General features: G+C 32.4%; 54 protein-coding genes (1 of these 54 running past the window's edge). 53 read left to right on the forward strand and 1 reads right to left on the reverse strand.

Annotated features, from left to right (window positions below; translation table 11 throughout):
• The first annotated feature begins 267 nt into the window (after positions 1-267).
• From L1S35_RS09345 to L1S35_RS09495, 31 genes are all read left to right on the forward strand, one after another.
• Entirely contained in the window at positions 268-1,377 is a 1,110-nt protein-coding gene (locus L1S35_RS09345; protein WP_236399847.1) for a DegT/DnrJ/EryC1/StrS family aminotransferase, read from the forward strand.
• 126 nt (positions 1,378-1,503) lie between these two features.
• Positions 1,504-2,013, forward strand: coding sequence for an ArsR family transcriptional regulator (locus L1S35_RS09350; protein WP_236399849.1), 510 nt, complete (start codon positions 1,504-1,506; stop codon positions 2,011-2,013).
• A gap of 117 nt (positions 2,014-2,130) precedes the next feature.
• The gene (locus tag L1S35_RS09355; RefSeq protein ID WP_236399852.1) at positions 2,131-2,865 is read left to right on the forward strand and encodes an acylneuraminate cytidylyltransferase family protein; all 735 of its coding nucleotides are present in this window, start codon (positions 2,131-2,133) and stop codon (positions 2,863-2,865) included.
• Positions 2,852-3,532, forward strand: coding sequence for an inositol monophosphatase family protein (locus L1S35_RS09360; protein WP_236399855.1), 681 nt, complete (start codon positions 2,852-2,854; stop codon positions 3,530-3,532). Before L1S35_RS09355 ends, L1S35_RS09360 begins: the two co-directional genes overlap by 14 nt.
• Positions 3,477-5,060, forward strand: a complete 1,584-nt coding sequence (locus tag L1S35_RS09365) for an N-acetylneuraminate synthase family protein (RefSeq protein ID WP_236399858.1) — start codon at positions 3,477-3,479, stop codon at positions 5,058-5,060. The genes L1S35_RS09360 and L1S35_RS09365 overlap by 56 nt, the downstream gene beginning before the upstream one ends.
• A gap of 64 nt (positions 5,061-5,124) precedes the next feature.
• Entirely contained in the window at positions 5,125-6,909 is a 1,785-nt protein-coding gene (locus L1S35_RS09370; RefSeq protein WP_236399861.1) for an ABC transporter ATP-binding protein, read from the forward strand.
• Positions 6,910-7,034: 125 nt separating this feature from the next.
• On the forward strand, positions 7,035-8,183 hold the full coding sequence (locus L1S35_RS09375) for a hypothetical protein (RefSeq protein ID WP_236399864.1): 1,149 nt from the start codon (positions 7,035-7,037) through the stop codon (positions 8,181-8,183).
• Positions 8,184-8,314: 131 nt separating this feature from the next.
• Positions 8,315-8,986: an acyltransferase gene (locus tag L1S35_RS09380; RefSeq protein WP_236399867.1), complete on the forward strand. Its 672-nt coding sequence runs from the start codon at positions 8,315-8,317 to the stop codon at positions 8,984-8,986.
• A 62-nt stretch (positions 8,987-9,048) separates the two neighbouring features.
• Positions 9,049-9,912 carry a polysaccharide deacetylase family protein gene (locus L1S35_RS09385; protein ID WP_236399871.1) on the forward strand — a complete coding sequence of 288 codons (864 nt, stop codon included), beginning with the start codon at positions 9,049-9,051 and terminating at the stop codon, positions 9,910-9,912.
• A gap of 6 nt (positions 9,913-9,918) precedes the next feature.
• Positions 9,919-11,031: a glycosyltransferase family 4 protein gene (locus L1S35_RS09390; protein ID WP_236399874.1), complete on the forward strand. Its 1,113-nt coding sequence runs from the start codon at positions 9,919-9,921 to the stop codon at positions 11,029-11,031.
• Entirely contained in the window at positions 11,025-11,894 is an 870-nt protein-coding gene (locus L1S35_RS09395; RefSeq protein WP_236399877.1) for a GNAT family N-acetyltransferase, read from the forward strand. Before L1S35_RS09390 ends, L1S35_RS09395 begins: the two co-directional genes overlap by 7 nt.
• 10 nt (positions 11,895-11,904) lie before the next feature.
• Positions 11,905-12,987: a glycosyltransferase gene (locus L1S35_RS09400; RefSeq protein WP_236399879.1), complete on the forward strand. Its 1,083-nt coding sequence runs from the start codon at positions 11,905-11,907 to the stop codon at positions 12,985-12,987.
• Between the two features lie 9 nt (positions 12,988-12,996).
• Positions 12,997-14,442 carry an MBOAT family O-acyltransferase gene (locus L1S35_RS09405; RefSeq protein WP_236399882.1) on the forward strand — a complete coding sequence of 482 codons (1,446 nt, stop codon included), beginning with the start codon at positions 12,997-12,999 and terminating at the stop codon, positions 14,440-14,442.
• Between the two features lie 3 nt (positions 14,443-14,445).
• Positions 14,446-15,399, forward strand: coding sequence for a D-alanyl-lipoteichoic acid biosynthesis protein DltD (locus L1S35_RS09410; RefSeq protein ID WP_236399885.1), 954 nt, complete (start codon positions 14,446-14,448; stop codon positions 15,397-15,399).
• A 116-nt stretch (positions 15,400-15,515) separates the two neighbouring features.
• A complete protein-coding gene (locus L1S35_RS09415) occupies positions 15,516-16,967 on the forward strand; it encodes an MBOAT family O-acyltransferase (protein WP_236399887.1) in 1,452 nt (483 codons plus the stop codon).
• 5 nt (positions 16,968-16,972) lie between these two features.
• Positions 16,973-17,920 (forward strand): SGNH/GDSL hydrolase family protein, encoded by a 948-nt coding sequence (locus L1S35_RS09420; protein ID WP_236399889.1) that lies wholly within the window; start codon positions 16,973-16,975, stop codon positions 17,918-17,920.
• A gap of 4 nt (positions 17,921-17,924) precedes the next feature.
• Positions 17,925-19,040, forward strand: a complete 1,116-nt coding sequence (locus L1S35_RS09425; protein ID WP_236399892.1) for a glycosyltransferase — start codon at positions 17,925-17,927, stop codon at positions 19,038-19,040.
• Entirely contained in the window at positions 19,037-19,972 is a 936-nt protein-coding gene (locus L1S35_RS09430) for a GNAT family N-acetyltransferase (protein WP_236399895.1), read from the forward strand. Before L1S35_RS09425 ends, L1S35_RS09430 begins: the two co-directional genes overlap by 4 nt.
• Positions 19,973-21,154: a hypothetical protein gene (locus L1S35_RS09435; protein ID WP_236399898.1), complete on the forward strand. Its 1,182-nt coding sequence runs from the start codon at positions 19,973-19,975 to the stop codon at positions 21,152-21,154.
• A gap of 16 nt (positions 21,155-21,170) precedes the next feature.
• Positions 21,171-22,136 (forward strand): polysaccharide deacetylase family protein, encoded by a 966-nt coding sequence (locus L1S35_RS09440; protein WP_236399901.1) that lies wholly within the window; start codon positions 21,171-21,173, stop codon positions 22,134-22,136.
• On the forward strand, positions 22,136-23,236 hold the full coding sequence (locus L1S35_RS09445) for a hypothetical protein (protein ID WP_236399904.1): 1,101 nt from the start codon (positions 22,136-22,138) through the stop codon (positions 23,234-23,236). Before L1S35_RS09440 ends, L1S35_RS09445 begins: the two co-directional genes overlap by 1 nt.
• Positions 23,237-24,388, forward strand: a complete 1,152-nt coding sequence (locus L1S35_RS09450; RefSeq protein ID WP_236399909.1) for a glycosyltransferase family 4 protein — start codon at positions 23,237-23,239, stop codon at positions 24,386-24,388.
• A gap of 62 nt (positions 24,389-24,450) precedes the next feature.
• Positions 24,451-25,068: a sugar transferase gene (locus L1S35_RS09455; RefSeq protein WP_236399915.1), complete on the forward strand. Its 618-nt coding sequence runs from the start codon at positions 24,451-24,453 to the stop codon at positions 25,066-25,068.
• Positions 25,065-26,111, forward strand: coding sequence for an ATP-grasp domain-containing protein (locus L1S35_RS09460; protein WP_236399918.1), 1,047 nt, complete (start codon positions 25,065-25,067; stop codon positions 26,109-26,111). The genes L1S35_RS09455 and L1S35_RS09460 overlap by 4 nt, the downstream gene beginning before the upstream one ends.
• Positions 26,112-26,114: 3 nt before the next feature.
• Positions 26,115-26,924 carry an NAD-dependent epimerase/dehydratase family protein gene (locus L1S35_RS09465; protein ID WP_236399920.1) on the forward strand — a complete coding sequence of 270 codons (810 nt, stop codon included), beginning with the start codon at positions 26,115-26,117 and terminating at the stop codon, positions 26,922-26,924.
• Entirely contained in the window at positions 26,921-27,574 is a 654-nt protein-coding gene (locus tag L1S35_RS09470; RefSeq protein ID WP_236399923.1) for a metallophosphoesterase family protein, read from the forward strand. Before L1S35_RS09465 ends, L1S35_RS09470 begins: the two co-directional genes overlap by 4 nt.
• Positions 27,575-28,141 carry a sugar transferase gene (locus L1S35_RS09475; protein ID WP_236399925.1) on the forward strand — a complete coding sequence of 189 codons (567 nt, stop codon included), beginning with the start codon at positions 27,575-27,577 and terminating at the stop codon, positions 28,139-28,141. It abuts the gene before it with no gap.
• Position 28,142: 1 nt separating this feature from the next.
• Positions 28,143-29,279, forward strand: a complete 1,137-nt coding sequence (locus L1S35_RS09480) for a DegT/DnrJ/EryC1/StrS family aminotransferase (RefSeq protein ID WP_236399927.1) — start codon at positions 28,143-28,145, stop codon at positions 29,277-29,279.
• Between the two features lie 61 nt (positions 29,280-29,340).
• Positions 29,341-31,287: a polysaccharide biosynthesis protein gene (locus L1S35_RS09485; RefSeq protein ID WP_236399929.1), complete on the forward strand. Its 1,947-nt coding sequence runs from the start codon at positions 29,341-29,343 to the stop codon at positions 31,285-31,287.
• A 113-nt stretch (positions 31,288-31,400) separates the two neighbouring features.
• Positions 31,401-32,162 (forward strand): polysaccharide biosynthesis/export family protein, encoded by a 762-nt coding sequence (locus L1S35_RS09490; protein WP_236399932.1) that lies wholly within the window; start codon positions 31,401-31,403, stop codon positions 32,160-32,162.
• Between the two features lie 3 nt (positions 32,163-32,165).
• A complete protein-coding gene (locus L1S35_RS09495) occupies positions 32,166-34,565 on the forward strand; it encodes a GumC family protein (RefSeq protein WP_236399935.1) in 2,400 nt (799 codons plus the stop codon).
• A 5-nt stretch (positions 34,566-34,570) separates the two neighbouring features.
• Here L1S35_RS09495 and L1S35_RS09500 read toward each other — a convergent pair whose 3' ends face one another.
• Positions 34,571-35,308, reverse strand: coding sequence for a tyrosine-protein phosphatase (locus L1S35_RS09500; RefSeq protein ID WP_236399937.1), 738 nt, complete (start codon positions 35,306-35,308; stop codon positions 34,571-34,573).
• Positions 35,309-35,458: 150 nt separating this feature from the next.
• Here L1S35_RS09500 and L1S35_RS09505 point away from each other — a divergent pair, with 150 nt between their 5' ends.
• The 22 genes in view from L1S35_RS09505 to L1S35_RS09610 are tightly spaced (at most 30 nt apart) and all read left to right on the forward strand, a layout consistent with a single transcriptional unit that may run on beyond the window.
• The gene (locus tag L1S35_RS09505) at positions 35,459-36,328 is read left to right on the forward strand and encodes an ABC transporter permease (RefSeq protein WP_236399940.1); all 870 of its coding nucleotides are present in this window, start codon (positions 35,459-35,461) and stop codon (positions 36,326-36,328) included.
• A complete protein-coding gene (locus L1S35_RS09510; protein ID WP_236399943.1) occupies positions 36,328-37,611 on the forward strand; it encodes an ABC transporter ATP-binding protein in 1,284 nt (427 codons plus the stop codon). The genes L1S35_RS09505 and L1S35_RS09510 overlap by 1 nt, the downstream gene beginning before the upstream one ends.
• Positions 37,612-37,614: 3 nt before the next feature.
• Entirely contained in the window at positions 37,615-38,577 is a 963-nt protein-coding gene (locus L1S35_RS09515) for a glycosyltransferase family 10 domain-containing protein (RefSeq protein ID WP_236399946.1), read from the forward strand.
• Positions 38,574-39,251, forward strand: coding sequence for an FkbM family methyltransferase (locus L1S35_RS09520; protein WP_236399951.1), 678 nt, complete (start codon positions 38,574-38,576; stop codon positions 39,249-39,251). Before L1S35_RS09515 ends, L1S35_RS09520 begins: the two co-directional genes overlap by 4 nt.
• A gap of 3 nt (positions 39,252-39,254) precedes the next feature.
• Entirely contained in the window at positions 39,255-40,073 is an 819-nt protein-coding gene (locus tag L1S35_RS09525; protein ID WP_236399953.1) for an alpha-1,2-fucosyltransferase, read from the forward strand.
• Between the two features lie 3 nt (positions 40,074-40,076).
• The gene (locus L1S35_RS09530) at positions 40,077-41,081 is read left to right on the forward strand and encodes a glycosyltransferase family 2 protein (protein WP_236399956.1); all 1,005 of its coding nucleotides are present in this window, start codon (positions 40,077-40,079) and stop codon (positions 41,079-41,081) included.
• Between the two features lie 6 nt (positions 41,082-41,087).
• Positions 41,088-42,065 (forward strand): glycosyltransferase, encoded by a 978-nt coding sequence (locus L1S35_RS09535; protein WP_236399959.1) that lies wholly within the window; start codon positions 41,088-41,090, stop codon positions 42,063-42,065.
• A complete protein-coding gene (locus L1S35_RS09540; RefSeq protein WP_236399962.1) occupies positions 42,053-42,961 on the forward strand; it encodes a glycosyltransferase family 2 protein in 909 nt (302 codons plus the stop codon). The genes L1S35_RS09535 and L1S35_RS09540 overlap by 13 nt, the downstream gene beginning before the upstream one ends.
• 30 nt (positions 42,962-42,991) lie before the next feature.
• Complete coding sequence (locus L1S35_RS09545; protein ID WP_236399965.1) at positions 42,992-43,999, forward strand: N-acetylneuraminate synthase family protein; 1,008 nt, start codon at positions 42,992-42,994, stop codon at positions 43,997-43,999.
• Positions 43,996-45,156: a UDP-N-acetylglucosamine 2-epimerase gene (gene neuC, locus L1S35_RS09550; protein ID WP_236399968.1), complete on the forward strand. Its 1,161-nt coding sequence runs from the start codon at positions 43,996-43,998 to the stop codon at positions 45,154-45,156. Before L1S35_RS09545 ends, neuC begins: the two co-directional genes overlap by 4 nt.
• Positions 45,156-45,851 (forward strand): acylneuraminate cytidylyltransferase family protein, encoded by a 696-nt coding sequence (locus L1S35_RS09555; RefSeq protein ID WP_236399971.1) that lies wholly within the window; start codon positions 45,156-45,158, stop codon positions 45,849-45,851. The genes neuC and L1S35_RS09555 overlap by 1 nt, the downstream gene beginning before the upstream one ends.
• A 1-nt stretch (position 45,852) precedes the next feature.
• The gene (gene asnB, locus L1S35_RS09560) at positions 45,853-47,547 is read left to right on the forward strand and encodes an asparagine synthase (glutamine-hydrolyzing) (RefSeq protein WP_236399974.1); all 1,695 of its coding nucleotides are present in this window, start codon (positions 45,853-45,855) and stop codon (positions 47,545-47,547) included.
• Position 47,548: 1 nt separating this feature from the next.
• Positions 47,549-48,418, forward strand: coding sequence for an FkbM family methyltransferase (locus tag L1S35_RS09565; RefSeq protein ID WP_236399977.1), 870 nt, complete (start codon positions 47,549-47,551; stop codon positions 48,416-48,418).
• Positions 48,408-49,385 (forward strand): glycosyltransferase family 10 domain-containing protein, encoded by a 978-nt coding sequence (locus L1S35_RS09570; RefSeq protein WP_236399979.1) that lies wholly within the window; start codon positions 48,408-48,410, stop codon positions 49,383-49,385. Before L1S35_RS09565 ends, L1S35_RS09570 begins: the two co-directional genes overlap by 11 nt.
• Before the next feature lie 10 nt (positions 49,386-49,395).
• Positions 49,396-50,796 (forward strand): glycosyltransferase family protein, encoded by a 1,401-nt coding sequence (locus tag L1S35_RS09575; RefSeq protein WP_236399982.1) that lies wholly within the window; start codon positions 49,396-49,398, stop codon positions 50,794-50,796.
• Positions 50,796-51,359 carry a serine O-acetyltransferase gene (locus tag L1S35_RS09580; RefSeq protein ID WP_236399985.1) on the forward strand — a complete coding sequence of 188 codons (564 nt, stop codon included), beginning with the start codon at positions 50,796-50,798 and terminating at the stop codon, positions 51,357-51,359. Before L1S35_RS09575 ends, L1S35_RS09580 begins: the two co-directional genes overlap by 1 nt.
• 1 nt (position 51,360) lies before the next feature.
• A complete protein-coding gene (locus L1S35_RS09585) occupies positions 51,361-52,512 on the forward strand; it encodes a glycosyltransferase family 4 protein (RefSeq protein ID WP_236399987.1) in 1,152 nt (383 codons plus the stop codon).
• Entirely contained in the window at positions 52,512-54,053 is a 1,542-nt protein-coding gene (locus L1S35_RS09590) for a glycosyltransferase family 2 protein (RefSeq protein WP_236399989.1), read from the forward strand. Before L1S35_RS09585 ends, L1S35_RS09590 begins: the two co-directional genes overlap by 1 nt.
• Positions 54,050-55,042 (forward strand): glycosyltransferase family 2 protein, encoded by a 993-nt coding sequence (locus tag L1S35_RS09595; protein WP_236399992.1) that lies wholly within the window; start codon positions 54,050-54,052, stop codon positions 55,040-55,042. Before L1S35_RS09590 ends, L1S35_RS09595 begins: the two co-directional genes overlap by 4 nt.
• 5 nt (positions 55,043-55,047) lie before the next feature.
• A complete protein-coding gene (locus tag L1S35_RS09600; RefSeq protein WP_236399995.1) occupies positions 55,048-55,866 on the forward strand; it encodes a class I SAM-dependent methyltransferase in 819 nt (272 codons plus the stop codon).
• Between the two features lie 6 nt (positions 55,867-55,872).
• Positions 55,873-56,991: a glycosyltransferase gene (locus L1S35_RS09605; protein WP_236399998.1), complete on the forward strand. Its 1,119-nt coding sequence runs from the start codon at positions 55,873-55,875 to the stop codon at positions 56,989-56,991.
• A protein-coding gene (locus tag L1S35_RS09610) for a glycosyltransferase (protein WP_236400001.1) crosses the window boundary here: on the forward strand, positions 56,988-57,671 show its 5' portion. The gene runs 390 nt beyond the window's last position; 684 of the gene's 1,074 nt are visible here — the first part of the coding sequence; its start codon is at positions 56,988-56,990; its stop codon lies off the right edge, out of view. The genes L1S35_RS09605 and L1S35_RS09610 overlap by 4 nt, the downstream gene beginning before the upstream one ends.

Raw genomic sequence — 57,671 nt, forward strand, 5'->3', positions numbered from 1 at the left:
ATTTGTCTGATATGGAAACAACAACTATCGGAGATCAATACCCAAGTGGTGTTTACAACGTAGTTGTATCACAGGATGATGAGTTACAAACTATGCGTGTTGTGAAGCGTTAACGGTTTTCCGTTTTAACGGGAATTATATATAATAAAAGCCCTCAAGTTATTGAGGGCTTTTTTTTGTTTTAAATCAGTTTGTTTGTGGTAATTTTAATTTAAAATTTGTTACTTTATAGCATCGAATTGACATTATAAGTAATTAACATATTAGATGAATAAAATTCCTTTTTTAGATTTACAACCAACACATAGTGTCATTAAAGATGAAATGATTCAAGCATTCAATTCGATTTATGATAGCAACTGGTTTATTCTAGGTCAAAGGGTTGTTGATTTCGAAAAAGAGTATGCTAGTTTCAATCAAACGAAATATGCTATTGGTGTGAGTAATGGGTTGGATGCGCTGTTTTTAGCCATGAAAGCATTAGGAATAGGTTCAGGAGATGAAGTCATAGTTCCTTCAAATACTTATATTGCCACAGTATTAGCCGTATCCTATGTTGGCGCAACTCCTATTTTTGTTGAACCAGATTCATTAACTTATAATATTAACCCCAAATTAATTGAAAAAGCAATTACAACTAGAACGAAAGCTATCATACCAGTGCATTTGTATGGACAAGCATGCGAGATGGATGCTATTAATGACATAGCAAAAAAATTTAAGCTTAAAGTTATTGAAGATAATGCGCAATCACATGGAGCAACTTTTAAAGGAAAATTAACAGGTAATTGGGGTCATGTTAATGCTACAAGTTTTTATCCGGGTAAAAATCTAGGTGCTTTAGGCGATGCTGGAGCAATTACCACTAATGATGAAAAAATAGCAAAAAGAATTCAGATATTACGAAATTATGGAAGTAAAGAAAAATACTATAATGAAGTAATTGGACATAATATGAGATTAGATGAGTTACAAGCTGCTTTCTTATCGGTCAAACTCAAATATTTGAATGATTGGACAGTTCAAAGACAAACTATAGCACAATGGTATAATGAAGTATTACAGTCAGTACCCGATGTAGTTTTGCCACACACTCATTCAGATGCTACTCATACTTATCATGTTTATGTAATCAGAACAAAAAAACGTGATGAACTCCAGAAAGCCCTCACCAAGCATGAAATAGGAACACTAATACATTATCCAATACCACCTCATTTGCAAACAGCTTATAGAAATTTGGGATATAAAAAGGGGGATTTTCCTATTGCCGAAGAATTCGCTAAAACCTCTTTAAGCTTGCCGATATGGCCAGGTATGTCAAAAGAAAATTGCGTCCAGATAGGTAATGTGATTAAGTCTTTTTTTAAACATTAGTTCATTGTATATGCCCTTTATTTTGATTTATTAAAACTTATCAATAAACTTGTCGTGTCTATATTTTCCTTTATAATTTGGTATTTAAAAATATATGAGTACTTTTGTTACTCATAATAAAGTGCTATGTTAAATACTTTAGTAACCTCTAAAACAAGAGTGCGTTTACTGGTAAAGTTTTTTATTAATGCTGCCAATAATGGTCATTTACGCGGTTTGGCTGATGAGTTTAATGAATCAACTAATTCCATCAGGAAAGAATTAAATAATCTTTCTGAAGCGGGTTATTTGAATAGGGTCACAGTTCAAAACAAAATTAATTATGAAGCTAATACAAAGCATCCATTATTTGGAACGCTGCAAAATTTAGTTTTTCATTATTTGGGTTTACCCACCATTATTGAAATGATACTAGAAAGAATGGGTATTGTTGAGCAAATTTATATTGTTGGTGATTACGCTAGAGGTATAGACAGTGGTACTATAGAGGTTGTGATAGTTGGACAACAATTGAATAAAGAGTATTTAGATCAGCTTGAAGGTAAGATAGAAAAAGTGATAGAAAGAAAAGTTCAGTTTTATTTCAAGCAAAAAGATGAAGATTTATCGGGTTTAATAATTTATGAAAATAGTTAAGCAATTTTAAAAATTCACTACTCAAAAAATTAATGTTATTTTTTAAAAATAGAACTAATAAATATAAATTGAACCAAAATAGAATTATAAACTAATTTCGAATATAATAGTATTTATATGAAATCGAATAAAACTGTTGCTCTCATAATAGGCAGAGGTAATAATACATTAAAAGATAAAAATATCTTACCGGTTCTGGGTCGTCCCTTGCTTCAATGGGGTGGTTTAGCTGCTAAAAAATCAAAACATATAGATGAATTTTATTTGAGTAGTGATGATGATAAAATATTAGAAGCAGGTGCTGCTATAGGTTATAAGAAAATAAAGCGTCCGGATTATTTAGCATTGCCAACATCTCAGAGTTCAGATGCTGTAAAGCATGCCCTTTCTATAATTGAAAAGGAGCTAGGTAATATTGATGTGATTGTAGTTATTCATGCTAATGTTGGTACAATATCTACTGAAATGATTGATGAGTGTTTAGCATTGTTAAATGAAAAGAAAGCTTCATCAGTAATTCCATCACATTATAAATATGAATATCATCCAAGAAGAGCAAAAAAAATAACAGAGAACGGAACTTTAGAAAATTTTTTAGGCCAAAAAGGAGAATATGTTTCGGCAAATAGACAGGATTTAGAGCCATGTGTCTTTTTTGATCACTCTTTCTGGGTACTAGATGTTGCTAAAGGAGTAAAATCAGAATCAGGACAATATCCATGGCCTGTTATGGGAAATCAAATTTATCCTTATATTACAGAAGGATGTTTTGACGTTCACGATATAGATGATTTAAAGAAAACAGAAGAATGGATAATAAACAATAACAAAAATTATCATGAATATTTGTGAATCAATAGCTTCTGTTATCAAGAGCAATCTTAAAGAAATCTTATCTTTAAGAAATCAAAAAGAATTAAAATCGGATAATAGTTATGTTTCAAAAGGCGATTTGCTTTGTGAATCACTAATAAAGGAGTATATTAAGAAAAATTGCCCTGAGTATGCCTTAATATCAGAAGAAAGCCCGGAGGACAATATGAAATCATATACTTCTGATAAAATAATAATATTGGATCCAATTGATGGGACGGAGAATTTCGTGTCAGGACTAAAAGAGTGGGGAGTTGCAGTATGTATTTATGAATATGGAAAACATAAACAGTCTATGTTAGCTTTACCTGAATTAGATTTATACCTATTAAGTGGAGACGATATTCCTAAATATAAATCAAGAATTGCAGGAATTTCGTCCAGTTTGACCAAGCAGGATATTTTAAATCTTAAGGATGGATTTGAGTATAGAATAATAGGTTGTGCAGTTTACAATATGTATAGTGTAGTGACTGGTTCTTTTTATAGTTTTCAAAATCCTAAGGGTGCCAAAGTTTGGGATATCATTCCGGGCTTGAATTTAGCTTTGGAACACAATTTAAAAGTAATAGTAAATAATAAACCTTATCATGGAGAATTGCTTAGACCAGATCAAAAATATATTTTCAGCATCGAGCAAAACTAAGATTGCAGTAATTGGTAAAGGAAGTTCAGTTACAGAAGTAAAACTCGATTCACTTTCGAAAGATTATTTTATCATTAATTTAAATGATGCTGATGTTTTTACCAAAGCCGATATGGCTATTTTTTACAGAACGGATTTATTTGATTCTATCAAAAAGCATGGCTTTATCAGTGACTATTATATTGCTCCTGATTTTTTCAAAATCCCCGATAATAAACATATAGAAGTAGATTATCACTCCTTCAATCAAAATGATTTTGAGCATATATATTCCTATTTTACAGATGAAAATTTCTATATTTTAGATTTTACATTACTAACGGCAATCAAATTGGTTATTTTATTTCAGGAAACAAAAAAGACCAAAGTCATTGCTGATTTTATAGGATTTGATTTTTATTTAAACAGCGTATCGGAAGAAGATTTCCAAGGTTTGGAATACCGGAATGCTTATTTGAAGACTCAGGAATCTTTTTTTGAACAAATATTAAAAATGATTCAGCTGAAATTTCCGGAAGTTTATATTCAGCATGTTGGAAATAAAAAATACAGTGCCATAAGTTTAGAACAATTTAACGAGCAACTGGAAGAACATTCTCAGGGAGCCATATCTATAACAGATTTGCCTACCAATACAGAATTGTATACTAAATTATTGCAAAGAACAATAGATTCTAACAGCACTATTATAGTTGCTGAATTTACCAACAACCATATTGGTGATAAAAAGCGTTTGTTGAAAATGATAGAATTGGCATCGGAAAGTGGTGCCGATATGGTTAAGGTTCAAAAAAGAGATGTTGATAGTTTTTATACAGCAGAAGAACTGAATTCTCCATACCAGTCTCCATTCGGAAATACACTCGGTGATTACAGACGAGGAGTAGAATTAACAGACGATTTAATGGAATTGATTGACATAGAGTGCAGAAAGAAAAATATTCCCTGGTTTGCCTCTATTTTAGATTGGAATTCCTATCAATACATCAATCAGTTTGATTGCCCATTGATTAAGTTACCCTCGACGATATCTAATCACAGAAATTATTTGAAAAAAGTGGCAGGTGATTTTAAAGGAGATTTAGTAATCTCTACCGGTTTTACAGATAAAGAATATGAACATTTTGTGCTGAATGATTTAAATAACGCCGACAAAAATTTGTTCTTATTGCAATGTACCTCTTCTTATCCTACGCCACCGGAAGGATGTCAGGTTAGTGTTGTAAGACATTATGACCGATTAAGAAATGACCACCCTAATATTATTCCGGGATATTCAAGTCACGATATAGGTAGTTTAGGCTCTATGCTTTCAGTTGCTGCCGGTGCTAAAATGATTGAAAAGCATGTGAAATTAGGAGATTTAGATTGGGTACATTTTGATAGTGTAGCTATAGATTTAAATGAAAATAAGTTCAAGCAATTTGTGCATGATATCAGAAAAGCAGAACTAATGGCCGGAAGCATAGAAAAAAGCATTCACCATTTTGAGCACCATAAATATAGAGTTAATGATAAGATTAATTAAAAGCTTAAATCAAATAATTTAATTGCATCCAATAGGTTGATTTAATAAAACATATAAAAGAATAATGCTAAAAAAAATTTCAGATAAATTCCAGTATTTCTTGTTTTTCTACAATGTACTTCGTTACAGAATGCTGGTATCTATCTTTTTAGGAATCATTGTTGGTATTCTGGACGGATTGGGTCTGGCAATGTTTATACCTTTAATCCAAACTGCTGCCAATGTAGGGGATAATCAAACAGTTACAAATAAGGGAGAAGGCTTATTAGTCATTTTTGACTATTTAGATATCCCGATTACCTTAGCTACAGTCTTATTGGGGATGTTATTTTTCTTCACTTTTAAAGCAGTCTTTGCATTTGCGGAATATAATCTTCGGGTTAATAATCAGCAATATTTCATGAAAAAGATTAGAAATGATAATGCAGAATTACTATCAAATTTAAGTTATTTAGTATTTGTGAAGGAAGATATAGGCAGAATACAAAATATTTTCACTACAGAGGTTGAAAGAATTAATCAGGCAAGTAGGTTTTATTTTTTGGCCATGCAGGCTTCAGTATTAGTTTTTGTTTATTTATCATTGGCTTATGTTACCAATCCTAAGTTTGCTATATTTTTATCTATAGGAGGAGTTATAATAAATTTTTTCTTCAAAAAGATATACAGTAAGACTAAAGATTATTCTAAATTGGTATCCAGTCAAAATTCTGTTTTTCAAGGTTCTGTAATTCAATTAGTGCACTATTTTAAATACTTAAAGGCAAGTGGACTTATAACTAAATTTACCAATCGATTAAAAGAAGACGTTGAAAAAATTGAAAAGACAAATAAAAAAATGGGTTTGCTTATGTCAATTACGCAATCTTTACGTGAGCCATTGGTTATTTTTGTTTTAGTTGTTGTGATTTATATACAGTTAACTGTTTTTAAAGAATCATTAGGTATAATAATATTGAGCTTAATGTTTTTTTACAGGGCTTTATCTTCATTAATGGCTATGCAGAATAATACAAATATCTTCATCAGTGTTTCAGGATCGCTAATAAATAATAAAGAATTTGCTGCACACTTAAGTCAAAAAGTGGATGATTATGTTGGTTCTAAAGACTTTAAATTTGAAAACCGGCTCGAATTGAAAAACATTTCTTTAACAATAGACCAGAAAAAAATATTGGATGGAATTACTCTTTCAATTCAAAAAAATGAAACAATAGCTTTAGTGGGTGAGAGCGGTTCCGGAAAAACTACGTTGATTAACATCATATCGGGTATTATAAAACCTACTGAAGGCACTATCCATATAGATGATTCCAATTTCAATAACATAGAAATGATTAAATGGCAGAAAAGCTTAGGGTATATTACTCAGGAACCGGTTATTTTCACAGATACAATTTTTAATAACATAACTTTTTTCTCCGAGCCCAATGAAGAAAACAAAAAACGTTTTAATGATGTTCTAAAAATGGCCTCTCTTACAACATTTATTGATTCATTACCGGAGAAAGAAAATACACTTATGGGGAATAATGGCATAAATTTGAGTGGAGGACAAAAACAAAGAATTTCCATTGCCAGAGAATTATATAAAGAAGCAGCCTTGATATTAATGGACGAAGCGACTTCGGCACTTGACTCAGAAACAGAAAAACAAATACAAGAAAGCACAGAAATGCTTCAAGGTAATTCAACACTGATTATAATAGCGCACAGACTTTCCACAATTAAACATGCTGACAGAATAGTTGTATTGGATGGAGGTAAGATTTTAGCTATTGGTAGTTTCAATGAATTATTAGAGACGTCAGAAAAGTTCAATAAAATGGTCCAGTTACAAGAGTTTTAATGTTATTTTGTTAGTAAAGTCATTAGAATTTATTATTGTATATACTGTTTTTCATAGAAATTAATTGTTTTTGCACCAACTGTCAATTTTTAAAAAAATGAGAGCTTAATATTAAAAATTCCTATATGAACGAAGATGATAAGTTAATTGAAAAAATAATAAATAATTACGGGAAAGGCTATAAAGAACTGGATAGACGAAAATTATTAATTTCGATTAAATGCATTATTAAATATTTTTTTTCATTTGTTTTTGGTAGTAAGGAAGTAAAAATTCAGCAAAGAAATTTTAAACTTCATTTACCCAAAGAGTTAGACAGTGAATTTAAAAATTTATTTTCCATATCTTCTAATCCTTCAATAAAGAAAGAGCATACCGTTTCCTTTTTTAAAATATATTACTACCTGTGTCTTTCCTGTATTTTCAGAAAAAATAGTTTAGGAGTCTTTTTTTTCAAATTAGCTTATAAAAAACTAAACTATAAATTATCCGGAGACGCAATTCAGGTAGTAAATGCAGGCCCCTCTTTTTTTACACATTTGTTTTCCTATTACTGTTATAAAAATGATGGTTCAAATTTTTATTTTATTCAACACGCAGTATATCAGTTGGATTACGAGCCTTATGTTTTTGAACAAAAATTTGATAAGGGATTGACCTTATTGCTTTGGTCAGAAATGTTGTTGCAAAATCTTGCTAAAATTTGTAAATGCAAAATGTTAGTGGTTCCAACTTATAAGTTTACAAAGATTTCAGAATTTAATGAAATGGATACCGCAAAAACGAGTAAAAAAGTTATTGTTTTCATAGGAGAATCAATCAACAAATTAAATAAAGACTACGATAAACTTTATTTGCAGGAAATGTTGAAAGTAAGGGATTGTTTTAAGATGCAATTTGACAATTGTGAATTTTATTTTAAACCACATCCAAGAATGTTGAATAAAAAACAGTTTTGTGATGCATTAAGCAACGAATATAATATTAAAATCATAAATAGTTTAAATAATAGTAAAGTTGATTTTGCGGTAGCCCATATTTCTACTTTCCTGCTGGAAACACTTTCAAAAGGGATTAGATGTTTTCAAATGAACATCAAAGTTGATAATATGAAAACAACCGACTATACGCTCTTGTCATCAGTTATTTCAACTGATTTGTTAATGAGTAATAAATTTAATGTTAGTACTGATTTTCCGAAAAATTATATAGATAAAGACTATTTGTACATTAAAGAACAGTATTTAAGGGATTATAAAAATGTATTACTTTAGTCAAGTTAAAAATGAAATGAAGCAAAAGCAAACCGTTCAATATTTAAAGGGAAAGATGTTGTCGAGGTATTATAAGCTGTTAAATGTGTTTAAAATAAAAAGATAAATCCGATTTATAATTCAAATGTTTTATGTTTAAATTTTTTAAAAAACTCAATGGACTCAAAAATCGTGTGATTCGTAAAATCAAATCTTATTCAGCGACCATGAATGTTGATGAAGGAAAAGGTAAGTTTATCTTTTCCGATCCTGAATTAAAAGTCAAAATCATCAAAAGAGAAGGTGCCCGATTAATATTAAAAGGGAATGTGAACCTTACTTCTCATCCTTGCACCAATGATAAAATCATTTTGATTAAATTGGGTAAAAACAGTATTTTAAGTATTGAAGGAGATCTTGAACTTGGTAATGGAGTACGTATTAGTTTGAGTAAAGGTGCTGAATTAAGTCTTGGAGGAAAGTCAATAGAATCGACTTCAAAGATTACAGGGGATACTTTTATAATGGTAAATAAAAAGTTAGAAATTGGTAAAGATTTTCTTTGTGCATGGGGCGTTTTTATCACAGATTCTGATTGGCATCAAATAAACAATCAACCACACCAAAGTGATGTATATATTGGGGATCACGTTTGGATTGCCAATAATTCTTCGGTTTTAAAAGGAACTACCATTGAGGGAAATTGTGTTGTGGCCAGCAATTCAAAATTAATAAATACTACTTATCCATCCAATTCATTGATTGCCGGGTCACCTGCTAAAGTGGTTAAGTCGGATATAACCTGGCGCAAAGACATTGTATAATTATATCATTCATACAGCTAGTAATATTACTGTGACTTAAGCAAACTAAGTCAAATTCATTTATGAAAAATTTATTCTATAAAATGCTTTCATTGTTAAACCCTATTTGGATTATTTTTAATAATTCAGGGATGAGAGTTTTAGCATATCATGATGTTCCGGCTCCCGATTTGTTTGAAACACAGTTACAGCATTTAAAAAAGAAATACAACATCATTACTTATAATCAATTGTATGACTTTTTTTTTAAAGGCATAAGTTTGCCCAAAAAGGCTTTGCTGATTACCTTTGACGATGGCGATATTTCTTTTTATGAGAATGGTTTCCCCTTATTAAAAAAATACAATGTCCCTGCCATGTTGTTTGTTATTACTGAATTGATAGATTCTGAAAAACCCTTTTGGTGGAACGAGATAGAATACTATTTAGGTAAAGAAAAAGGAAATGCAAAAGTCTGGGAATTAAAAGATGTTAGTGAGCAGGAACGTCTCTTTTTTTTGAATGAAATGAGAGCTAGTAAAGCAAAAGAAGTTTTTACCCAAAGACAATTAAAATTAGCAGCATTAAAAGAAATGCAGCAAAACGGAATAATAATTTCCAATCATTCCCATTCGCATCCGATGTTTAATCAATGTGACACAAATGAATTGACAAATGAAATGCTGCTTTCAGTCAAATTTTTAAAAGAAAATCAATTCGACACTTCTGCTTTTGCCTACCCGAATGGAAATTATTCAGATTTAGCTGAAGAAGTTTTAAACGAAAACGAGGTTAAAATAGCTTTTTTGTTTGACCATAAAGTTAATGATGAAAAAATAAACCCACTCAGAATTTCAAGACTTAGGGTTAATACCAATTCAGCATTGGATGAGTTTAAGTCTAAAGTATCAGGATTGCACTCTTTTATTTATCATCTAAAAAAATAACCTAATATGAAACTCTTAATCATTATTGATAGTTTAGGTTCAGGTGGAGCGGAGACTTCAACAGAGGTAATCTGTGATTTTTTAACCGAAAAAAAGGAAGCTTTTGAAATCGTATGTCTTGATAAAAAGAAAGTAGGCGTGCAGGACAGAGTGTTGGAAAAAGGCTATCCGGTTCATTTTATTAAAAAAGGAAACTTCCTTAAAGAAGTAATTCAGATTAGTAGGATAATAAAGCAGGGGAATTATGATGTGGTACATAGCATATTATTTCGATCTAACCTCAGAACCCGTTTGGCTAAGCTTTTAGTAAAATTCAAACACATTGAAAGCTTGGTTAATACCACTTATTCAGAAGAACGCTTTAATGATCCAAAAGTTGGCAAACTATCTCTTAAACTTTATTTTTGGTTAGATAAATTGACCTCCCGCTTGTTTGTAGACCACTTTCACAGTATAACCGAAACAGTGAAAAATCATTATATTCAAAAATTGGGGATCAATAAAAATAAGATCACCGTTGTTTTCAGAGGAAGAAAACCATTATTTGAGTCAAAAGATTTTAAAGAATACACACAAGAACGTCCTTTGAAATTACTAAATGTCGGACGGCATGAATTTCAAAAAGGACAAATTTATCTTTTGGAAGCTGTCAAAGTGGTAAAAGAAAGAGGGCACAAAGTGCAACTTACTGTTTTAGGAAGAGACGGAGGAGAAACCCAACGGATGAAAGATTTTATAAAAAATTCCCATCTTGAAAATGAAGTGTTATTATTAGGATATACGTCAAACGTTCCAAAATATTTATCAGAAGCGGATATTTTTGTTTTTCCATCATTATACGAGGGATTGGGAGGCGCATTAATTGAAGCACAATCTGCTGCTTTACCAATTATATGTAATGACATTCCGGTTTTCAGAGAAGTAGTAAATACTGATAAAAACGCAAAATTGATCAATACCCATGATACCGGCAAAGTAGTTGAAGCTATCGAGTTTTTTATTTTTAAACCGGAAAATATAGAAAAGTTCGGAAAGAATAGTCTTCAGAACTACAATGAAAAATATCGTCTTGATGATAACAATGAAAAAATGTATCAATTATATCAATCTCTATGTTAACTTATAAACCGATAAATTTTCAAGAGCATATAGATGATATTCTTGAATTGATAACCGAGCATTTGGATACCAAATTCAGTCAATCGTTTTTCAGATGGAAACATATGGATAACCCTTTTGGAGTTTCGTTTGCCATGGGTGCCTGGGATTCAAAAAAATTGGTTGGTTTGCGTTTATTTATGAGATGGGAATTTATTGGTCCGAATGATAAAATTGTAAAAGCCATCAGGCCTGTTGATACAGTAACCCACAAAGATTACAGAGGGAAAGGTATTTTTAAAACGCTTACTTTACAAGGTCTGGAGTCAGAACATAATAACTACGATATCATCTTTAATACCCCAAACCAAAACAGTTTGCCGGGTTATCTAAAAATGGGTTGGCAAAAAAATGACCTTCCCGATACTTTTTTGTACGGAGTAATAAATCCGTTTGTTAAAAATAATCATAAGGTTGTTTTTACTTTCAATATAGATAACTTACCAAAATCTGATGCCCGGGTCTGGCAAACATTTAAAAATGAATCCTTTTTAAAATGGCGTTATCAGGATGAATCGTTTCGTTTTGCTACTTTACCAGAAGCCGGACTTGTAGTTTATAAAGTAATAAAAGTCAAAGGATTCAAAATGATAATAATTTATGAAATCATCGGGCAGAACAATGTTGTTTCGGGTATAATAGCTTCCATATCATTAAAGGAAAAGACATTCTTATGCTATGGCTATTTTGGAACAGCTACCGCTGAATTACCTTTTTTAATTCGTTTCAAAAGGAATAATCCGGTAGTAGTTTGGCGCGATGATAAATTTGATATACACGAAAACATGACTTTTTCATTAGGTGATCTAGAAGGCAAACTCTGATACGAAGCTTATGACCATTTTTCAATTCATACAAAAACCACAATTACGGGGAGCAGAAATGTTCGCCTGTCAATTGTCTGATCATCTGGAAAAATTGGGACACAAAGTCATATTGATTGCCTTATTTCCGGGTAATGAAACGCTTCCTTTTAAAGGTGAAATAGTGCTGCTAAACAGACCTATATCTAAACGTTGGACGGATTATGATGGATGGAAAGAAATAGCTGAATTAATCAAACAACATCAACCGGATATTATACAGTGTAATGCCGGAGATACATTAAAATATGCAGTTTTATCTAAATTACTATTTAAATGGAATCAGCCAATTATTGCCCGAAATGCCAGCATGGTAAGTCTGTATATTAAAAATCCAATAATAAAATGGATTAATAAACAACTTTATAAAAGAGTAACTAGCATTATTTCAGTTTCTGAACATTCTAAAAAAGACCTCAATACTCTTTTTCCGGAAACTACATCTAAATCAATAGTTATTCCTGTCGGTATTGAAAATATTGCTTTTCAGGAAGTAGCATGGAAAGGCGGAGAAAATGCCCGTTTTCATATTATACATGTTGGCGGTTTTACTTTTGAGAAAAACCATGAAGGACTGTTGCGAATTTTTAAGCAGTTTTTGGAAAAGCAACCAGAGTCACATCTACATTTGCTAGGTGATGGTCCAAAACGTATAGAAATAGAATTGCTTTCCAAGACTTTAGGTATTGCTGAAAAAGTAAGCTTTTATGGTTTTGTGTCTAATCCAACGGATTATATTCATAAAGCTAATGCCTTGGTTTTACCAAGTATCATTGAAGGTTTGCCAGGTGTTTTATTAGAAGCAATGTATGTCAAAACAATTACCATAGCTTATGATGTTGGTGGAATTTCAGAAATTATTTCAAACAATACTACCGGTTTTTTAGTTCCCAAAAATGATGAGGAAGCTTTTGTAGCTAGTATGTTAAAAGCTGTAGAAAGCGATAATAAAAATCTGATAACCAATGCAAATCAGCAAGTTTTGCAAAAGTTTAGTAATGACTACCTTGCCAAAGCATTTGAAAAAGTATATTTTAGCCAAAAATCAACCTAATCCATTTGTATGCTTTTTAACTCTATCAATTTTTTTATTTTCCTGCCAATTGTATTCCTATTATATTGGTTTGTTACGAATAAAAAATTAGTCTTTCAAAATGGATTGTTATTAGTCTCGAGCTTCTTTTTTTATGCATGTTGGGATTGGCGATTCCTCTTTTTGCTTATGTTTTCAATCCTTTTGGATTACATAACAGGAATTAAAATGGGTGAAGCTAAAAACAAACCAGAAAAAAAGTTTTGGTTTTGGCTGAGTATAATAGTCAATGTAGGGTTTTTAGGTGTTTTCAAATATTATAATTTTTTTGCCGAATCTCTTGCCGAATCATTGTCTGCAATTGGTCTTCAAACTAATTTCTGGACATTAAAAGTAATCTTACCGGTCGGGATTTCTTTTTATACCTTCCACGGATTATCTTATGTAATCGATATTTATTATGACAAGATTAAACCCGAAAAGAATTTTATTGATTATGCTGTTTTTGTTAGTTTTTTTCCACTATTAGTGGCAGGACCAATCGAAAGAGCAACACACTTGCTTCCTCAAATAAAGAAGGAACGTAAGTTTGATTATGATCAAGCCGTGAATGGACTTCGACAAATCTTATGGGGATTATTTAAGAAAGTAGTAATTGCTGATAATTGTGCTCATTTTGCTAACATATTTTTTGAAAATCCTGCTCAATATTCAGGAAGTTCTTTGGTGCTGGGTGCGCTATTTTTTACATTTCAGATTTATGGTGATTTTTCAGGTTACTCAGACATTGCGTTAGGAACTGCAAGATTATTTGGAATAGACTTATTACGAAATTTCGCCTTCCCTTATTTCTCCAGAGATATAGCTGAATTTTGGCGACGTTGGCATATCTCTTTATCTTCGTGGTTTAAGGATTATTTATACATACCATTAGGTGGGAGTAAAGGTGGTACTTGGATGAGAGTAAGAAATACATTCATCATCTTTTTGGTCAGTGGCTTTTGGCATGGCGCCAATTGGACTTTTATTGTTTGGGGTTTACTTAACGCTCTCTACATTATGCCTTCTATTATTTTTAATACCCACAGAAATAATATGGAGATAGTTGCGAAAGGACGTGTTTTCCCATCTGTGAAAGAATTCTTATCAATATTATTTACTTTTGGATTAACGGTTTTTGCCTGGATATTTTTTAGGGCGGAAAGCATTTCCGCCGCTTTAGACTACATCAAACGTATTTTTTCAAAAACATTATTTACTTTACCCAATATAAAAGTATTGGCTGATTTTGAAATCATAGTTTGTTTATTAATCTTTTTTATTTCAATAGAATGGTTAGGTAGAGAAAACAGATATGCTATCGAAAAAATATTTTCAAAGTCAAAATGGATTAGATATAGTTTTTATTATATTATCATTTTGGCAATAATTATATTAACTGGTAAAAGTCAGGAATTTATCTATTTTCAATTTTAGATTATGAAAAAGTTTTTAATTAAGTTATTTATTTTCCTTTCACCATTTATTCTGGTTTCAATATTTTTTGAGATTTATTTGAGAACGGTCAATACCCATTATAAAGAAAAAATAAATGGTCTTTATAAGAACAAAGATAAAGTTGAAGTATTGATTTTGGGGAATTCTCATGCCAATTATGGTATTAATCCAGCATATATAAGTATGGAATCCTATAATATGGCGATGGTAAATCAACCATTGTTACATGATTATTTAATTTTAGAGAAAGTTATAAATAGTTTACCAAATTTAAAAAAAGCCATTATCAGTATAGATTACCATACACTTTATTTCTCAGATGATGGAATAAGAAATAATTGGGTTTATTACGATTATGGTATAGATACAAATATTGAATATGCAACTAAATTATCCAGATTCTGGTTAGGATATACACCTAAAGTTGCTTTTTCAATGCTAAAATATGATATCAAAAGAAGTATCTATAATTTAAAAAATGAAAAGCCTACTTTAAATTTTAAAGCTGAAAATGGGGTTTCTTTTACAGATACTATTCATAATGGTTGGCTCGGTTACACAGGTACAAATCCCAAAAAATTTAACGATAATGTTGTAAAAAGTAGAGCGGATGTTTTTAATCAAAATATAACCCGAAAAGACGAGAGAGTTAAAAATTTAAAGGTTTTCAAATCTATGTTGGAATTGTTAAAGAAAAAAAATATAAAAACTTATGTCATAACTATGCCATGTCATCCTAAATTTCGAGCAATGATAGATGAGAATGTTAGACAAAAGGATATTTTCGAAATTGAAAAAATTATAAAAGATTACAATGCTGTTTATATTGATTTTTTTGACAATATCAATCAGCAAAAACTCTATTATGATTGTGATCATTTAAATAAACAAGGAGCTGTGATTTTTTCAAATTTGTTAAATATCTCTATTCAATAAATAAAGAAAGCTTAAAACAAAAACTATTTAAGTTAGGATTATTCTAAGATATAATATTAGTACTTAATATCTCTAATTTAGATTCACAAAAATTTAAAATTAAACCTTTATAAAAAATGCTTTTTAATTCTATCAATTTTTTTATTTTCCTACCAATTGTATTTCTCTTATATTGGTTTGTTACGAATAAAAAATTAGTCTTTCAAAATGGATTGTTATTAGTCTCGAGCTTCTTTTTTTATGCATGTTGGGATTGGCGATTTCTCTTTTTACTTATGTTTTCAATCCTTTTGGATTACATAACAGGAATTAAAATGGGAGATGCTAAAAGCAAACCAGAAAAAAAGTTTTGGTTTTGGCTGAGTATAATAGTCAATGTAGGGTTTTTAGGTGTTTTCAAATATTATAATTTTTTTGCCGAATCTCTTGCCGAATCATTGTCTGCAATTGGTCTTCAAACTAATTTCTGGACATTAAAAGTAATCTTACCGGTCGGGATTTCTTTTTATACCTTCCACGGATTATCTTATGTAATCGATATTTATTATGATAGGATTAAACCCGAAAAGAATTTTATTGATTATGCTGTTTTTGTTAGTTTTTTTCCACTATTAGTGGCAGGACCAATCGAAAGAGCAACACACTTGCTTCCTCAAATAAAGAAAGAACGTAAGTTTGATTATAACCAAGCCGTAGTAGGCCTTCGTCAGATTTTATGGGGATTGTTTAAAAAAGTGGTAATAGCCGATAGTTGTGCCCATTTTGCCAATATGTTTTTTGATGATCCAACGCAGTATTCCGGAAGCGCATTAGTATTAGGAGCATTATTTTTTACATTTCAGATTTATGGTGATTTTTCAGGTTACTCAGACATTGCGTTAGGAACTGCAAAATTATTTGGAATAGACTTATTACGAAATTTCGCCTTCCCTTATTTCTCCAGAGATATAGCTGAATTTTGGCGACGTTGGCATATCTCTTTATCTTCATGGTTTAAAGATTATTTATACATTCCTTTGGGTGGAAGTAAAGGAGGCCTTTGGATGAAAGTAAGGAACACGTTTATTATTTTCCTTGTAAGTGGTTTTTGGCATGGAGCCAATTGGACATTTATTGTATGGGGATTGCTAAATGCAATTTATATAATGCCTTCAATAATATTTAATACCAATAGGAATAACATAGAAATTGTTGCCAAGGGAAAACTATTCCCAACTTTTAGTGAACTTTTTTCTATTGTAATTACTTTTGGATTAACAGTGATTGCCTGGATATTTTTCAGAGCTAAATCTGTTTCAGATGCCTTGCTATATTTAAAGGGAATATTTTCTACTTCACTATTTAAAGTGCCTGTTTTTATAGGAAGAACTGATGCAATTGTAACGATAATATTGGTTTTGTTCTTCTTGGTTATGGAATGGAGATGGAGAGAACAACAATTTGCATTAGAAACTATAGGAATCAATTGGAAAAGACCTTTAAGATGGGCGTTTTATTCAGGTTTAATTTGTTTAATCCTGATGTATATGCATACTGAAGAAACGCCATTTATTTATTTTCAATTTTAAATGCTATGAAAAACAGAATTATTTTTTTTCTCGGCTCTTTGATGAAGTTCATTGCATTTACAGCTTTCGTATATGTTGTTTTTATTATTGGCTTTGGACTCTTTATGCCAAAGGTTCTCAGCAAAAATTTATCCTATAAAAGAGGTTCTAACGGTCATTTATTTTCCAGAGTTAATGAAATTAATGAATATAAAAATGTTGATGTCCTTTTTCTCGGATCTTCACATGCTTACAGAGGTTTTGATCCAAGAATATTTCAAAAGCATGGATTAAAAACCTTTAATTTGGGCTCAAGTGCGCAGACTCCTATACAAACAGAACTTTTATTAAACAGATATTTAGACAAACTTAAACCCAAATTGGTAGTTTACGAAGTATACCCAGGTACCTTTGCTTTGGATGGTGTCGAATCTGCGCTAGATATTATTTCAAATGATGAAAATGACAGCGAAACTATAAAAATGGCTCTGGAATTAAATAACATCAAGGTATATAACACCATGATTTATGGGTTTTTTAGGGATATTTTTCATCTAAATAAAAATTACAAGGAAAAAATTGTTAAGAAGTATGATACCTATGTTAAAGGAGGATTTGTAGAACGAAATAGTCTTTATTTTAAAGGATTTAAAAGCCTAAAGAATAAAAGTGATTGGGAATTTAAAGTAGAGCAATTTGATGCCTTTAAAAGGAATTTAGACAAGTTAAAAGCTATGAATATTTCTTATGTCTTGGTTCAGGCCCCTATTACGAGCCAACTTTATAAATCACATACAAATAATGAGTATTTCGATAACAAAATGAAGACTTATGGTAAGTATTACAACTTTAACGGTAAATTAAACTTAGTGGATAGTTTACATTTTTATGATGAACACCATTTGAATCAAAAAGGAGTTGAACTATTCGATGATTTTTTATTAAAAGAATTACCTGTTTTAAATAAAAAATAACGTTTTGAAAAAAATTAAAGTACTGCATATTATTAAGTCATTAGGTCGTGGTGGTGCTGAAATGTTATTACCTGAGACATTGAAGCGTCATGACCAATCACAATTTGAATTCCATTATATTTATTTTTTGCCATGGAAAAATCAGATGGTAGAAGCTATTGAAAATGCAGGAGGGAAGGTAACTCGATTCTCTGCAAATAATAATATCCAGTTGTTTTTGCAATACCCCAAAATTATAAAGTATTGTAAAGAAAATAACATCCAAATAATACACGCTCATTTACCGTGGGCAGGATTCGTGAGCCGCCTTGTACACAAAATAACTAAAATTCCAACGCTATATACCGAGCATAATATGCAGGAACGCTATCACTTTGTAACTCGGTATATTAATAAATTGACTTTTAATTCCCAATCTTTAGGTATTGGTGTTTCCGAAGACGTTACTCAGTCAATTTTGAAAAACATAGAGCCTAGAATTCCTTGTGTGACTATTTTAAATGGTGTAAATACGGATAGTTTTCAAAGAAGAAATGAAACAGAAAGAATAACAATCAGGCAAGAATTCAACATTCCTGCTGATGCTATAGTCGTAGGAACGGTTGCCGTTTTCAGATTTCAAAAGAGATTAGACAAATGGCTTGAAATTATGGCAGCCGCAATCGAAAAAGACTCAAACATTTACGGAATTATTATAGGTGCAGGAACTTTGGAACCGGAGATATTTGCCAAACATGAAGCACTGCAATTGAAAGGAAAAGTGTTTTTCGCCGGATTGCAGACTAATGTAAAACCTTATTTTGAAGCGATGGACATCTTTATGATGAGCTCCTCTTTTGAAGGATTGCCAATCGCTTTATTAGAAGCCATGAGTATGGAATGTTCCATTGTTACAACTGATGCTGGCGGTATAAAAGAGGTAATAAGAAACGGGCAAGATGGTATTACGGTTTCAGTAGAAGAATATGAGAAGTTATCATCGGCATTACTTGAATTGAGTTCCAATAAAGATAAACTGGCTTTTTTCCAATCACAGGCAAGAAAAAGAGTAACAGAATGTTTTAGTATTGGAGTGATGATTAATCAATTAGAATCATATTACAAAAAATTTAGTGAATGATAATCAGGGAAGCAACTTCAGATGATAAACCGGCAATTGTCGAACTCTTAAAATCCAGTTTGGGTGAAGGATTTGTAAAGAAATCAGAGACAGTTTGGGATTTTAAGCACCACCAAAATCCCTTTGGTACTTCCGAAGTATTATTGGCTTTTGAAAATGAACAGCTGATTGGTGTAAGGGCTTTTATGCAATGGCGCTGGCAACTCAAAGATACAACCTGGATTGCTTACCGTGCCGTAGATACAGCAACCCATCCGGAGCACCAAGGTAAAGGAATATTCAAAAAATTAACTTTAGAAGCATTAGAAATTGTAAAGTTGAAATCAGAAACATTTATTTTTAATACGCCAAATGATAAAAGCCGACCGGGTTATTTGAAAATGGGATGGCAAGTTGTTGACGCTATACCCATTGCGCTTGTTCCAACGGTATTGTATTCATTAACTGCTTTTTTTTCAAAAAAAGCTGCCAATCAGAATCAAATTCATACAGATAGATTAGATGAAATTTGTGTTATCCATAATCACAATATGTCTAAAAAAAGTGTCATCTTTACACCTAAATCAGCCGCTTATTTGCGATGGCGTTTTGAACAGAACCCGCTACAGCATTATTTTGTTATTTCGACAAAAGATTGGTATGTAGCGCTATACGTAAAAAAACATAAGTTTTATAAGGAATTGAGAGTTGCTGAAATTATTAGTCCAAATACAAATGTGGATGCTATCAGAAAAGTAATAGTTCAGCAAGCCATGAAAAACAGATGTTTTCTGATAACAGTTGCCGATAAAAATATTTTTAGATTAAGAATATTTGGAAAATTTGGACCCAAATTAACCTTTAAGCCAATTACAGAAGATACCGAGTTTATTAATAAAGCTCTTTCCATTAATAGTTGGGGTTATAGTTTAGGAGATTTAGAATTATTTTAGATGATAGATTTTGTATTAGTTTTTTTTATATTGCTTTTTGCCAATAATTTTCTGTTGGGTAATTTATCGAAAAAACATCTTTTTTTTGATAAATCTTTAATGCGAAAATTATATTGGTATCACCTCGCTTTTTTTGGCATTTACTACGTTTATGCACTTTTTAATCCTTCAGATTCGAAATTATATTTTAAAGTTGCATCCGAGTCTCAGGACTTGTGGCCACTTCTTTTTGTTCCGGGTACAAAGTTTATTAGTTTTTTTGCAGTTCCGTTTACATCTCTTGGGATTTCTTATATGAGTGTAATGCTTATTTGTGCCTGGATGGGATATGTTGGGTTTGTTTATGCTTATCTCTTTTTTAAAGAAAATATTACCATCAACGTTAAGGTATTCAAGCGTTTTGATTTATTAACACTCTTACTTTTTTTACCTAACATGCATTTTTGGACTGTATCTTTAGGTAAAGGTTCTATAATTTTTATGGGATTAATGGTTTTTGTGTATGCTGTCCGATTTCCGCAAAAAAGAATTATAGCGCTATTAATAGGTAGTTTTTTTGTGTATATGGTTCGCCCACATATCATGTTCTTTGTGTTAGTTGGGGTTATGGTTGGTCTTATTACAGGTAGACAAAAATTGAGTGCCGGAGTAAAAATTCTTGTTATAGCAGCTTCAATTGGTTTTTTAATTGCAGCTAGCAATTCAATTTTAGCAGTAGCTGATTTACAGAATTCAGAGAATATAGTAGATGATTTTGAACAGTTTTCCGTACAAAGAGCGGAAGGACTATACGAGAAAGCTGGCTCTGGTGTTGACATGTCTAATTACCCTTTGCCCTTTAAGTTTTTTACCTTTTGGTTCCGTCCTTTGTTTGTTGATTCTCCGAGTGTTCTAGGTATTTTCAGTTCTCTGGAGAATTTAATTTATCTTTTTCTTTTTGCTAAAATTTTGAATAGACGTTTTTTAATGTTTATTCGCAGGGCACCTTCAATGGTAAAGATGGCAGCAATCACTTTTTTAACCACTTCTTTCGCTATGACCTTTGTCATGTCTAATTTAGGTATCATCATGCGTCAAAAGGCGATGGTAATGTATTTTGGTTTTTTTGTTATTTATTATTTTTTAGCCAATGAAAAATGGTTGCAGATGCAAAAGAAGAATGCACAAACGGTTGTCAGTTAACTTATAAGTTTTAAGCATGAAAAAAGGAGCTTTAGTAATCTCACTCGATTTTGAATTGGTATGGGGCATTTTTGACCATATCCAAATTAGTGATAGAGTTGCCTATTTTGACAATACTTTATCAGCCATTCCTAAAATGTTAGCACTGTTTGAAAAGAATAACATCAATGTAACTTGGGCTACAGTCGGCATGCTTTTTAATGAAAATTGGGACGAATGGAATGTCAATATTCCGAAAGCTATTCCAAATTATGATAATCAAAAATTAGATCCATATAACTATGGATTGAAATATCAAAAAAGCGGATTCGATCGGTTTTTTTTTGCTCCCAATCTGATTAAACAAATAAAAAGTGTTAAAGGTCAAGAAATCGGAACACATACTTATTCCCATTATTATTGTTTAGAAAAAGGTCAAACTATTGAACAATTCGACGCTGATTTGGCTCAAGCTGTAAAGATGGCTACAAAATTCAATGTTGAATTATATTCACTAGTTTTTCCAAGAAATCAATACAATAAAGCTTATTTAGATATTTGCTCAAAGTATCATTTAGAAACCGTTAGAACCAACCCGGATTCCTGGTATTGGGATACTACAAAACCCGAAACCCTATTTTCAAAATTAGCTCGTACCGGTGATGCCTATTTGCCGATAGGTAAAAAATCATATTCGGCAGACAGTATAAAATCGGAAGGAGTTGTTTGTCAAAATGCAAGTCGGTTTTTAAGACCACAGCACAAATTCGAATTTTTAAACAGTACAAGGTTAATCAGAATTAAAAATGAAATAATACACGCTGCCAAAAATGGAGAAGTCTATCACTTATGGTGGCATCCTCACAACTTTGGTATAGATACGGTTAATGCACTAAAAGCACTTCAGGAAATAATAACTGTTTTTAGTAATTGCAGGGAAACTTACGGAATGGAAAGTTTGACCATGAAACAAATAAGCGATAACTGTTCACAACTCAAATAATGGAAACTAACCGCTATTTAGTGTTCTCAAAATCGTATAAAATTTATACTGTATTATTTGCCTATCATTTAATTTTTATTGTTTTTTCATATCAACTCAGAATATCAAAAACGGCAAGTGACGCTCATTTATACTGGGGAAAAACACTAGACATAAATAACTATTCCTGGCTGGATTTTGCCAACTACGGTGCTAAATTCATAGTGTTTTTAAATTATCCTTTCATTAAATTAGGATTTCCTTTTTGGAGTGGATTTCTACTATATGGCCTTATCGGTTTCTTTGGAATTTTAAAATGGGTACAATGGTCGGAGTTTGTCGTAAAAGATAAATTCACTTATAAAGGATTTAACTTTTTATACTTGCTTTTTTTTCTGCCAAACCTTCATGTTTGGACATCAGTTATTGGTAAAGAGCCAATCGTTTTTTGGGGAATAGCTGCAGTTATTTATGGATTTACAGCACAAAAGTATAATACCTTTTCTTTTATAGCGGGAAGTATAGCGGTTCTTATTATTCGCCCTCATGTAGCATTGATGTTACTTACTGCTTTTGCTATAGCCTTGCTATTTCAAAAAAAATATGCTCTTAAAAAAAGAATTGCCATAGCCTCAATTACTTTTTCGGGAGTTTTACTTTTATTGTATATCGTATTTCAAACTACCAATATCAAGTATTGGAATTGGAAAAGAATTAGCTATTTCAATGACTATTCTATTTTGTCATTCAAACATTCCGGGTCATATGTGCCTATGTTGGATTATAATTACTTTTACAAATGGTTTTCGTTTCATTTTCGTCCGCTTTTTTACGATGCGCATTCGTTGTTAGCCATTTTTGCCAGTATGGAGAATTTAATTTATCTCATTATTTGCGCTACTGCCTTGTTTTTTGCCCTTCGATTTTACTCTAAAATAATCTATTCGCCAGAAATGAAAGTCGTATTTTTATTTACTTTTATCGCCAGTATATTATATGTTGAACGATACGCTAATCTGGGTATTTTTATGCGAACCAAAATGATGTTTCAGCCCTTTTTGCTAGTAGCTTTTCTTTTAGTAATTAAGCAAGGTATAACACTTAAAAATTTAAAGGATTAGATGAAAAAACCAAAGCTTATTCGCATTACTACTGTACCTATCTCATTAGATAAATTGTTGAATGGGCAACTTCGTTATATGAGTACTTTTTATAATGTTATTGCTGTTTCATCTGATAAAAAGTACTTGGATAAGATTGGTGAAAAAGAAAACATCAGAACATTTCACCTCGAAATGTCCCGAAAAATAACACCAATAAGTGATTTTATAGCGGTAATTAAACTCTCTCTTTTTTTTAGAAAAGAAAAGCCATTAATTGTTCATACGCATACACCAAAAGCAGGAATAGTTGGAATGCTGGCTTCAAAATTAGCCGGTGTGCCTCACAGATTTCATACTGTTGCCGGATTACCTCTACTGGAATCCAAAGGATTTAAACGAAAACTTTTAGATTTTGTAGAAAAACTAACCTACAGCTGTGCCACTAAAGTATATCCCAACTCATATGGATTGTTGGACATTATAACAAAGAACAACTATTGTCCGATTTCTAAGTTGAAGGTAATTGCTAACGGAAGTTCTAACGGTATTGACACGGCTTATTTTAATCAGGAATTGTTTAGTGATGCTCAAAATGCTAAATTAAAAAAACAATTGAATATTGAATCGGAAGATTTTGTATTTGTATTTGTAGGCAGATTGGTAGCCGATAAAGGAATGAATGAAATGATAGCAGCGTTCAAATTAGTAAATGAAAAATATCCCAATGCAAAACTACTTTTAGTGGGAGATTATGAATCCGATTTAGATCCGTTAACTTCTGAAACTTTTGCCATTATCCAAAATAATAAAGCTATTATAACTGTTGGTTTTCAGAGCGATGTGCGTCCTTATTTGGCTGTTTCAGACGCCTTGGTTTTCCCAAGTTACCGAGAAGGATTTCCCAATGTGGTAATGCAGGCTGGAGCGATGGATTTACCAGCAATTGTATCCAATATAAATGGTTGTAATGAAATTATTGTTGAAGGCCAAAACGGAACCATCATTCCGGTAAAGAATACATCAGCTATCATTGAAAAAATGGAATTGCTGCTAACGGATGCCAATTATTTCAAAAAACTACAATCAAATGCCAGACAAATGATAGTGTCACGTTATGAACAAAAAGTTGTTTGGGAAGCGATTTTGGAGGAGTATAGGAATTTAGATTAGTTTGCGGTTGTCAGTTATTTGTTTAATTACACTAAATAATAGTTATTTTTGCCAAAAAAAGAATGTACACTAGAATAGTAAAACCCTTAGCCGATACCTTCGCCGCTTTAATCGGTTTGATACTACTGTCGCCTTTATTTTTACTAATTACCATTTTACTCATTATTGCTAATAATGGGAAACCGTTTTTTTTTCAATTGCGTCCCGGAAAGAACGGTAAGATTTTTAAAATTGTTAAGTTCAAAACGATGAACGACAAAAAAGATGCTAATGGACAATTACTTTCAGACTCAAAAAGACTAACTGCCGTAGGTAGTTTTGTTCGCAAAACTTCTTTAGACGAAATACCACAATTGATCAATGTTTTGTTAGGAGATATGAGTTTGATAGGTCCCAGACCATTACTGCCGGCTTATCTTGAGTATTACACTCCATTTCAAAACAGACGACACGAAGTAAAACCAGGAATTACGGGATGGGCTCAAGTCAATGGAAGAAATACCATTAGTTGGGATCAGAAATTTGAATATGATGTTTGGTATGTTGACCATCAGTCTTTTATTTTAGACATAAAAATTATTTTTAAAACCATTCAGAAAGTTGTTGGAGCATCTGGTATTTCACCAGAGGATCAAGTTACAATGCCACGTTTTGATGATTCGCACATGAAGAATATATGAGAAAAAACATTTTAGTTACCGGAGCCGGAGCCTTACTTGGGCAAGGAATTTTGCGATTGTTACAGATTGCAGATTTTGATAAAAAGATATACACTGCAGATCCTGATCCGCGCTCTTCCGGGCATTGGTTAGGCGATTATGCCTTAACAATTCCAAAAGTTAGTGAAAGCTCATACATTAGTGCAATTAAAAAAATCATAGTTGAACATAAAATCGATGCTGTTTTGGTTGGAACCGATGTTGAATTGCCAATTTTAGCAAAGTACAAGGATGATTTCATAAAAGCATACAATTGCAAAGTGATTGTAAGCAGCGAAGAAGTTATAGATATAGCAAATGATAAATTTTTGACAGCAGCTTTTTTAGAAAAAAACAACTTCCCATTTCCTTTTTCGGTAATGGCAAATGATAAAAGTAAGTTGACAGAAATTGAACAAAAACTTGGATTTCCTTTGTTTGCCAAACCTTTTGACGGTGCACGGTCCTTGGGAATTAAGAAAATACACAATCATGATGAATTGATGGAGATTTATCATCCGGAAAGTAATTTGGTTGTGCAGCAATATCTTTCCGAATCAGAAGGAGAATATACTTCGGGCTGTGTCGTTGTTAATGGAAAATGTAAAGTAGTGGTAACACTGAAACGTGATTTAAGAGATGGCAACACCTATCGCGCTTATCGCGATGCCGAAACTTCAAAATACGATTCTTTTATTATTCCAATTGCCGAAAAACTCAATGCTGACGGACCTGTTAATTTTCAGTTCAGAATATTAAATGGAAAACCCGTAATTTTTGAAATTAATGCTCGTTTTAGTGGAACGACTCCGCTAAGACATTTTTTTGGATTTAATGAAGTTGAAGCTTTACTGCTTTATTATTTATTTGGAAAAGAAGTAAAAGCCCCCGAATTAAATAATGGTATAGTTCTGAGAACTTGGTCTGACCTTTTTGTAGACGAAAAAGAATTCAATAGTCTGAAAGAAAATGGCGAATTTGAAAACCTAAATCCGAAGTTTTATAATTTTTCCCTAAAACAGTAAAAAGTGAAATTAGCAGTTGTAGTTGGTGCCAATGGTTTTTTAGGAAGTGCATTAGTTGAAAAGCTTTTGGACCATAATTTTAAAGTTGCTGCTGTTTATAATGCTGCTAAAGATAAAATCAATAAGGAAGCTGAATTATTTACCAACGAAGAGTTTCTTAACTCCAAATTAAAACCAGATTTTATCTTTTATCTATCTGGAAATTATGCAAGTTCACATTCAGCATTGTTGGAAATAAATGAGATTTTATACAAATACTCATTGAAATTCAATGATTCAAAAATGGTTTATGTTTCCAGTACCAATGTATATGGAAATACTAATGAAATTGTCACTGAAAATTCTCCCTTCAATAATCCGGGTTTGTATGCACAATCTAAATTGGCAGGTGAATTTATTGTAAAGACTATGTCTCATTTTTCGATTGTTCGTCTGTCATATATTTATGGATCAGGGATTAACAACAGTTCTTTTATTCCAACAATAATTGCTTCGGCAAAAACCGATAAGAAAATCACATTGTTTGGTGAAGGAGAAAGAGAACAGGATTATATCTACATTGATGATGCTGTTAGCCTTTGTCTGGCAAGTGCTTTGAATGGAAATAACCATACTTATCTTGGAGCAACAGGAATTTCTGTTTCAAACAAGAAAATAGCAGAAGAAATTCAAAAGCATATTGAGTGTGTTATTGAATATACCGGAAAAGAAACCGGACAATCATTTTATTTTAATCCGAAGCAGACTTTTGAAGCATTGAACTGGAAACCACAAATATCAATTTCAGAAGGAATTAAGAAGATGCTGTTATGAAAATTATAATTTTTGGTGACGTACATGGCAATCTAATTGCACTCGAAAAACTATTTGAAATTGAAAAATCGCAAACAGATTTGTTTGTTTGTCATGGTGATGTTGTTAATTACGGTCCTTGGACAAATGACTGCATCAACTATTTAAAAGATATTCCCAATTGTACGTTACTAAAAGGCAATCACGAGAAGTACTTCATTGATGGAAGTTATGATGGAACTAATAACATAGCACAGACTTTTTTCAGACATTGTTATCAGAATTTTGATAAAACTTTGATTAAAGAAATTAGAGGTTATGGAATGCAGACTCAAGTTGAAGATTACACAGTGCAGCATACAATAGGGAATCAATACATTTTTGCAGATACTGATATGTCTCAAATTAATATTGACAAAAATTACATCATTGGTCATTCTCATCAACAGTTTTTTAGGGTAAAAGATAATTTCAAATTATACAATACCGGAAGTATTGGTCAAAACAGACAGAATATTAACCAGTCTTGCTATCTAAAATACGATTCAAACACTAAAAAAATAGAATTGAAAAGTTATCTGCACGATATTGATAAAGTGATTAATCAGATGAAAACAGAAAAATATCCACAACTTTGTATTGATTATTATTTGTCAAAAGGAAGATTATAGATGCTAAAACGAATTTTTGATATTTTTTTTTCATTCATAGCTTTGCTTTTTTTATCTTGGTTATTGATACTACTATGGATTTTGTGCAGTATCAATACTAATGCAAACGGAATTTTTGCGCAGGAACGTATTGGACAATATGGCAAAATCTTTACGATTTATAAATTGCGAACTGTAAAAGTTTTTGATGATAGTATTTCTGGTTTTGGAGCTTTTTTGAGAAAATACAAAATTGATGAATTGCCGCAGTTGTGGAATGTGTTTATTGGAAATATGAGTTTTGTTGGGCCAAGACCTGATATAGCCGGATATTATGACACCTTGAAAGGAGATGAAAGAAAGATTTTGAATTTAAAGCCAGGAATTACAAGTTTGGCTTCGCTTAAATATGTTGATGAAGAATACATTCTACAGCAACAAGCAAATCCTAAGAAATACAATGATGAGGTGATTTTTAGAGATAAAGTAAAAATGAATTTAGACTATTACAATAATGGAAATTATTTAGTAGAGGATGTAAAAATTATAATTAAAACAATTTGTTCTTTAACAAAAATTAAATTTTAGAATGGAGAATTCAAAAATATGGCTCTCTTCTCCACATATGGGTGGAACCGAACAAAAATATGTTCAGGAAGCATTTGATACCAATTGGGTTGCTCCTCTTGGTCCAAACGTTAGTGGTTTTGAACAGGATTTAGAAAATTTCCAAAACGATGATGTGTTCGTTGCAGCACTAAGTTCGGGAACAGCAGCTATTCATTTGGGACTGATTTTACTTGGAGTTCAGGCTGGTGACGAAGTAATATGTCAAAGTTTTACTTTTTCAGCTTCGGCTAATCCGATATTATATTTGGGTGCTACTCCAGTCTTTGTCGATAGTGAAATTGATACATGGAATATGTGTCCTATTGCTTTGGAAGAAGCAATTGTTAACAGAATTTCAAAAGGGAAAAAACCAAAAGCCATCATTCCGGTTCATTTATACGGAATGCCTTTTAAAGTTGATGAAATCAAAGCGATAGCCCAAAAATATGAAATTCCAATTCTCGAAGACAGCGCCGAAGCATTAGGGAGTACATACAAAGGGAAAAAGTGTGGCACTTTCGGCGATATTGGCGTTTTATCATTTAATGGCAATAAAATTATTACTACTTCCGGAGGTGGAGCTTTGGTAACGCATTCAAAAGAAATAAAAGATAAAACCGTTTTCTTGGCAACTCAGGCTCGAGACAACGCACCACATTATCAACATTCTGAAATTGGCTACAATTACAGGTTGAGTAATATTTGTGCCGGAATTGGACGAGGGCAAATGGAAGTCTTAGAAAAGCATATAAAACTGAGACGCAATATGCATGATTTTTATGTTAATTTCTTTAAAAATATCGAAGGCGTAACAATTTTTCATGAACCAAATGCTGATTTTTATTCTAATTTTTGGCTGACCTGTATTGTCATTGATTCGGATAAATTAGGAAAAACACGAGAAGAATTAAGACTTACACTCGAAGGTTCGAATATTGAATCAAGACCATTGTGGAAACCTATGCATTTGCAGCCAATATTTTCTAACTATCCTTATTATGGTGGAAAAGTTTCAGAAAAGCTTTTCGAAAATGGTTTGTGTCTGCCATCAGGTTCTAATTTGAATGAAGATGAAAAAGGAAGAATCGCAAGTGCACTTTATCAATTTTTTAAATAATACTTTTGTCTAAAAATAAAAATAGATTATTTTAGTTTAAATTTGTCGTTTGCAAAAAAATATGAACCCTATTCTTAAGGTATTTAAAGGAGCTATATCCAGTAAAAGATTCCGTAATATTGGTTACTTACCAAGATGGATTATTTTTGCTATTGATGTAAGTATCGTTGCTGTTGCTTGCGTAATCACTTTTGTTATTGTACACAGTTTAAACGTAAAGCCTTATACCACTATTACGGTTCTATCTCAGTATAGTATAGTTGTAGCAGTAAACGCCATTTTTTTTGTCTTTTTTAAGACTTATAGCGGGATAATAAGACATTCTACTTTTATAGATGGTGTTAAGTTGTTAGTGGCAACAACTACCTCTTACACGGCCTTAATGGTTATTAACTATTCATTTCAAATTGTAGCAGGAACTAAATTATTTCTTTCAACAGGATTATTTATTACCTATGTTATTTCCTTTTTATTGCTATTTCTTTTCAGAATTTTGGTTAAAAACTTTTTTGAAAAATACTTACAGGTTGAAGATAAAAAGCAACTGATAAGAGCGGTTATTTATGGAGCTGATGCTAATGCTATATCGGTTGCCAATGCATTGAAAACAGAAAAACCATCCCGATTTAAAGTTGTAGCTTTCGTCGATAAATTCAAGCAGGATAAAACCTCAAAGAGTATTCTTGACTTACCAATTATTAATCAAAACAGAAGCATACATGTAATTTTGCGATCGGTCAATGCCGAATCGCTTATTATCGCTGAAAAAAGTCTGACAAAAGAAGAAACCATAGCGATTGTTGAAGAATGTTTAGAATATAACTTCAAAGTCTTTACAGTTCCGTTGATTACGGATTGGGAAGATCAAAAACAAATTTCCAATCAGCTTCAGCATTTTGCTATCGAAGATTTATTAGAAAGGAAACCAATTGTTTTAGATAACAATAAAATTTCAGCACAAATAAAAGGTAAAACCGTAATGATAACGGGTGGGGCAGGTTCTATTGGAAGTGAAATCGTTAGACAGGTTATCAATTTCAGTCCCTATAAAATAATTATTTTAGATCAGGCAGAATCACCGCTGCATAGCCTGCAATTAGAAGTTTCGGAACTTTCAAATGATGTTAGAATCAGAACTGTTTTAGCTGACGTAAAGGATTATCACGCCTTAGAATCAGTTTTTGAAAAGTACAAACCTGATTTTGTTTATCATGCAGCTGCTTACAAGCATGTTCCTTTGATGGAGGAAAATCCGTCACAAGCCATTTATACTAATGTAATTGGTACAAAAAATTTAGCCGATTTGTCGAGCAAATATCTAATAGAGAAATTCGTATTGATCTCAACCGATAAGGCTGTAAACCCAAGCAGTGTCATGGGAGCAAGTAAGCGTATTGCCGAAAAATATGTTCAGTCCCTGAATTATCATCTTATCAATTCAAAGAAAAAAATTACCACTAAATTTATTACTACCCGATTTGGGAATGTTTTGGGTTCTAATGGTTCCATAGTGCCATTGTTTACTAAACAAATTCAGGAAGGAGGTCCAATTACCATCACGCATCCCGAAATTATCAGGTACTTTATGACCATACCTGAAGCTTGTCAATTAGTACTCGAAGCAGGTGCTATGGGTAATGGAGGTGAAATCTATATTTTTGACATGGGTGAACCTGTTAAGATTATTGATTTGGCCAAAAAGATGATTCGTTTAGCAGGGTTTATTCCTGATAAAGACATCAGTATTAAAATCATTGGATTACGACCAGGAGAAAAGCTATATGAGGAACTGCTTAATGATACATCAAAAACATTACCTACCCATAATACAAAAATAATGATAGGGCAGGATACTATTGATGATTTTGAAGATGTGAAAATAGCTGTCGCAGAACTAATTGAAACCGCTCAAAAAAGATCAAGTCAGGAAATAGTAACTCTAATGAAAAAAATTGTACCCGAATTTAAGAGTATGAATTCACAGTTTCAAGTCTTAGATATTGATTAAATAACTATTAATGAATTTATCTACTTAAAAATATAAAATCAAATTGTAGCTTTGCGACATAAAAAGAGTTTGCTTTTAGCCTTGCTAAAACACACATTGTAAATTACACCATAATGATAAAAAAAATATTCTTACTACTATTTTGCCTGACTATAGTTTCTTGTGCTAGTAAAAAAGACATTCTATATTACCAAAATCTAAAAGACGGGACACAAGAATACATAAATTATTTACCAAGCTCCATTCAAATCAACGATATATTATATATAAAAATATCTGCTTTAATTCCAGAATCAGCTGAGCCTTTTAACATGCAAATAGGAGCAAATGCTACTAATATAAACATCGAAACCTATAGAATTCAGGGCTATTTAGTTTCTCAAGAAGGTAGTATAGTATTTCCAATATTAGGCACTTTGAAATTGGCAGGGAAAACTACCACCGAAGCACAAAGTATGATTGCCAAAATGCTCAATGATGGTGGCTATATAAAAGATCCAACGGTTAGTGTTAGAGTAATCAATAGTAAAATTACCGTTTTGGGTGAAGTTAAAAATCCCGGTACTTATAGCTATGATGAACAGAATTTATCGTTAAATCAAGCTATTGGGTTAGCAGGTGATTTGACTATAAACGGCGTGCGAAATGATGTTATGATAATAAGAGAAGTCAATGGTGTGCGAACTTATGCCAACATTGATTTGACCTCTTCTGATTGGTTTTCCAGCCCTTACTATTATGTCAAACAAAATGATATTATTATTGTGAATCCGAACGGACCAAGAGTTAAAGCGGCCGGTTATATAAACGGTCTTGGTTCTGCTTTAGGAATCATTTCGTTTGGTTTGACACTTTATTTATTGTTAAAAAAATAATTAATGGAAAATATTCAGTTAGAAACAGACAGCAGTCATAACGAGGTTAATATTTTAGACCAAATATTTAGGTATTTGCGTTATTGGTATTGGTTTTTGATTTCTATGTTGGTATGTTTTTTTGTTGTAAAAAATTATTTAGAACACACCATACCTATATATGAATCTAGGTCTAATATTAAAATTATTGATGATTCAAAGAATACTTTTGTGTTACCGGGTTCCGGATTAACTTCGATGTCGAGATCTAAAGTAAATTTAGACAATCAGATTGAAGTATTAAGATCGAATAGATTATTAGAGCAGGTTGTAAGAAATCTGAGCCTTAATACACAATATTATAAAGTCGGATATTTAAACAATATTGAGATTTGGAAAAACAGGCCTTTTAGTATTGAATGGTTAGGTAATGACATTGCCATGGATACCAAGTCTTTTGCAATTGAAATTGAAATCGTAAAAGGCGGATATAAAATTGTTACTTTCAACGGAGCTGAGGTTAACAAATTTTTCCCGTTTAATTCTATTCAATCCGTAAAGGGCATCTCTTTTAAGGTAAATCTTCAAATCGGGACTAGTTTAGAATCTCTCACAGGGAGAAAGTACTTAATAAGACATGCAGCAGTTACGTCAACAGTTATTGGGTTATCCAATAGTTTAAAAATTGTAAACAAAAATGAAAACTCCGACATTCTTACTATTTCACTATCAGCCAGTAATAAAGACCGTTCAGAAGCCATATTAAATGAAGTTATAAAGCAGTTTGATACAGATGGTTTATCAGACAAAAGATTGGTTTATCAGAACACTATTGAATTTGTTAACAATCGATTTAAATCTTTAGAACGCCAATTAGATTCCATAGAAACAGATAAAGCAACCTATAAGAGTAGCAATGAATTAACATTTATTGAGTCAGATGCTGCGACTGCTACTTCAGGGAAAATTCTAGCAAGTAATGACGTTTTTCAAACTGAAACACAAATAGCCTTATCAAAAATATTAGAACAAACGGTAAAATCAGATAAGAAATTGAGTTTGTTGCCAACTAATATTGGCGTTGCAAATGCAAATGTAAATGAGTTGCTAACTGGTTTTAACACTATAGTTTTACAAAGAGATAGACTATTAGTAAGTGCCGGCGAAAACAATCCAAATGTTACCATTTATAATAGCAAATTACAAGAACTTCAGAGAAATATTCTTGAGTCAATCAAAGCGTATCAAAGAGAGTTGCAGGTATCCTTGTCTCAAAACAACATAAACAAAAGAACTACTACAGGCAAGTTTAGAGCAATCCCAAACAATGAGAAAATTTTAAACTCGATTGAGCGTCAACGAAATTTAAAAGAGTCACTCTACATTCTACTTTTACAAAAAAGGGAAGAAGCTGCAGTTAATTTAGCGATTACCGCGTCATCCATAAAAGTAATAGATTATGCACTCACTGATGCCACTCCAATTTCACCCAAAAAAGGATCGTTCTACATCGGAGCATTACTTATTGGGTTGTTGATTCCTTTTTTAATTTTATACATAAGTTTTTTACTCGATGACAAACTTCATACTAAAGAGGATATCTTAAAATTAACCAGAAATAAAGTTATCCTTTCAGAAGTTCCGCATATCGATTCAGATGAGAGAATTACTAGTAGTAATGACAGGTCGTTACTTGGGGAATCTTTCCGGATTTTGAGAACAAATTTAACCTATATCTTCCCTTTACAAACAGAAAAAAAGGCTCAGACCATTATGGTTACCTCTACCATTAAGGGTGAAGGAAAAACATTTACTGCCTTGAATTTATCTATTTCATTTTCTATAATGAATAAAAAGGTGCTCTTAATTGGTGCCGATATGAGAAATCCTCAGCTGCATAATTATTTAACTGTAAAGAAAAATGAACTTGGACTTCAGGATTATCTATATGACACAGCTATCGATTGGCATAATGTTGTTAAACAAAATCAATTGGATACCAGTTTAGATATTATCTTATCAGGTACTATTCCGCCAAACCCGGCAGAGTTATTATCCAATGGTCGATTAGATAGACTTATCGCAGAAGCCAAGAAAGAATACGATTATGTTATTATTGATACCGCTCCAACGCTTTTGGTTACCGATACTTTGATAATATCTCAATTAGTCGATACTACTTTATATGTGGTTAGAGCCGATTATACTCCAAAGAAAATATTAGAGTTTTCAGTGAATTTGAGCGAAAAAGGCAAATTGAAAAATATGGCTTACGTAATCAATAATGTTGGTTCTAATTACAAAGGTTATGGCTATAGCTACGGTTACAATTACAAATATAACTATGCTTATGGCTATGGTTATGGTTATGACGATGGAAGTAACTCAAAGAAATCTTTTATAAAAAGATTGTTTGGGAAGTAATTGAATTAAAAATCAAAAATAGAATTGTTTTGAAAAATTGGAGTCAGGTACTCATAGTTTTTCAAAACAATTTTTTTATGCATAGCTTCTAAATGACGGCTATGATGAACATCAGAACCTATAAAATCTATCAGACCTTCTTTAACAAGAGTATTCGAAACTTTAGCTACATGCTCACCATAGTAACCCGTTGTCGATAACATATTTAGTTGAAATAAACAGCCAATATTCTTTAGTTTTTTGTAATCATTCATCGAATGATGGTAAAAACTATACCTTTCAGGATGCGCCAATACAGGTTGGTAACCACAAGTTTGCAATTCGTATAGTATTTCATATAATTGAATTGGTGGACTCAAATAAGATATCTCAACTAAAACATAATTCTCTTTTAAAGTTAACAATCGTTCCTTTTTGAACAATTCTCTAAACTCGGCATCCATCATATATTCAGCTGCCGCTTTGATAGGAACATTAACATTCAAAATCTTTAATTCCTGAATTGTAGTCGATAGCTTTTCATTTATTTGACTGCTGGTGTTTTTCCACACATCACTCATAACATGCGGTGTGGTGATAAACTTCTTAAAACCAATTTCCTGCAAACCTTTTATAAGATTTTCGGTATCTGTTATAGTAACAGCACCATCATCAATTCCGGGTAATAAATGAGAATGAATATCTATATAATTATTCGGAATTAAATCACGTAAATAAGGCTTTTGTTTGAAGAAATGAATCAAAATAAGTTATTTAATGGGTATAAATTTAATAAATAATACCCTAACTTCTCACTTTATAAACTAATACCAAATAAATAAGGCTAATTCTTTTTATAGGGTGCTCTAATTTATATATTTGCAGGTGTTAACAATAAATCAATAAAAGTTGTAATGGAAAACAATAGTCAATCTCAGGATTGGGATTTGGTAATAAAAGGGCATACCTCGCTTTTTGATATTAAATTCAAAGATCTTTGGCATTATAGAGATTTATTGCTGCTTTTTGTAAAAAGAGATTTTGTAAGCTTTTATAAACAAACGATTCTGGGCCCTATGTGGTTCTTTATTCAGCCTATTTTTACTACCATAGTTTTTACTTTTGTTTTTGGAAATTTAGCCGGAATCAGTACTGATGGTTTACCACAATATCTTTTTTATTTATCTGGTATTACAGCTTGGGCGTATTTTGCAGATTGTTTAACTAAAACAAGTACCGTTTTTAGAGACAATGCTAACATCTTTGGGAAAGTTTATTTTCCAAGATTAATCATGCCATTGAGTATAGTAGTTAGTAATTTGGTTCGTTTTGGCGTCCAATTATTATTATTAATACTAGTGATGGTTTACTTTTATTTTTTCCCGGTTGAAGGAACCAGCTTTCATGTAACACTTGGTATTTTATTATTCCCAATTTTGGTTGTTTTGATGGCTTTACTTGGATTAGGATTAGGATTAATAATAACTGCAATAACCACTAAATATAGAGATTTAACCTTTTTAGTAACCTTTGGAGTGCAGTTGTTAATGTACGCTACAACGGTTATTTATCCGCTAAGTTATGCACGTGAAAAAGGCTATAATTCCATAGTTGAATTAAACCCAATGACAGGAATTATAGAAGCTTTCAGATATGGTTTTTTGGGTAAAGGAGAATTCACTTTATGGAGTCTCGGATATTCTACTTTAATGACCATTATTATATTATTTATCGGAATTGTAATCTTTAATAAAACCGAGAAAAACTTTGTTGATACCATCTAATGAGTAAGCCAATCATACACGTAGAAAATTTGTCAAAGGCTTATCAAATAGGCCAAATTGGTACCGGTACAATATCGCGCGATATTGAACGTTTTTGGTTAACAAAAGTTATGGGAAAGGAAGACCCTTTTTTAAAAATCGGAGAAACAAACGATAGAAGTTCAAAAGGAGAAAGCGACATCGTTTGGTCTTTAAAAGATATTAATTTCGAAATTAATCAAGGTGACGCCGTTGGGATAATTGGTAAAAATGGTGCCGGAAAAAGTACATTGCTTAAATTGCTTTCCAGAGTTACAAGTCCAACCACAGGCGAAATAAAAGTAAAAGGAAGAATTGCCAGTTTGCTCGAAGTTGGAACCGGTTTTCACCCCGAATTATCAGGCAGAGAAAATATTTATTTGAATGGCGCTATCCTAGGAATGCGCAAAAAGGAAATTACCCGTAAGCTTGATGAAATAATCGATTTTTCGGGAGTTGAAAGATATATTGATACACCAGTAAAAAGATATTCTTCCGGTATGTATGTTCGTTTAGCCTTTGCTGTAGCCGCACACCTTGAAAGTGAAATTCTGATAGTTGATGAGGTTTTGGCTGTAGGTGATGCTGAATTTCAAAAGAAATGTCTCGGTAAAATGGGCGATATCAGCAAAGGACAAGGAAGAACGGTTTTGTTTGTAAGTCATAATATGGCTGCAGTCAAAGGATTTTGCAAACAAGGGATATTGCTCGAGCACGGGATGATAAAAAGCATCGGAAAAATTGACGACGTTATTAGCGATTATACTTCTATAGAAAATTATGAAGACAGTGTTGTTTATTTAAATGAGCAAACGGATAGAAAAGGAAATAGAAATATGGAATTTATTTCTTTAGAAATTAAAAACCAAAACAATTTAAGTACTCAGGACTTCTCTATGGGTGATGATTTGAATATTACTTTCAAAATCAGAAACAACGCCAATGAATCTAAATCGGAAGTTGGCATCCAAATAAGATCTTCCGATGATATGCCTATCTTTCATATCATGCCAAGAGATTCCAATTATGAACTCATCCACACCCAGAAAGAGGAAGAATATTGCGTCACTATAAAAGATTTAAGACTTTTCCCCGGAATTTACAGCATTAATATTACCAGCAATAACACAACAGGTCACGAAATTTTTGATGCTATCGATAACATCATGACTTTTAAAATTGTCGATGGCGGTACTTATACTTCCAGAAATTTGCCAAGAGCCGCAGGACTTTTCTTTCTGAATCCAAGCTGGAAAAAATTATAGTTCATGAAAATTGTAAAATTATCTTTCGGTTATGATTTTCCCATATTCAGACAAACTCCAAAGTCATCCGGAGAATGGGGAAACTATAAGTTTGTTATAGATAATTCACTAAAAGAATGTGACTTTTGGGTAGTTTTTGGCGATTATAAATTTAATATCGAAAGTGTACAATGTAATCCTGAAAATATTATTTTTATTCCGGGTGAATGTTACGAAACCAGCACAAAATTTCTGCAGGAATTTTTAAATCAGTTCGGACTTATTATTACAGTTCAAAGAGAAATAAAGCACAGAAATTGTATCTATACTCATAATGCTAATCCGTGGTTTATCGGAAAAAGTTATGACGAATTAGTAGCATTAAATACACCCGAAAAAACAAGATTAATTTCGGTCGTGTCTTCCAATAAAGTGTTTACTGCCGGACACAAAAAACGACTTGATTTTGTTAAAAAACTAAAGAATCATTTTGGCGATCAGCTCGATGTTTTTGGTCGTGGTATAAAAGATTTTGATGATAAATGGGATGTGTTAGCCAATTATAAATATTCGATTGCCATTGAAAATGATAATTGTGATGATTGGGTTACCGAAAAGTTATTTGATTGTTTGTACGCGCATACATTGCCGTTTTATTATGGTTGCCCAAATTTAGATGACTATGTAAACAAAGAAGCTTATATTCGAATTGATATTAATAATTTTGAAGAAAGCGTAAAAATTATTGAAGAAGGAATCAAGAATAACGAGTTTGAAAAAAGACTTCCAATACTTAAAAAAGAAGCAAAAGAAAGTCTCAATACCGATAATTTCTTTCCTTTTATTACCAAGTTTTTAGATGATATGGATAGTACTTTGCCAAAAGAACAAATAATCATAAAAGCACCAAATTATTTTAAATTGTATGTAAAAATTAAACTCGGTTTTTTAAAACGCATCCAAAAACTGATAAACAAGAAGAAATGATCAAAAGATTAAAAAAAATCATTAAAAAATTAATCAACTACCAAGGCAAAAAGCTTAAGGGAAATGATTTGATACAATTTCAAAGAGTACAACCTTGGGTTACTGTCAAAGGTGACAGAACTTTGCGATTGGATTATGATTTGGATGCCGACTCAGTTGTTTTTGATGTTGGTGGTTATAAAGGTGAATTTGCTGCAGATATGGTCGAAAAATACAATCCAACCATTTACGTTTTCGAACCAATTAAGGACTTTTTCGAAATCATCAAAGGGAAATTCAGTGACAACAAAAAAGTAAAAGCATTCAATTATGGATTGTCAGGTAAAGATGAAGAAATGAATATCAGCCTTTCAGATAATTCATCTTCGGTATTTTTAGAAACAGAAAATTTCGAAACCATTCAGCTAAAATCGATTGTAAATTTTATTAAAAGCAATAACATTACCCAAATCGATTTGATAAAAATAAACATCGAAGGAGGAGAATACGAGCTATTGGAATCGTTAATAGAAAATAATTGTATCACTTATTTCAAAAACATACAGGTTCAGTTTCATGACTTTTTATTCGATAATGCCAAAGAAAGAATGAATAAAATTCAGGAAAGTCTTTCTAAAACTCATGAACTAACATACCAATATGAGTTTGTTTGGGAAAACTGGAAATTAAAATAAACAATGATTGTAACTAGAATTTATGGTGGATTAGGAAATCAATTGTTTCAATATGCAGTTGCAAAATCGCTGGCTATCGAAAAAAATCAAAAGTTTGCACTCGATATTTCGGGATTCGAAACCTATAAACTCCACAATTATTCTTTGCAGCATTTCAATATTCAAAGCAATTTCTACAAGAAACCCAATCGTTTTGTTGCCAAATTTCTAAAGACTTTTTTCAAATGCATAAAATATCGCGAAGCTGATTTTGGCTATAATTCAAATGTGTTTTCACTCGAGGGCGATTATATTTTTCTCGAAGGCTATTTTCAATCGGAAAAATATTTCCTGAAACATCAAAATGAAATCAGAAACGATTTTGAAATTATTGCTCCGTTAAAAGAAAAATCAAAAGCGGCACTTGCCCATATCGAAAGCGTTAATTCGGTTTCTATTCATATCAGAAGAGGCGACTTTTTAAATAATGAAAGACACAACACCGACAAAAGCAGCTATTACAAAGAAGCCATTGAACGTATAGAAAGTAGCGTTGAAAATCCGGTGTTTTTTGTGTTTTCGGATGATATAAATTGGTCTAAAGCCAATTTGTATACAAAGCACGAGACAAATTTTATCGATTTTAATGACGCATTAACTAACTTTGAGGATTTAAAGTTGATGTCAAGCTGCAAACACAATATTATTGCAAACAGTAGCTTTAGTTGGTGGGCAGCGTGGTTAAATAAAAACGAAAGCAAAATTGTTATTGCTCCAAAGAAATGGCTGAATGACAATACAAATACCAATGATATTATCCCCGAAACCTGGATAAAAATATAACCAATGAATTCTCCTCAGCTATCTGTATTGTTGCCGGTTTATAATTGTGAAAATTATATAAAAGACTGTATTGATAGTGTTTTAAATCAAACTTTCTCCGATTTTGAGCTGCTGATTATCGATGATAAATCAACTGATAGTACCGTTAAAATCATTCAGCAATTTAAGGACGACCGAATTAAACTCACCGTTAAAGAGAAAAATTCGGGCTATACAAATAGTTTAAACTGGGGAATTGATCAGGCGAAAGGGAAATACATTGCCCGAATGGATGGCGACGATATCTGCATGCTCAATCGTTTTGAAAGACAATTTAATTTCCTCGAATCCAATCCGGATGTAATTTTGTGCGGGACATCAATTCAGTTAATAGGTGCTACTGTAGAACACCGTCAACCGCCAACGCATGAGGAAATTATCGTCAAATTGTGTTTCGAAACTTGCTTTTTTCATCCAACCATAATGGGTCCAAAACAAACATTTGTCGAAAACAAATACGACAGCAGTTTTGAACCAGCCGAAGATTATGAACTATGGACACGCCTAGCATCCAAAGGCAAATTGGCAAACATCAGTGAAATATTGCTCGAATACAGAGTACATCTCAACCAGATTTCAAAAACCAAAAGCAATATACAATCAGATAATGCCTTTCAATGTAAATTGAGAATGTTAAGCAATTTGAATGTGCTGGATTCATTTACCAAAGAGCAAATAAAAATCACGCTCGATGAATATTCCAATTATACCAATGCAGATTGCAAAAATTCCTTGCGCTTTTTTGATTTTTTAGTTAAGAGGAATAAAGAAGTCCAATTTTTTGACCAAGAATTATTGATAGAAAAAGTGACAGCTAAAAGAATAAGTTTCCTAAAACGCTACTTTGAAAAAGGAAAAGGAAATCGGTTTGTAAAAATGTTATTTTTATTTAAAACTATATCTTTGAGTGATTTTATTAAAGTAACGGGAATCTCTAGAAAAATCCAAAGAAGAATTTCTTCAAAATAAAACTGTATGCGTCAAGGGGAAAATCCGGTAAAAAACAAATCAGAAAAAAATACGCTAAAACCGCATAGGGTTATAGTGGTTTTTTACATTCCCGATTCTGATGATGCTTATTTTAAAAATTTAGATGTTGTTCTCGACAAATGTCTGGAATCACTTAGCAAAACAATAAATTTTGAATCAACCAATATCACTTTACTCAACAACAATTCGAGTAAAAAGATTGATTTGGTTCTGGATAAATATAAAGACAACATTGATAAATACGTTTATTATTCAGAGAATAAAGGAAAAATATATGCTGTAATAAATGAAGTTCGCGGCGTTTTTGAACCTTTCGTAACCATTGCCGATGCTGATGTTTTATTTTACAGCGGTTGGGAAAAAGCGGTTTTCGAAATTTTTAATAAGATTCCAAAAGCCGGAGTTGTGAGTCCGATGCCGCTTCCTTATTTGGCCATTCATTTTAACCAAAGTGTGTTCGCGAATTCTCTTAAAGGTCAAATCAAGTATGACAAATATGTGGCTGATTACGACATCGATTTATACCTTGCCGGAACCAATCTGCCAAAACTAATCGATAGAAAAACCAAATACAATTGGAAAGAAAAACAGTTTGTTTTAGACCAAAATAATTGTATTTCAGTTGTTGGAGCTTATCACGTAATTTCTACTTACAGAACAGAGCAGTTTAGAAATATTTATACTTTTCCCGAGATCAAATTCAAGAATTCGTATGAAAATTATTTTATAGATTCTTTGGCAGATGTAAAAGGGTTATACCGCCTTTCAACGATTAAAACCTTCGCGTATCACATGGGAAACAATACAGATGAAGTGGTTTTAAATCATTCTTATGATGATTCCAAAAAAATAGATTCGGCTTTTTTCAAAAGTATTGAACCATATAAAAAGCAAAATGCTTTAGCCATCTTTATTAAACGAATAATGGGTAGAATTTTTATCAAGTTTCTATGGAACAAATAAAAACTGCCATCTTAATTTCAACCAAAAATCGTTGTGATGATTTGCTTTTTACGCTCAATGCAACCAAACATTTATTCAATGAAAATGTAAGTTGTGTAGTGTATGATGACGGTTCAACCGATGGCACTTTCGAGCAAATCAAAACCAATTTTCCCGAAGTTATTTTACATCGAAACGAAGTCTCAAAAGGCTATATCTTTTGCAGAAATAAAATGTTAAACGAAACAACTGCTGATTTTGCCATTTCGTTAGATGATGATGCGCAGATTCTAAATGAAAATCCAATACAGATTATTACTGATTACTTTTCCAATACTCCAAGCTGTGGAGTAATCGCCACCAGAATTTTTTGGGGAAAAGACAAACCTGAAAACAGTTCAACAGCCGAAATTGCCCAAAAAGTTAAAAGTTATGTAGGCTGTGGACACATTTGGCGAATGAATGCTTGGCGCGATATTCCTAATTATGCCGAATGGTTTGGGTTTTATGGCGAAGAGAATTTTGCTTCTCTTCAATTATTCAAAAAGAAATGGGAAGTTCATTATGTGCCCGAATTATTGGTTCAGCATCGCGTTGATTTAAAAAACAGAACACAAACCAACCAGGATTTTACCTTTCGTTACAGAAGGTCATTGCGTGCCGATTGGTATAATTATTTTCTCTTTTTTCCACTTTCAAAAATTCCAAGAAAGTTGGCCTATTCTATTTGGATGCAATGCAAAAGCAAGATTTTTAAAGGAAATTTTAAAGTCGTTTCGCCTTTATTTAGGGCAATTTTTGATTTGATTTTTGCCATTCCAAAATTGATTTCTAATAGAAATGGGTTAACTTCTGAAGAATATAGCAATTACCTCAAATTAAACGAAGCAAAAATATATTGGAAACCAGAAAAATAGTTATTTTTACTTCCATTTCAATATATTTTGATGAATAATAAACCCTATTTAATAGCCGAAATTGCGCAAGCTCATGATGGAAGTTTGGGAATTCTCCATTCGTATATCGATGCCGTTGCCAAAACCGGTGTTCAGGCTATTAAATTTCAGATGCATATAGCCGAAGCAGAAAGTAGTATTCATGAACCTTTTCGCATAAAATTTTCCAAAGAAGACGCCACGCGTTTTGATTATTGGAAACGAATGGAATTTACACTAGAACAATGGAAAGAAATCAAGAAACATTGTAATGAAGTAGGTTTAGATTTCATTTGTTCGGCATTCAGCAATCTTGCCGTTGATTGGCTCGAAGAAGTTGGTGTTCACACCTATAAAATAGGTTCGGGAGAAGTAAATAATTTACTGCTGTTGGAAAAAATCGCAGCAACCGGTAAACCTATTATCATTTCTTCTGGCATGAGCAGCTTTGCCGAATTAGATGAAACGGTTACTTTTCTGAAAAGTAAAAACGCCAAATTTTCCATACTGCAATGCACGACAGCCTATCCAACAAAGCCCGAACAATATGGTTTGAATGTCATCAATGAATTGAAAGAACGTTATCAGGTTTCAACCGGTTTTTCAGATCATTCAGCAAAGATTTCCACGGGAATTGCAGCTGTCGCACTTGGTGCTGAATTATTAGAATTTCATGTAGTATTCCATCGTGACCTTTTTGGTCCGGACGCCATCGCATCGTTAACCATAGAAGAAACAAAACTGTTGGCGGAAGCTGTAAATGATATTCATTTGGCTAATCAAAATCCAATCAATAAAAACAATAATGATGCTTTCAATGAACTAAAATCTATCTTTGAGAAATCATTAGCTATCAATAAAGATTTGCCAACTGGACATGTAATTACTTTTGATGATTTAGAAACTAAAAAGCCAAAAGGTTTCGGTATTTCAGCTCAGAATTTTAAAGAAGTTATTGGCAGAAAATTGAAAAACAATAAATCCAAATGGGATTTTTTGAATGAAGAAGATTTAGCATGAGTACAACAAGAAAAATAGCTGTTGTTATTACAGCCCGACCATCATACAGCCGTGTAAAAACAGTTTTGACAGCCATTAAAAAGCATCCGGAATTGGAGTTGCAACTCATCGTAGCGGCATCGGCTTTATTAGACAGATATGGAAGTGCCGTTAATTATATTGAAAAGGATGGCTTTGAAATAGCCGCCAAAGTTTTCAATGTTTTGGAAGGCGAAAACCTAACAGCTGCAGCCAAAACTACCGGAATTGGAATACTTGAATTGTCGACAGTTTTTGATAATCTTCGACCTGACATTGTAGTGACTGTTGCCGATAGATTTGAAACGATGGCAACCGCAATTTCTGCTTCTTATATGAATATTCCGTTAGCTCACATTCAAGGCGGCGAAGTAACCGGAAATATAGACGAGAAAGTCAGACATTCCATAACAAAATTGGCTGATTATCATTTTGTGGCTTCCGAAAATGCCAAGCAAAGGGTAATCCAATTGGGTGAAAATCCGGCTATGGTTTTTAATACAGGCTGTCCATCCATCGATATCGCACAGGAAGTTGCTAAAAACACAAAGCTCACTTTTAATCCGTATGAAAAATATGGTGGCGTTGGTTCGCAACCTAATTTAGATAACGGTTATCTTGTAGTGATGCAGCATCCGGTTACGAATGAATATCAAGACTCAAGAAAACATATCGAAGCTACGTTACGCGCAATTCAAAAAATTGACAAGCCAACGCTTTGGTTTTGGCCAAATGTTGATGCAGGTGCCGATGGAACTTCATCCGGAATTCGTTCTTTCAGAGAAAATTACAAAATGGAAAATGTTCATTTTTTCAAAAATATGGAAGGAGACGATTTCTTAAATCTATTGCATAATTCCTTGTGTTTGATAGGAAATTCAAGTGTTGGAATTCGTGAATGTGCGTATCTTGGCGTTCCGGTTGTAAATATTGGCTCCAGACAAAATCGCCGTGACAGAGGGAATAATGTTCTTGATGTTACTTATGATGAAAATGATATTATTACTGCGGTCACTGAAATTTTAGAAAAAAATACCCGTGCCACTTCACAAGTTTATGGTGGCGGTGATGCCGGTGAAAAAATAGCTAGATTGTTAAAAGAACTTCCTTTACAATTTCACAAAACAATAACGTATTAATGAGAATTCTTGGTCTGATACCAGCTCGTGGTGGTTCTAAAGGTATTCCAAAAAAGAATATCAAACTTTTGGGAAAAATGCCTCTGATTGAATATACCTTACATTCTGCAAAGGATTCCAAACTTTTGACGGAGATAGTTGTTTCAACAGACGATGAAGAAATAGCAATAGCAGCAGAAATAACAGGTTTTAAACCTCCATTTATAAGACCAGCCGAATTTTCACAGGATACGTCAACTTCGCTTGAAGTTGTTCAGCATGCGGTTGCATTTTTTGAATCACAGCATATTTTTTTTGATGCGGTTTGCCTTCTGCAACCAACTACGCCGTTTAGAGAAAAAGGCAGCGTTGATATCGCCATTCAAAAATTCATCGATACAAATGCCGATTGTTTGATAAGTGTTTTGCAAATTCCACATGAATTCAATCCACATTGGGCATTCGAAGAAAGTGAAAACGGACTGCTGAAAATTGCCACTGGTGAAGAGCAAATAATTTCGAGAAGACAGGATTTGCCAAAAGCTTTTCACCGCGACGGTTCAATATACATTACTAAAACTTCAGTGATTAAAAATGGATCACTTTACGGAAAATCTATCGCATATTTAGAAAGCAATCCCCAATATCATGTCAATATTGATACGATGAAAGATTGGGAAACTGCCGAACGATTACTCACTCAAATCAATTTGTAAGATGTGTGGTATCGTTGGAATCATAGGTCAGAAAGCTACTAAAACCAGCATTTCACGAATGTTGGAAGCACAAAAACATCGTGGACCGGATTTTATGGATTTTTATTGTGAAGAAAGCAAAATAGCTTTAGGCCACAACCGATTGAGCATTATTGATTTATCAAGCGATGCTAATCAGCCGTTTACCAGCGATTGTGGTAATTTCATTTTGATTTTTAATGGTGAAATTTATAATTATATCGAGTTGCGAAATGAGCTTCAAAGTAAGCATCATTTCAGAACCCAATCAGATACCGAAGTTTTGTTAAAGGCCTATATAGAATGGGGTGAAAGTTGTCTGGAAAAATGCAATGGGATGTTTTCTTTTGCCATTTGGGACAAACATCAGCAACAGTTATTTGCCGCTCGCGACCGATTTGGCGTAAAGCCTTTTTATTATTTTATTGATAACGAAGCATTTTGTTTTGCTTCCGAAATTAATTCCATTCATGCAAATGGAATTGCCAAAAAGCCAAATGATAAAGTATGGTTGAACTTTTTTTCTGAAGGAAGTTATGGTTTGCCCAATGAGACTTTTTGGCAAAACGTACATCAATTGCCCGGTGGACATTTTTTGACTTATAAAAACAATTCGCTTCAGGTTAAGAAATGGTATTCTTTTGAAGATAAAATTTCAAAATTGCAATCTCATTTCCATCAAAACGAGGAAGAATACATCACTAATCTACTTTTAAAAGCTATCAACCTTCGTTTCAGAGCTGATGTACCGGTAGGTTTTAATCTTAGCGGCGGATTAGATTCGAGCACATTATTAGCACTAATTGACCAACAGGATATTGATAAAACAGCAGTTGAAGCTTTTACATTTATAACCAATGATGATCGTTATGATGAGTTAACTTGGGTAAAATCGATGTTGGAAAACAGGCCATTCCATTTGAGTATTTGTCCACTTGCCGCTAATGAAGTTCCTGAACTTTCGTTGAAAATCTCTCAAAATCAAAGTGAACCTTATGGCGGAATTCCAACCATAGCGTATTCCAAAATATTTCAGACTGCAAGACAAAAAGGAGTGAAGGTATTGCTCGATGGTCAAGGTTCAGATGAAGCTTGGGCAGGTTATGATTATTACACTAATAATTCTCAAAATATCATTCAGGGCGTTACAAAATCGCCTTTCAGAACCAATGTTCTCGATGTCGATTTTGCTAAAAATTATGCCAAAACAGTTTATCCAAAACCATTTGATGATGCTTTACTAAATCTGCAATACCGCGATTTGTTTTATACTAAAATTCCACGAGCACTGCGCTTTAACGATAGAGTTTCTATGTTACACGGAACAGAATTGCGTGAGCCTTTTTTAGATTATGAATTGGTGGAATACGTTTTCAGCAGACCAAAAGAATTTAAGTTAAAAGATGGTGTTCAAAAATGGATGCTGCGAAAAATAGCTGAAAAGTTTCTGCAAAAAGACTTAGTTTTAGCACCCAAACGTCCTTTGCAAACACCACAAAGAGAATGGCTTTCGGAAGATTTGAAAGATTGGGTTAAAGCCGAAATTGAATTGTTATATCAAAATAATTGGTTTGACAAAGCAGCATTGCAATCAGAATTAGACTTGTTTTTTAAAGGCGACAATCAGAGTAGTTTTCATATTTGGCAATGGATTAATGCCGCACAATTATTAAAATAAAATGCAAAAATTATTTCACTTACATAGGTTAGATGCAGCCAACAGAAATTTAGTTTTAAAATATCTGTTTAAAAGAGTTGTTGGTATGAAAACCACTGAGCAGGAAAGACTGGTAAACGAATACTATTTTCATTTAATTTCCTTTAATGGATTTTTTAAAACAGAAAATGAAAAAGAGTACATATCAAATTATCCGAATTTTGGCGTTACCATCAAACTCAGAAAAAGACCATCAAGCGATTTAAATGTATTTGCTCAAATCTATCAATATGATGAATACAAGCCGTTAGTTGCTGTTTTTAAAAAGAATTTTCCGGATGATTTAAGTTTAAATATTATTGATGCCGGATGTAATATTGGGCTAACATCGGTTTATCTGTCAAAATATTTTCCAAATTCTAACTTTATAATTATTGAACCTGATAGCTCAAATTTTGAAAGTATTGGTGATAATTTTGAAATGAATGACATCACTACTGCCATAAAAATAAAAGGCGGATTATGGAGTAAAAACACCAATCTGAAACTGGTTAACGATTTCAGAGACCAGAACGATTGGTCTTATCGTGTAGAAGAAACCAATGAAGAAACCGATTTAAAGGCTTATTCGATTCCGTTTTTGATGAAAGAATATAATTTTGATGTTGTCGATATTTTGAAAATAGACATTGAAGGTTCTGAAAAAGAGCTTTTTAGCAATGGCGATATTTCTTTCCTTGAAAAGACAAAATGTGTTGCCATTGAAATACACGATGAGTTTGACTGCAGAGAAATGATTTATGCTATTTTGAAAAAGTATAACTTTGAGTACTTTGAAACCGGAGATTTGACCATTGGAATCAATCAAAATTTAATAAAAGATGGTAATTAGAATAGAAAGATATTTTAAAAGTTTTGACCTAAAAAAGCAAACACCAAAGGGTTCCATGCAATGGGGAGATTATACTTTTTCGGATGATGCGGAAGAGTGTGATTATTTGGTGGTTTTAGATTATCCAAAAGAAGATTTTTCAGTTAAAGTAAACAGAGATAATATCATTCATCTTTGTATAGAACCGCCAAACGAAGTTTCTAAATACAGACACTACGCTAATAAAAATGTATCGAAAATTTTTAACACAGTCGATATAAAGAAAAACAATTTCCTTACGCATTGTGCGCTTCCGTGGCATGTGAATAAGGATTATGATTTTTTAAGTTCACTAAAAGTTGAAGATTTAAAAAAAGAAGATAAAATTGTTTGGGTAACCAGCAATCAAAGAACATCTAAAATACACAATGTTAGAATGGATTATTTGGATAAAATTAGTGCCTTGCAATTGTCATTTGTAGGTCTTTACGGAAGAGGAATTAATCCAATTGATGATAAATGGGATGTTATGAGTACGGCAAAATATGCCATTGCTTTTGAAAATTATAAAAACGATTATTACTGGACAGAAAAAATCATGGACTGCTATTTAAGTTATTCCATGCCAATTTACTTTGGATGTAATTTAATTGATAATTTCTTTCCGAAAGATTCCTATATTCAATTAGACCCAAACGATAAGCATGTCGATTTATTTTTAAAAGAAATTGTTGCTTCTAAAAAATGGGAAAATAATCTTGACGGAATTACTAAAGCGCGTGAATTAATTTTAAAAGAGTACCAATTATTTCCCTTTTTATACAATCATATAAAAGCATTGGAATCTTCTAAAGGACATTACCAATCCTCGGTTAAGGAATTGGTTTCTTTTAAAGGCGGCAATGACTATTTTGATAATTTTCCGTTTAGTGTTACTGTTGAAAAAGAGTTAGCCAAATACAAAAGCAAGATTAAAAGAATGATTTAATTGAATAGCAATGCAAAACAAAAAAGTTTTCATTTTACTTCCTGATGGCGTTGGCCTTCGAAACTTTGCCTTTACTAATTTTCATCAATTGGGTATTGACAATGGTTTTGAAATTACTTTTTGGAATGCTACTCTTTTCGATCTAACCAAATTAGGGATTAAGGAAATAAAGATTGTCAATCCAAAAACGCATCCCATTACCGATTTTTTGAAAAACGCACAAATTCAAATTGAATTAAGCCAAAACATAAAGAAATCAAAAGATAGAGTTTATGATTCATATCGCTTTCCGTTTTCTTACAAAGGAATCAAAAACGCACTAAAATCGCTGGTAGTTCAATGGTTTATCTTTTGGAATAATTCAGCAAGCGGATTAAAAAAAGTTCGAAAAAAAATTGCTGAAAACGAACGAAAAACCAAATTGTATTTCGATAGTTTAGCCACACTTCAGGCAGAAAATCCGGCAATGGTTTTTTGTACCAATCAAAGAATCACTTCGGCTGTTGCATGTATTTTGGCAGCTCAGGATTTAGGAATACCAACAGCAACATTTATTTTTTCATGGGATAATTTACCAAAAGGAACTAAAATAGTTGAAACCGATTATTATTTTGTTTGGAGTGAACACATGAAAAAGGAACTTCAGTATTACTATCCGAATGTAGTAGAAAATCAAATTATAGTTGCCGGAACTCCACAATTTATAACACATTTTGACAAAACGATTGTAGAATCAAAAGAAACTTTTTATAAAGAACATGATTTAGACTTAAATAAGAAATACATATGTTTTTCGGGTGATGATGTGACAACTTCACCTAATGATCCAAAGTATTTATCCGACGTTGTTGCAGCCGTAAAGCATTTAAATGCAAATGGTAATCAGCTCGGTATATTATTTCGTCGTTGTCCGGTAGACTTTTCCAATCGGTTTGAATCGGTTTTGAATGAAAATAAAGATTTAATAACCAGTTTAAATCCAAAATGGGAACAAATTGGAGAAGGTTGGAATACCATTTTACCGACTAAAGAAGATTTAGTACTGCAAATGAATACTATCTTTCATTCGGAATTAGTTGTAAATTTGGGCTCATCAATGGTTTTTGACTTTGTGGCTTTTAATAAACCTTGTTGTTTTATCAATTATGATGTGCCAAATGCGCAGTTTCCGGATTGGTCTGTGAAAAAAATATATAACTTTATTCATTTCAGATCAATGCCTTCAAAGGAATCCGTGTTTTGGATAAACAGTCCAAATGAGATAGCACAGATTATAGAAAGAACACTGAATAATGATGCCAATGCAATAGTTGCCAATGCACAACAATGGTTTGAAAAAATTAACCAACATCCGCCACAATTAGCTTCCGAAAGAATCTGGAGTGCCATAGGCAAAATATGTAAAAAGTAATGCTGAAAGACTATATTCTATCCGATTATAAACGTTGTGGTATCCAAAAGATTTCCATCGGAGTCTTATTTTCTACATTTTATCTGCAACCCAATCCTGGATTGAAATTCATGACTATTTTTCGTTTGACCCAACATTACAGAAGGAAAAACAGAATGTTGTTTTATTTTTTCTTTTTGTGGCTGAGAAGATTAAAAGTTAAGTATGGTTTTGATATTTCGTACCGAACTCAAATCGGAAAAGGATTATATATTGGTCATTTTGGAAATATTGTCATTCATGGTGATACGGTTATTGGCGAAAATTGTAATATCTCGCAGGGAATGACTATCGGCGTTAGCAATTATGGTGAAAAAAAAGGAGTTCCAACTATTGGAAATCGTGTTTTTATTGGTCCAAATGCCGGTGTTTTCGGCAATATTACGATTGGGAATAATGTAACTATAGGCGCAAATGCAGTCGTAACCGAAAGTGTAGCTGACAGGAAAACTATTCTGCCTTCAAAAATGACCGTTTTAGATAAAGATTTATCACCTTATTATATTCATAACAGTTCCAATTAAGATGAGAATTGCTTTTCTAACATCGGAATTTCCTCATCCAAAATTGGGTTCGTCAGGCGGAATTGGGACAAGTATTTTGAATCTTTCCAGTGGATTAATTAGCGCCGGACATGAAGTAACTATCTTAATTTATGGCCAAAAAGAAGATGACTTTTTTGTAGAAAATAATATCTCTTTTTACCAAATTAAAAACATAAAAGTAAAAGGATTATCACGATTATTGACTCAAAAAAAAATTGAAAAACTAATCAATTCGCTGGTTAAAAAAAATAAAGTAGACATTGTAGAAGCGCCTGATTGGACAGGAATTACGTCAAATATAAAACCAAAATGCCCAATCATTATCCGGCTCAATGGTTCAGATACTTATTTTTGCCATTTGGATAATCGCCCGGTAAAATTTTGGAATAAATTTCATGAAAAACGAGCCTTGCAAAATGCCAATGCGTTACTTTCTGTTAGTCAATACACAGCAGATTTAACTAAAGAATTATTTTCTTTGGAACGCGATTTTACTATTATTCCAAACAGTATTGATATTAATAAGTTTTCAACGGAAAGTATAACTATAGTTGAAGAGAATACTATTCTATATTTTGGAACTTTGATTAGAAAAAAAGGACTTTTAGAATTGCCCTTGATTTTTAACGAAGTGTATAAGCAAAACAATGCCGCCAAATTAATTTTGATTGGTCGTGATTCTGCTGATATTATTTCTGGAAATGTTTCCACTTGGGCGATGATGCAATCTTTATTTGATGAAAATGCTTTGCGAAATGTGAATTATATTGGCAGTGTTGCTTATGACGAGATTAAGGAGCATATTACTTCCGCTGCTGTTTGTGTTTTTCCAACCTTTGCCGAAGCATTACCCGTTTCTTGGATAGAAGCCATGGCGATGAAGAAAGCAGTTGTCGCTTCCGATATTGGTTGGGCAATCGAAGTTATTGATGATGAAGTAAATGGGTTTTTAGTGCATCCAAAAAATCACAAAATGTATGCGGATAAAATTTTAGAATTGCTTGAAAATACTGAATTAAGAAACCAATTTGGTATCGAAGCCAGAAAGAAAATAGAAGAAAAATTTAGCATCGAAGTCGTTGCCAAACAAAGCGCTGATTTTTATCAAAAAGTAATTAATAATATGATTTAATGATTGTATTTTATCATAACAAATCAAAAATCTCTGAAATTGTTTCAACTGAAGCAATCGATTTTTCGAATGATATCAATCGAAATGTTGTTGCTGTGTTACTTGATTTTGCTCAAAAATTCAAAGATGAAATAATCGTTTGGTGTCATGAAAGTGAGAAGAGCAATCTCAATATTACTGAAATAGCTCAACTATTTCATCATAAAAAAATGCTGCTTTCTTATAATCCCGAAACTGATTATTTTGATAGAAGATTGGGTTATATTGAAGACTCACCTTATATCAAGATAAATAAAGAAGTACGATATGCAAGTTGGCAAATGAGTAGTAGGGTTGGAGCAGTTCACGCTTCGGTTTTAAATGCCTGTAAAAATGATTTATACGCTAAAGATAATTTCGATTATTTCCTGAATTCGTTTGCACGAAGAGCAATGCTCTTTGGTTTGTTATGCTATTCTGAACCGAAGTTACTGTTGCAAAATAAAGTTTCTGAATTCAATAATGAATCAAGCCTTCAGGAACTTTTTAAATTTACGAAACAGCATTATAAAGCGCGATGGGTTTTTCTATTGTTTTTCAACTTACTGCTTTTTGAAAAGAAGTTTTCGTTACTTCCATTCTTAAGTTCATTATGCTATAAAAGAAGAAAGCTCGATTCGAAACTGTTAAATCAAATTCCATTAGAATCAAATAAAAAGATTGTCGAACAAGGAACGATTGATGTTTTGATTCCAACTATCGGCCGAAAAGACTATTTATTTAATGTTCTCAATAATTTAGCAGCACAAACTTTTTTACCAAAAAATGTCATCGTAATTGAGCAAAATCCGGATATGAACAGTACTTCTGATTTGGATTTTATTCAAAATAAAAAATGGCCATTTGTCATAAAACAACATTTTACGCATCAAACCGGAGCTTGTAATGCCAGAAACATTGGTTTGTTGATGATAGAAAGCGAGTTTACCTTCATGGCTGATGACGATATTATTTTTGAAAATGATTTACTCGAAATTGCCATGAAAACATTTCAAACTATAGGAAATGAAGTGTTTTTAGTTGCTTGCCATTTAAAAGAACAAACTGTTATACCACAATTGCCGATGCAGTTCCCGGTTTTTGGTGCAGGACATGCCTTTGTAAAATCCTCTTGTATTAAAGGATTGAAGTTTAATATGGGATTTGAATTTGGTTTTGGAGAAGATGCCGATTTCGGAATGCAATTGAGGAACAAAGGATTTGATATTTTATATATCTCTACCACAACTATTCTGCACTTGAAAGCACCAATTGGAGGTTTTAGAACCAAACCGATTTTGGGATGGCAGCATGATGAAATACAACCAAAGCCATCGCCAACGGTTATGTTGTATAGATTGATGTATGATACAAAAGAGCAAATACAGAACTATAAATCAATGATTTTTATAAAAAATTTGAATAGCAGTTTTTTGAAAAACCCATTCAAATACATAAAAACATTCAGGCAAAAATGGAACAGAAGCGTATATTGGGCAACTGAATTAAAAAAACGAGCATGAATTTTACACTAATCATTTGTACATATATGCGCCCAAATCCGTTACTGACATTATTAAATTCAGTAAAGGAGCAAACGCTTTATCCGAACGAAATTTTAATAATTGATGGTTCGACTAATGATGAAACGGGAACAATTTTAGAAAGCAATAAATTTCAAAATTTGCGCTATTTTAAGGTTCCGCCAGAGCATAGAGGTTTAACCAAGCAAAGAAATTTTGGCGTTTCAAAAGTGGCAAACGATACAGAAGTTGTTTGTTTTTTGGATGATGATACGGTTTTGGCACCCAACTATTTTGAAGAAATCATAAGAGCTTATGGTGTTTTTCCAGATGCTCTTGGTGTTGGAGGATATATAAACAACGAATCAAAATGGGAAAAAGTAACCGAAGATTATGTTCCAACAATTAAAGAGTTTGCCTATGATGGTTGGAAACAAAAAGATGGAAGTCGGTTTGTGTTACGAAAAAGATTTGGACTGGATAGCGATACGAAACCTGGGTTTTTACCTGAGTTCTCTAATGGAAGAAGTGTTAGTTTTTTACCACCATCAGGCAAAATTTACGAAGTAGAGCAATTAATGGGAGGCGTTTCTTCTTTCAAAAAATCAGTCTTTGACAAGTTTACATTTTCTACTTATTTTGAAGGATATGGCCTATATGAAGATGCCGATTTTACGCTTCGACTTTCCAAAACGGGCAAACTATATGTCAATACCAATGCGCAATTAGGCCACTTTCACGATCAATCAGGTAGGCCTAATAAATATCAATATGGCAAAATGGTAGTAAGAAATGGCTGGTATGTTTGGCGGGTTAAATATCCAAATCCTTCGTTAAAAGCTAAATTTAAATGGCATGCCATAGTATTATTGTTGACTTTTATAAGATTTAGCAATATATTTACAACCAACAAAAGACAAGAAGCATTTACCGAATTTAGTGGAAGAGTAACCGGATGGCTTTCATTATTCATAAACAAACCTTTATAAGAAAGATGAAGACTCAGGAAGAAATTATTGAAATCAATAAAAAACAAAAAGATTTTTATAATTATAAAAGTGATAGAAAAAACCTGCCAACCAAAATTTGGTATTATTTCAGAGAGAAAACATTAAAAAAAATCAGAAAAGATATAGGGATTCTGAGCGAATCTTATGAAATACACAAAACCTGGTTTGGCGATTTATCTAATAAAAAAGTATTGGATTTAGGCTGTTACGCCGGTAATCACTGGAGTTTGTATATGGCTGAACACAGCAAGGAATTTATTGGACTTGATTTGAGTGATATTGCCATAGCAAGACTTGCCGAAAGAATCAAACCCTATCCAAATGCTAAAGCTGTTTCCGCTGATTTTCTCTCGGAAACCGATTTTCCGGATAAAGATTTTGACATCATTTATGCCTATGGAGTTTTGCATCATTTTCAAAATCCGGATGTTTTAATAGCTAAACTTGATGAAAAATTAGCACCGGGTGGTGTTATTATAAGTTATGATCCTTTAGAAACCAGTTTACCAATAAAAATTATGAGGGTTATGTATCGACCGTTTCAATCGGATAAAGATTGGGAATGGCCATTTACTAAAAAAACGTATTTTAAATTTGCCAAAACATTTAATATAGTTGAGCGTCACGGACTTTTAGGTAAGGCCAAATGGTATTTTGTAATGAATTTTATTCCTTTTTTATCTGAAGAAAAAAAACAAAGCATAGGAAAAAAATGGCATAAGAAAGATTGGGATTTGTCGGCTAAATCAGATAGTCATTTGTTCAAATGTATGCATGTGACCATGTTAATGCAAAAAAAATAAATAGCGATGAAGTTTGCCATAATAACTCATGTCATTCATGGTAAAGAATTGGGAAACTATTATGGCTATGAACCTTACGTTCGCGAAATGAATTTATGGATAAAGAACGTTTCCGAAGTCTTACTGGTTGCGCCTTTACATACTACTTCCAAAAGTCCGATACAAGAGTTTTATCGGCATGATAAAATAAACTTTGTTCCTGTTGCTAATTTTGACATTTCCGGTTTTAAAAATATTTTGCATTCTTTGGCAGTCATGCCTTCAATAGTATGGAAAATATACCAAACTATGAAAAAAGCCGACCACATTCATTTGCGTTGTCCCGGAAATATTGGTTTGTTAGGTTGTTTGGTTCAAATACTTTTCCCTTCTAAACCTAAAACCGCAAAATATGCAGGCAATTGGGATTCAAATGCAAATCAGCCTTTGAGTTATCGCATTCAAAAATGGATTTTGAGCAACACGTTTTTAACCAAAAACATGCAGGTTTTAGTCTATGGCGAATGGGAAAACAGCACAAAAAACATCAAACCTTTTTTCACAGCAAGTTATTTTGAAAAGGATAAAATAGAAGTAAAACCCAGAAATTTAGAGGGAAAGATTTCATTCCTCTTTGTTGGAACACTTTCCAATGGAAAACAGCCTTTGTATGCGATTCAGTTGGTTGAAAAACTTTACAACAATGGCAATAATATACAATTAACACTCTATGGAGAAGGAAATGAAAGAGCCATACTTGAATCTTATATCGCTGAAAATAAATTAGAAAATGTTATTTTTCTTAAAGGCAATCAAAATCAGGAAACGATTAAAAAGGCTTATTTAGAAAATCATTTTGTAGTTTTACCATCCCTGAGCGAAGGTTGGCCAAAAGTGGTAGCCGAAGGAATGTTTTGGGGATGTTTGCCCATAGCTTCAAAAGTTTCCTGCGTTCCGAATATGCTCGAAAATAGTAAAAGAGGCATCTTGCTCGATTTGAAATTGGATCAAGATGTTCAAAGCATTCAATCAATTTTAAAGGATAATAATTTGTATCAGGATAAAGTGAATAAAGCAATTCAATGGTCAAGACAGTTTACTATGGATGTTTTTGAAAATGAAATTAAACTGCTTTTAAAATCATGAGAATAGTTCAGATTATAGATTCATTAGAAATTGGCGGTGCCGAAAAAATGGCAATTAATTATGCCAATGCGTTATCAGTCAGAAATGAGTTTTCAGGGCTGGTCGCCACTAGAGCTGAAGGAAAATTAAAAAATCAGTTGAACAATTCGGTTCCCTATCTTTTCTTAAAGAAAAAGTCAACCTTAGATTTTGGAGCTGTTTTCAGATTAAGGAAATATTGCAAAAAAAATCGAGTTGAATTTCTCCAGCCACACAGCAGTTCTTATTTCACAGCATTAATGGTTAAATTCGTTTATCCAAAAGTTAAGATAATCTGGCATGACCACAATGGTTTGAGTGAATTTATTAGCTCTGAAAAATCGCTTGTATTAAAGATAGCTTCCTTTTTTTTCAAGGGTATTATTGTCGTAAATTATAAACTTAAAGAATGGGCAGAAAAAGAGTTGAATTGTAAAAAAGTAATTTATTTGCCTAATTTTACGACTATTGATAATTCGACAAGTGCCGAAACTATATTAAAAGGACAATCGGGAAAACGGATTTTATGTCTGGCTAATTTACGAGACCAAAAGAATCATTTTTTGTTGCTCGAAGTTGCTGAAAAATTGAAGCAATCTCATACAGATTGGACGTTTCATTTAGTAGGAAAAGATTTTGAAGATGATTATTCAGCAAAGTTA

Source organism: Flavobacterium anseongense, assembly GCF_021608185.1.
In the GTDB taxonomy this organism is placed as follows: domain Bacteria; phylum Bacteroidota; class Bacteroidia; order Flavobacteriales; family Flavobacteriaceae; genus Flavobacterium; species Flavobacterium anseongense.

Bases quoted from the DNA above. Each gene is read 5' to 3' on its own strand.
- L1S35_RS09345 (WP_236399847.1), top strand. From the start codon at position 268: ATGAATAAAATTCCTTTTTTAGATTTACAACCAACACATAGTGTCATT.
- L1S35_RS09350 (WP_236399849.1), top strand. From the start codon at position 1,504: ATGTTAAATACTTTAGTAACCTCTAAAACAAGAGTGCGTTTACTGGTA.
- L1S35_RS09355 (WP_236399852.1), top strand. From the start codon at position 2,131: ATGAAATCGAATAAAACTGTTGCTCTCATAATAGGCAGAGGTAATAAT.
- L1S35_RS09360 (WP_236399855.1), top strand. From the start codon at position 2,852: ATGAATATTTGTGAATCAATAGCTTCTGTTATCAAGAGCAATCTTAAA.
- L1S35_RS09365 (WP_236399858.1), top strand. From the start codon at position 3,477: ATGGAGAATTGCTTAGACCAGATCAAAAATATATTTTCAGCATCGAGC.
- L1S35_RS09370 (WP_236399861.1), top strand. From the start codon at position 5,125: ATGCTAAAAAAAATTTCAGATAAATTCCAGTATTTCTTGTTTTTCTAC.
- L1S35_RS09375 (WP_236399864.1), top strand. From the start codon at position 7,035: ATGAACGAAGATGATAAGTTAATTGAAAAAATAATAAATAATTACGGG.
- L1S35_RS09380 (WP_236399867.1), top strand. From the start codon at position 8,315: ATGTTTAAATTTTTTAAAAAACTCAATGGACTCAAAAATCGTGTGATT.
- L1S35_RS09385 (WP_236399871.1), top strand. From the start codon at position 9,049: ATGAAAAATTTATTCTATAAAATGCTTTCATTGTTAAACCCTATTTGG.
- L1S35_RS09390 (WP_236399874.1), top strand. From the start codon at position 9,919: ATGAAACTCTTAATCATTATTGATAGTTTAGGTTCAGGTGGAGCGGAG.
- L1S35_RS09395 (WP_236399877.1), top strand. From the start codon at position 11,025: ATGTTAACTTATAAACCGATAAATTTTCAAGAGCATATAGATGATATT.
- L1S35_RS09400 (WP_236399879.1), top strand. From the start codon at position 11,905: ATGACCATTTTTCAATTCATACAAAAACCACAATTACGGGGAGCAGAA.
- L1S35_RS09405 (WP_236399882.1), top strand. From the start codon at position 12,997: ATGCTTTTTAACTCTATCAATTTTTTTATTTTCCTGCCAATTGTATTC.
- L1S35_RS09410 (WP_236399885.1), top strand. From the start codon at position 14,446: ATGAAAAAGTTTTTAATTAAGTTATTTATTTTCCTTTCACCATTTATT.
- L1S35_RS09415 (WP_236399887.1), top strand. From the start codon at position 15,516: ATGCTTTTTAATTCTATCAATTTTTTTATTTTCCTACCAATTGTATTT.
- L1S35_RS09420 (WP_236399889.1), top strand. From the start codon at position 16,973: ATGAAAAACAGAATTATTTTTTTTCTCGGCTCTTTGATGAAGTTCATT.
- L1S35_RS09430 (WP_236399895.1), top strand. From the start codon at position 19,037: ATGATAATCAGGGAAGCAACTTCAGATGATAAACCGGCAATTGTCGAA.
- L1S35_RS09435 (WP_236399898.1), top strand. From the start codon at position 19,973: ATGATAGATTTTGTATTAGTTTTTTTTATATTGCTTTTTGCCAATAAT.
- L1S35_RS09440 (WP_236399901.1), top strand. From the start codon at position 21,171: ATGAAAAAAGGAGCTTTAGTAATCTCACTCGATTTTGAATTGGTATGG.
- L1S35_RS09445 (WP_236399904.1), top strand. From the start codon at position 22,136: ATGGAAACTAACCGCTATTTAGTGTTCTCAAAATCGTATAAAATTTAT.
- L1S35_RS09450 (WP_236399909.1), top strand. From the start codon at position 23,237: ATGAAAAAACCAAAGCTTATTCGCATTACTACTGTACCTATCTCATTA.
- L1S35_RS09455 (WP_236399915.1), top strand. From the start codon at position 24,451: ATGTACACTAGAATAGTAAAACCCTTAGCCGATACCTTCGCCGCTTTA.
- L1S35_RS09460 (WP_236399918.1), top strand. From the start codon at position 25,065: ATGAGAAAAAACATTTTAGTTACCGGAGCCGGAGCCTTACTTGGGCAA.
- L1S35_RS09470 (WP_236399923.1), top strand. From the start codon at position 26,921: ATGAAAATTATAATTTTTGGTGACGTACATGGCAATCTAATTGCACTC.
- L1S35_RS09475 (WP_236399925.1), top strand. From the start codon at position 27,575: ATGCTAAAACGAATTTTTGATATTTTTTTTTCATTCATAGCTTTGCTT.
- L1S35_RS09480 (WP_236399927.1), top strand. From the start codon at position 28,143: ATGGAGAATTCAAAAATATGGCTCTCTTCTCCACATATGGGTGGAACC.
- L1S35_RS09485 (WP_236399929.1), top strand. From the start codon at position 29,341: ATGAACCCTATTCTTAAGGTATTTAAAGGAGCTATATCCAGTAAAAGA.
- L1S35_RS09490 (WP_236399932.1), top strand. From the start codon at position 31,401: ATGATAAAAAAAATATTCTTACTACTATTTTGCCTGACTATAGTTTCT.
- L1S35_RS09495 (WP_236399935.1), top strand. From the start codon at position 32,166: ATGGAAAATATTCAGTTAGAAACAGACAGCAGTCATAACGAGGTTAAT.
- L1S35_RS09505 (WP_236399940.1), top strand. From the start codon at position 35,459: ATGGAAAACAATAGTCAATCTCAGGATTGGGATTTGGTAATAAAAGGG.
- L1S35_RS09510 (WP_236399943.1), top strand. From the start codon at position 36,328: ATGAGTAAGCCAATCATACACGTAGAAAATTTGTCAAAGGCTTATCAA.
- L1S35_RS09515 (WP_236399946.1), top strand. From the start codon at position 37,615: ATGAAAATTGTAAAATTATCTTTCGGTTATGATTTTCCCATATTCAGA.
- L1S35_RS09520 (WP_236399951.1), top strand. From the start codon at position 38,574: ATGATCAAAAGATTAAAAAAAATCATTAAAAAATTAATCAACTACCAA.
- L1S35_RS09525 (WP_236399953.1), top strand. From the start codon at position 39,255: ATGATTGTAACTAGAATTTATGGTGGATTAGGAAATCAATTGTTTCAA.
- L1S35_RS09530 (WP_236399956.1), top strand. From the start codon at position 40,077: ATGAATTCTCCTCAGCTATCTGTATTGTTGCCGGTTTATAATTGTGAA.
- L1S35_RS09535 (WP_236399959.1), top strand. From the start codon at position 41,088: ATGCGTCAAGGGGAAAATCCGGTAAAAAACAAATCAGAAAAAAATACG.
- L1S35_RS09540 (WP_236399962.1), top strand. From the start codon at position 42,053: ATGGAACAAATAAAAACTGCCATCTTAATTTCAACCAAAAATCGTTGT.
- L1S35_RS09545 (WP_236399965.1), top strand. From the start codon at position 42,992: ATGAATAATAAACCCTATTTAATAGCCGAAATTGCGCAAGCTCATGAT.
- neuC (WP_236399968.1), top strand. From the start codon at position 43,996: ATGAGTACAACAAGAAAAATAGCTGTTGTTATTACAGCCCGACCATCA.
- L1S35_RS09555 (WP_236399971.1), top strand. From the start codon at position 45,156: ATGAGAATTCTTGGTCTGATACCAGCTCGTGGTGGTTCTAAAGGTATT.
- asnB (WP_236399974.1), top strand. From the start codon at position 45,853: ATGTGTGGTATCGTTGGAATCATAGGTCAGAAAGCTACTAAAACCAGC.
- L1S35_RS09565 (WP_236399977.1), top strand. From the start codon at position 47,549: ATGCAAAAATTATTTCACTTACATAGGTTAGATGCAGCCAACAGAAAT.
- L1S35_RS09570 (WP_236399979.1), top strand. From the start codon at position 48,408: ATGGTAATTAGAATAGAAAGATATTTTAAAAGTTTTGACCTAAAAAAG.
- L1S35_RS09575 (WP_236399982.1), top strand. From the start codon at position 49,396: ATGCAAAACAAAAAAGTTTTCATTTTACTTCCTGATGGCGTTGGCCTT.
- L1S35_RS09580 (WP_236399985.1), top strand. From the start codon at position 50,796: ATGCTGAAAGACTATATTCTATCCGATTATAAACGTTGTGGTATCCAA.
- L1S35_RS09585 (WP_236399987.1), top strand. From the start codon at position 51,361: ATGAGAATTGCTTTTCTAACATCGGAATTTCCTCATCCAAAATTGGGT.
- L1S35_RS09590 (WP_236399989.1), top strand. From the start codon at position 52,512: ATGATTGTATTTTATCATAACAAATCAAAAATCTCTGAAATTGTTTCA.
- L1S35_RS09595 (WP_236399992.1), top strand. From the start codon at position 54,050: ATGAATTTTACACTAATCATTTGTACATATATGCGCCCAAATCCGTTA.
- L1S35_RS09600 (WP_236399995.1), top strand. From the start codon at position 55,048: ATGAAGACTCAGGAAGAAATTATTGAAATCAATAAAAAACAAAAAGAT.
- L1S35_RS09605 (WP_236399998.1), top strand. From the start codon at position 55,873: ATGAAGTTTGCCATAATAACTCATGTCATTCATGGTAAAGAATTGGGA.